This is a genomic window from Rothia sp. HMSC066G02 (assembly GCF_001813145.1).
GTDB lineage: Bacteria > Actinomycetota > Actinomycetes > Actinomycetales > Micrococcaceae > Rothia.
Window position 1 is genome coordinate 1 of sequence record NZ_KV811584.1, and the last position, 57,671, is coordinate 57,671.

45 protein-coding genes, 1 tRNA gene and 1 riboswitch are annotated in these 57,671 nt (G+C 60.7%); of the genes, 13 read left to right on the forward strand and 33 right to left on the reverse strand.

From position 1 onward, the window contains the following. Nucleotides 1-172 precede the first annotated feature (172 nt). The 10 genes from HMPREF2894_RS02340 to clpB all read right to left on the reverse strand — a co-directional run bounded on the left by HMPREF2894_RS02340 (nt 173) and on the right by clpB (nt 14,011). Complete coding sequence (locus tag HMPREF2894_RS02340; RefSeq protein WP_070677647.1) at nt 173-1,366, reverse strand: bifunctional glycosyltransferase family 2/GtrA family protein; 1,194 nt, start codon at nt 1,364-1,366, stop codon at nt 173-175. Next, nucleotides 1,363-2,433 carry a phosphodiester glycosidase family protein gene (locus tag HMPREF2894_RS02345; RefSeq protein WP_070677649.1) on the reverse strand — a complete coding sequence of 357 codons (1,071 nt, stop codon included), beginning with the start codon at nt 2,431-2,433 and terminating at the stop codon, nt 1,363-1,365. The genes HMPREF2894_RS02340 and HMPREF2894_RS02345 overlap by 4 nt, the downstream gene beginning before the upstream one ends. Nucleotides 2,434-2,767: 334 nt before the next feature. Then, complete coding sequence (locus HMPREF2894_RS02350; RefSeq protein WP_005504588.1) at nt 2,768-2,977, reverse strand: DUF3073 domain-containing protein; 210 nt, start codon at nt 2,975-2,977, stop codon at nt 2,768-2,770. Nucleotides 2,978-3,344: 367 nt separating this feature from the next. Next, a complete protein-coding gene (locus tag HMPREF2894_RS02355) occupies nt 3,345-5,018 on the reverse strand; it encodes a carbohydrate-binding domain-containing protein (protein ID WP_070677651.1) in 1,674 nt (557 codons plus the stop codon). Nucleotides 5,019-5,256: 238 nt separating this feature from the next. Continuing rightward, the gene (locus HMPREF2894_RS02360) at nt 5,257-6,177 is read right to left on the reverse strand and encodes a polyphosphate polymerase domain-containing protein (protein ID WP_070677653.1); all 921 of its coding nucleotides are present in this window, start codon (nt 6,175-6,177) and stop codon (nt 5,257-5,259) included. 112 nt (nt 6,178-6,289) lie between these two features. Continuing rightward, a complete protein-coding gene (locus tag HMPREF2894_RS02365; protein ID WP_070542930.1) occupies nt 6,290-7,006 on the reverse strand; it encodes a DUF4956 domain-containing protein in 717 nt (238 codons plus the stop codon). A gap of 316 nt (nt 7,007-7,322) precedes the next feature. After that, a complete protein-coding gene (locus tag HMPREF2894_RS02370) occupies nt 7,323-8,549 on the reverse strand; it encodes an excalibur calcium-binding domain-containing protein (RefSeq protein ID WP_070677655.1) in 1,227 nt (408 codons plus the stop codon). Nucleotides 8,550-8,867: 318 nt separating this feature from the next. Continuing rightward, nucleotides 8,868-10,073: an excalibur calcium-binding domain-containing protein gene (locus HMPREF2894_RS02375; protein WP_070677657.1), complete on the reverse strand. Its 1,206-nt coding sequence runs from the start codon at nt 10,071-10,073 to the stop codon at nt 8,868-8,870. Nucleotides 10,074-10,274: 201 nt separating this feature from the next. Further along, a complete protein-coding gene (locus HMPREF2894_RS02380; protein WP_070677659.1) occupies nt 10,275-11,243 on the reverse strand; it encodes a Sir2 family NAD-dependent protein deacetylase in 969 nt (322 codons plus the stop codon). A 158-nt stretch (nt 11,244-11,401) separates the two neighbouring features. Continuing rightward, nucleotides 11,402-14,011: an ATP-dependent chaperone ClpB gene (gene clpB, locus HMPREF2894_RS02385; RefSeq protein WP_070677662.1), complete on the reverse strand. Its 2,610-nt coding sequence runs from the start codon at nt 14,009-14,011 to the stop codon at nt 11,402-11,404. Nucleotides 14,012-14,276: 265 nt separating this feature from the next. On the opposite strand from clpB, the gene HMPREF2894_RS02390 reads away from it, so the two are divergent. The 4 genes from HMPREF2894_RS02390 (at nt 14,277) to HMPREF2894_RS02405 (ending at nt 18,099) form a co-directional block, all read left to right on the forward strand. Beyond that, nucleotides 14,277-14,960 carry an NAD(P)-dependent oxidoreductase gene (locus HMPREF2894_RS02390; RefSeq protein ID WP_049353235.1) on the forward strand — a complete coding sequence of 228 codons (684 nt, stop codon included), beginning with the start codon at nt 14,277-14,279 and terminating at the stop codon, nt 14,958-14,960. An 18-nt stretch (nt 14,961-14,978) separates the two neighbouring features. Next, nucleotides 14,979-15,635, forward strand: coding sequence for an HAD family hydrolase (locus HMPREF2894_RS02395; RefSeq protein ID WP_049340938.1), 657 nt, complete (start codon nt 14,979-14,981; stop codon nt 15,633-15,635). Nucleotides 15,636-16,012: 377 nt separating this feature from the next. After that, on the forward strand, nt 16,013-16,510 hold the full coding sequence (dps, locus tag HMPREF2894_RS02400) for a DNA starvation/stationary phase protection protein Dps (RefSeq protein WP_049353234.1): 498 nt from the start codon (nt 16,013-16,015) through the stop codon (nt 16,508-16,510). Between the two features lie 374 nt (nt 16,511-16,884). Continuing rightward, a complete protein-coding gene (locus HMPREF2894_RS02405; RefSeq protein ID WP_049353233.1) occupies nt 16,885-18,099 on the forward strand; it encodes a VIT1/CCC1 transporter family protein in 1,215 nt (404 codons plus the stop codon). Nucleotides 18,100-18,262: 163 nt separating this feature from the next. Here HMPREF2894_RS02405 and HMPREF2894_RS02410 read toward each other — a convergent pair whose 3' ends face one another. The 5 genes from HMPREF2894_RS02410 to HMPREF2894_RS02430 all read right to left on the reverse strand — a co-directional run bounded on the left by HMPREF2894_RS02410 (nt 18,263) and on the right by HMPREF2894_RS02430 (nt 25,355). Next, nucleotides 18,263-19,189, reverse strand: coding sequence for a hypothetical protein (locus HMPREF2894_RS02410; protein WP_049340935.1), 927 nt, complete (start codon nt 19,187-19,189; stop codon nt 18,263-18,265). 368 nt (nt 19,190-19,557) lie between these two features. Then, the gene (gene sucD, locus HMPREF2894_RS02415; protein WP_049340934.1) at nt 19,558-20,475 is read right to left on the reverse strand and encodes a succinate--CoA ligase subunit alpha; all 918 of its coding nucleotides are present in this window, start codon (nt 20,473-20,475) and stop codon (nt 19,558-19,560) included. A 29-nt stretch (nt 20,476-20,504) separates the two neighbouring features. Further along, nucleotides 20,505-21,671 (reverse strand): ADP-forming succinate--CoA ligase subunit beta, encoded by a 1,167-nt coding sequence (gene sucC, locus HMPREF2894_RS02420; RefSeq protein ID WP_005504561.1) that lies wholly within the window; start codon nt 21,669-21,671, stop codon nt 20,505-20,507. 459 nt (nt 21,672-22,130) lie between these two features. Next, nucleotides 22,131-25,103, reverse strand: coding sequence for a UvrD-helicase domain-containing protein (locus HMPREF2894_RS02425; protein WP_070677664.1), 2,973 nt, complete (start codon nt 25,101-25,103; stop codon nt 22,131-22,133). 179 nt (nt 25,104-25,282) lie between these two features. Beyond that, nucleotides 25,283-25,355, reverse strand: a tRNA-Arg gene (locus tag HMPREF2894_RS02430). A 119-nt stretch (nt 25,356-25,474) separates the two neighbouring features. On the opposite strand from HMPREF2894_RS02430, the gene HMPREF2894_RS02435 reads away from it, so the two are divergent. Next, on the forward strand, nt 25,475-26,470 hold the full coding sequence (locus HMPREF2894_RS02435; protein WP_070677665.1) for a DUF4031 domain-containing protein: 996 nt from the start codon (nt 25,475-25,477) through the stop codon (nt 26,468-26,470). A 167-nt stretch (nt 26,471-26,637) separates the two neighbouring features. Here the strand turns inward: HMPREF2894_RS02435 and HMPREF2894_RS02440 are convergent, their stop codons facing one another. The 3 genes from HMPREF2894_RS02440 to HMPREF2894_RS02450 all read right to left on the reverse strand — a co-directional run bounded on the left by HMPREF2894_RS02440 (nt 26,638) and on the right by HMPREF2894_RS02450 (nt 29,759). Continuing rightward, nucleotides 26,638-27,327: a C40 family peptidase gene (locus HMPREF2894_RS02440; RefSeq protein ID WP_070677667.1), complete on the reverse strand. Its 690-nt coding sequence runs from the start codon at nt 27,325-27,327 to the stop codon at nt 26,638-26,640. Then, nucleotides 27,328-27,487: riboswitch (cyclic di-AMP (ydaO/yuaA leader) on the reverse strand. 608 nt (nt 27,488-28,095) lie between these two features. Continuing rightward, nucleotides 28,096-28,800, reverse strand: a complete 705-nt coding sequence (locus HMPREF2894_RS02445) for an iron-dependent transcriptional repressor DtxR (protein WP_044142303.1) — start codon at nt 28,798-28,800, stop codon at nt 28,096-28,098. Nucleotides 28,801-29,009: 209 nt separating this feature from the next. Then, on the reverse strand, nt 29,010-29,759 hold the full coding sequence (locus HMPREF2894_RS02450; RefSeq protein WP_070677669.1) for a DUF3027 domain-containing protein: 750 nt from the start codon (nt 29,757-29,759) through the stop codon (nt 29,010-29,012). Between the two features lie 141 nt (nt 29,760-29,900). Between HMPREF2894_RS02450 and HMPREF2894_RS02455 the strand changes: the two genes are divergently transcribed. The 4 genes from HMPREF2894_RS02455 to HMPREF2894_RS02470 all read left to right on the forward strand — a co-directional run bounded on the left by HMPREF2894_RS02455 (nt 29,901) and on the right by HMPREF2894_RS02470 (nt 33,162). Continuing rightward, complete coding sequence (locus HMPREF2894_RS02455; RefSeq protein WP_070677671.1) at nt 29,901-30,173, forward strand: hypothetical protein; 273 nt, start codon at nt 29,901-29,903, stop codon at nt 30,171-30,173. A 75-nt stretch (nt 30,174-30,248) separates the two neighbouring features. After that, a complete protein-coding gene (locus tag HMPREF2894_RS02460) occupies nt 30,249-30,953 on the forward strand; it encodes a response regulator transcription factor (protein ID WP_070674610.1) in 705 nt (234 codons plus the stop codon). Between the two features lies 1 nt (nt 30,954). Then, the gene (locus tag HMPREF2894_RS02465; RefSeq protein ID WP_070677673.1) at nt 30,955-32,454 is read left to right on the forward strand and encodes a sensor histidine kinase; all 1,500 of its coding nucleotides are present in this window, start codon (nt 30,955-30,957) and stop codon (nt 32,452-32,454) included. 417 nt (nt 32,455-32,871) lie between these two features. Further along, entirely contained in the window at nt 32,872-33,162 is a 291-nt protein-coding gene (locus HMPREF2894_RS02470) for a WXG100 family type VII secretion target (protein ID WP_005504526.1), read from the forward strand. Between the two features lie 232 nt (nt 33,163-33,394). Here HMPREF2894_RS02470 and HMPREF2894_RS09325 read toward each other — a convergent pair whose 3' ends face one another. Beyond that, nucleotides 33,395-34,816, reverse strand: coding sequence for an RNase H family protein (locus HMPREF2894_RS09325; protein ID WP_005504525.1), 1,422 nt, complete (start codon nt 34,814-34,816; stop codon nt 33,395-33,397). Between the two features lie 170 nt (nt 34,817-34,986). Here HMPREF2894_RS09325 and HMPREF2894_RS02480 point away from each other — a divergent pair, with 170 nt between their 5' ends. Continuing rightward, entirely contained in the window at nt 34,987-35,976 is a 990-nt protein-coding gene (locus HMPREF2894_RS02480) for a 4'-phosphopantetheinyl transferase family protein (protein WP_083309901.1), read from the forward strand. A 112-nt stretch (nt 35,977-36,088) separates the two neighbouring features. On the opposite strand, the gene HMPREF2894_RS02485 is transcribed toward HMPREF2894_RS02480, so the two are convergent. The 4 genes from HMPREF2894_RS02485 to HMPREF2894_RS02500 form a co-directional block, all read right to left on the reverse strand. Further along, entirely contained in the window at nt 36,089-37,192 is a 1,104-nt protein-coding gene (locus tag HMPREF2894_RS02485; RefSeq protein WP_049348945.1) for an isochorismate synthase, read from the reverse strand. A 63-nt stretch (nt 37,193-37,255) separates the two neighbouring features. Beyond that, complete coding sequence (locus HMPREF2894_RS02490; protein ID WP_070593148.1) at nt 37,256-38,023, reverse strand: SDR family oxidoreductase; 768 nt, start codon at nt 38,021-38,023, stop codon at nt 37,256-37,258. After that, nucleotides 38,020-38,730, reverse strand: coding sequence for an isochorismatase family protein (locus HMPREF2894_RS02495; protein WP_070593149.1), 711 nt, complete (start codon nt 38,728-38,730; stop codon nt 38,020-38,022). The genes HMPREF2894_RS02490 and HMPREF2894_RS02495 overlap by 4 nt, the downstream gene beginning before the upstream one ends. A gap of 306 nt (nt 38,731-39,036) precedes the next feature. Continuing rightward, on the reverse strand, nt 39,037-40,446 hold the full coding sequence (locus HMPREF2894_RS02500; RefSeq protein WP_070593150.1) for an FAD-dependent oxidoreductase: 1,410 nt from the start codon (nt 40,444-40,446) through the stop codon (nt 39,037-39,039). A 195-nt stretch (nt 40,447-40,641) separates the two neighbouring features. Here HMPREF2894_RS02500 and HMPREF2894_RS02505 point away from each other — a divergent pair, with 195 nt between their 5' ends. Together HMPREF2894_RS02505 and HMPREF2894_RS02510 are read left to right on the forward strand one after the other, a co-directional pair. Beyond that, complete coding sequence (locus tag HMPREF2894_RS02505; protein ID WP_070665863.1) at nt 40,642-41,169, forward strand: mycothiol transferase; 528 nt, start codon at nt 40,642-40,644, stop codon at nt 41,167-41,169. A 212-nt stretch (nt 41,170-41,381) separates the two neighbouring features. Beyond that, a complete protein-coding gene (locus HMPREF2894_RS02510) occupies nt 41,382-42,743 on the forward strand; it encodes an MFS transporter (protein ID WP_246824527.1) in 1,362 nt (453 codons plus the stop codon). A 204-nt stretch (nt 42,744-42,947) separates the two neighbouring features. Here the strand turns inward: HMPREF2894_RS02510 and rlmC are convergent, their stop codons facing one another. The 4 genes from rlmC to HMPREF2894_RS02530 form a co-directional block, all read right to left on the reverse strand. Further along, nucleotides 42,948-44,081: a 23S rRNA (uracil(747)-C(5))-methyltransferase RlmC gene (rlmC, locus tag HMPREF2894_RS02515; RefSeq protein ID WP_049346116.1), complete on the reverse strand. Its 1,134-nt coding sequence runs from the start codon at nt 44,079-44,081 to the stop codon at nt 42,948-42,950. 245 nt (nt 44,082-44,326) lie between these two features. Next, on the reverse strand, nt 44,327-45,949 hold the full coding sequence (groL, locus tag HMPREF2894_RS02520) for a chaperonin GroEL (protein ID WP_005504512.1): 1,623 nt from the start codon (nt 45,947-45,949) through the stop codon (nt 44,327-44,329). 397 nt (nt 45,950-46,346) lie between these two features. Further along, a complete protein-coding gene (locus tag HMPREF2894_RS02525) occupies nt 46,347-46,937 on the reverse strand; it encodes a LytR C-terminal domain-containing protein (RefSeq protein ID WP_049340902.1) in 591 nt (196 codons plus the stop codon). 261 nt (nt 46,938-47,198) lie between these two features. Next, nucleotides 47,199-47,522 carry a DUF3263 domain-containing protein gene (locus HMPREF2894_RS02530; RefSeq protein WP_070677675.1) on the reverse strand — a complete coding sequence of 108 codons (324 nt, stop codon included), beginning with the start codon at nt 47,520-47,522 and terminating at the stop codon, nt 47,199-47,201. Between the two features lie 211 nt (nt 47,523-47,733). On the opposite strand from HMPREF2894_RS02530, the gene HMPREF2894_RS02535 reads away from it, so the two are divergent. Beyond that, nucleotides 47,734-48,405 carry a uracil-DNA glycosylase gene (locus HMPREF2894_RS02535; protein WP_070507220.1) on the forward strand — a complete coding sequence of 224 codons (672 nt, stop codon included), beginning with the start codon at nt 47,734-47,736 and terminating at the stop codon, nt 48,403-48,405. A gap of 139 nt (nt 48,406-48,544) precedes the next feature. Here HMPREF2894_RS02535 and HMPREF2894_RS02540 read toward each other — a convergent pair whose 3' ends face one another. From HMPREF2894_RS02540 to HMPREF2894_RS02565, 6 genes are all read right to left on the reverse strand, one after another. Continuing rightward, nucleotides 48,545-50,683: a threonine/serine exporter family protein gene (locus HMPREF2894_RS02540; protein WP_070634943.1), complete on the reverse strand. Its 2,139-nt coding sequence runs from the start codon at nt 50,681-50,683 to the stop codon at nt 48,545-48,547. A 416-nt stretch (nt 50,684-51,099) separates the two neighbouring features. Continuing rightward, the gene (locus tag HMPREF2894_RS02545) at nt 51,100-51,378 is read right to left on the reverse strand and encodes an HPr family phosphocarrier protein (protein WP_005504506.1); all 279 of its coding nucleotides are present in this window, start codon (nt 51,376-51,378) and stop codon (nt 51,100-51,102) included. A 234-nt stretch (nt 51,379-51,612) separates the two neighbouring features. After that, nucleotides 51,613-53,307: a phosphoenolpyruvate--protein phosphotransferase gene (ptsP, locus tag HMPREF2894_RS02550; RefSeq protein WP_070677698.1), complete on the reverse strand. Its 1,695-nt coding sequence runs from the start codon at nt 53,305-53,307 to the stop codon at nt 51,613-51,615. A 100-nt stretch (nt 53,308-53,407) separates the two neighbouring features. After that, the gene (locus HMPREF2894_RS02555) at nt 53,408-55,414 is read right to left on the reverse strand and encodes a PTS fructose transporter subunit IIABC (protein ID WP_070677677.1); all 2,007 of its coding nucleotides are present in this window, start codon (nt 55,412-55,414) and stop codon (nt 53,408-53,410) included. 182 nt (nt 55,415-55,596) lie between these two features. Then, nucleotides 55,597-56,547 carry a 1-phosphofructokinase family hexose kinase gene (locus HMPREF2894_RS02560; RefSeq protein ID WP_049327005.1) on the reverse strand — a complete coding sequence of 317 codons (951 nt, stop codon included), beginning with the start codon at nt 56,545-56,547 and terminating at the stop codon, nt 55,597-55,599. Next, entirely contained in the window at nt 56,547-57,338 is a 792-nt protein-coding gene (locus tag HMPREF2894_RS02565; RefSeq protein WP_005504500.1) for a DeoR/GlpR family DNA-binding transcription regulator, read from the reverse strand. Before HMPREF2894_RS02565 ends, HMPREF2894_RS02560 begins: the two co-directional genes overlap by 1 nt. Between the last annotated feature and the right edge of the window lie 333 nt (nt 57,339-57,671).

Below are 57,671 nucleotides of genomic sequence, written 5' to 3' on the forward strand. Positions count from 1 at the left end.
TTGTTGTCCAAGAAACGGGAGGCAGTTCATTTTTTCTCAGCGGGGGCTTTTTGTGAACAGAACGCTGCGGCTTTTGGTGCTGCAGCATGCTTCTCCCACCCACCCTCACGACTGACAGGTGGGAGAAATCTTGGGGTACGCCCCTAGCGAGCTGGACGCTAGGGTAGACGAGCTAGGGGCGTACCTGGGAGGCGCGCACACCGGTACGGATACCGGCAGCCTCCATGCGAGTGGACTCGTAGCTCACCGCGCGCAAGCCGGAAGAGGCGGCGATTGCCTGAGTCTTTTCTCGCGTATTTTCCTGACGCTGGGTGGGTAGAAAAACCCAGCGGCGCTGGACCGCGAAGCTGATCGGGATCAGAATCAGTTCGGTCAGGATCTTGGCGACCAGCAGGGACGCGCCCAGGCCGGTCAAAGCTTCCATCAGAGCCGCGTTGGCTGCGAGGATGCCCACCGCCAGCACGGTGTACCGTACCAGCGAGGAGGATACCGAGGGGCGTGCGCCTCCGTCGTGCATGAGCATTCGGTTGACGGTGAAGTTCGTCAGCGCCGAGATGATGCGGGCACCGACCACGGCTGCCAGTAGCGGAGCACCCATGCCCACCAGGACGAAGAGGGCGATAGCATCCACGAGGAAGCCGGTCAGGAAAGACGATGCCAGGAAGGCAAGCAACGGTGCGTAAATGAGCGCCGAATCCTGCAGAGGCCTAAAGTGGCTGGTCGGGTTGCCGGGCTCGTAGACCTTCACGATGGGCACCTGCACCAGTTCCACGTCTGCGCGGGTTGCGCGTAGCAGCATGGAGAACTCGTACTCGTACTTATCGCCGGGAATCTGCAGCAGCCAGTCCAGAATCTGCGGGGTGAAGCCGCGCAGACCGGTCTGGGTGTCTGCCACGCGAGCACCGGTCGCCAGGGCGAAGAAGCCTACGGTTGCGCTGTTGCCAATTTTGGAGCGCAGCGGCACCTTCGTGCCTTCTTCACCGGCGTTCGGGTCGGGCTTGGTACGCACGCCGAGGATGATGCTCCTCTGCCCTGCCGCCGCGGCGGTTTCGGTGCGCACACCCACGCGGAAGATGTCCTGGGGTAGGTGCTGGCCGTCCGCGTCGGCGGTGACGATGACCTCGCCGGGGCGGTTTGCTTTCGCCCAGGCGATGCCGGTGCGCAGTGCCGCACCCTTGCCCCTGTTGGCGGGGTGGGTCTGCACGGTCACGCCGTCGATGCGCAGTTCGGTAAAGATGGGTGCGTAGGCGCTGCCGGATCCGTCGTCAATCACGAGGATTTCGACGGCAGGGTCCTGTGCGCGCAGGGCCCGGGCAAGGCGGACCAGTGATTGGTCCGGCTTATAGGCGGGTATCAGGATAATCACGATGCGCTCCCTGCAATGTAGAGGATGTCGCTGGTGCCGCGTTCCTTGGTGCCACCCTGCGGGCGGTTGACCAGCTTGTTGTTGAAGACCATGGCGGAGGAGCCACCACCGTCCAGGTTGTAGGCGCTCACGCAGCCGAGGTCCTTGAACATTTGGGAGAACTCGGGCATGGTCACGCCACGCGAGTAGTTGGTGGAGCGGCCATCGACCACGATGAAGACCAGGTGGTTGGTGCCGAGCACGCCCACACCGGTTCGCGGCTGGTTGCCCTGGATGGAGTGGTTACCGAAGTTGGTGTCCACTTCGACGCTGTCGATGCCGTCGACGATTGCGGAGTCCTTGACCAGTGCGGGGCCGAAGGAGAGGGTGTTCCACACACCCTCGTTGACGAGGGTTTGGGCGTTGGTTGCGGTTTCGTCGTAGAGCTTGACGGAGCCGTCGCGGTAGAAGGCGAGGCCTTCACGTGCACCGGAGTCACGGTAGACAACACCGTTTCGGATCACGATGCCGGTGGTACGGAAGCCGTAGTAGTCGCCGTTGATCGCCCAGATGCCGTTGTGTTCGGACGCCATGTTCGAGGGGGTGTCGATGATGTTCTGGCCGAACTTGTTGTTGGCGAAGGCGCTTCGCAGCAGGGTTGCGTTGTCGAGCTTGATGTCTGCTACGAAGGAGACGACCGCGTCCGAGCCGCTGCCGGTGGTGGTGGAGGTGATGGTAATCGAGCCTTCGTTAGCGGTGAGGCTCTGGCCGTTGACCTTCACGCCGGTCAGTTCGGTGGGGTCTGCAGTGGCGGAGCCGGAGGCGCTTGCGTTTGCCTGGGCTGCTGCCGCTTCGTAGGCGGTGGTGTCTTCGATTTCGGTGTGCTCTGCCAGGTAGCGGTTGTACGCCCAGCCTGCACCGCCGCCGACTACTGCGAGTGCGCCGAGGCCGCCGCCGATGAAAATTCGACGGGTGAGCTTCTTCTTGGCTAGCTTCTGCTCTGCAACGGTTTGCGCTGCGCTAGCTTGTTCAGCCGCGGTCTGGGTGGTCTGGTCAATGTTCTGAGTCATGTTCTGTTCGTTGTTCATGTCTCTAGAATGCCGGGCTATTCTCTGTGCCAGGCATGACTAAGCTGTGCAGAAGCTATGTATACTTATTCATTTCAAACTTTTTTATTACTGCCTATGCTTTATTACCAGATGGCGCTATGCATATCTATGTATAAACATGTGTATTGGCTTTGTGTTCCGCATAGTCAAGAACCCCCGCGGGCAACCTGTCCTCGCGCACACGCCTGAGAGTGCATCCTCAAAAACTGCGGGCACGAAAAAACCGGCTGAGCACCCCGTGCGGGGCCTCAAGCCGGTTCATCATCTATGAAATACGCTCGGTCGATATACACCGAATCATTCCGCGTATTCTTTATGCCTCATCCTCGTAGGACGCGTACTTTTCTGCGTATGCCGAGTAGTCGTCCTCGTCGTCATAGCGACGGCGGGACGAATCGGAGGACTTCGTTTTCTTCGCGCTGCTGAGCTCGCGCTCGAGTGCGCTGTAGTCGGTCTCGGGGCTGAAGTACTTCATCTCCCGAGCCTGCCTAGTTGCTTTAGCCTTCTGACGGCCGCGCCCCATGGCGTGACCCCCTCTTTCATCCTGTCCGAGGCGAACAGCGCGCGCGGCGCATCGCTCTCGGATCGTTCAACAGTCTTTACTACACTATAGAGTACCCTGTTTCAGCCCTGAATGTCTCGCTCAACGGCACCTATTTTGCGTATCATGACACTTCTTCGCACCGGAACAACCGTTTTATTTTGCACCCGCGGCTTTTTACCCCAGACGCCACACACCCTATATAACACGTAGCCCCGCATCGGATATATCACTACATCCGATGCGGGGCGGGTGTCTCTGCCTCCGGCTCACTCACAAGACCGGGTTCGGAGAGGGTACCGTGCCGGTCATGACATCCAGCACGGAGCTTGAGGGGCACTCCTGCCGCTTAGCTTGCAGTGAAGGAGCCCAGCGAGGTGGCGTTAGAAGCCAGGGTGGTGCTGGAGGCATCCACGCTATCGGTGGTGGTGTACACGGTGTAGCTCTCGCCCTTGGTGATCTTGGAGCTGGAGACCAGGATCAGTGTGGTGCTGGAGTTAGCCACCTTGTAGTTCGCCACCACGTTACCGGAGGAGTCGGTCACCTGTACGGTGGTGCCGGCACTCAGGTTCGATACGTTGCTGATCTTCACGTAGCCGCTGGTGGAGTTGGTCGAGGGCGCCTCGAACATGTCACCGGAGTTAGCCGCGGTCACGGTCGCGCCGTTGAGCAGCAGGTCGCCATTGGTATCCAGGGAGGTGTTACCACCAGTGAAGGGGCCGTTGACAATCACGGTGCCACCGGAGAGGGTTGCCGTACCGTTGGAGTCGATGCCATCGCCGTTCGCGTTCACGGTGACCGTACCGCCGGAGATGTTGATGGTTGCGTCGACGACCTCGAAGGTGCCGCCGCCACCGCCCATACCGCCACCTGCGCCACCGCCAGCCGGGGGCTGACCCATAGTGCCCGAGGGAGCCTGACCGCCTGCCGGAGCCTGACCAGCCTGACCGCCCTGTGCGGTCTGGGTAGTCTGCGTGGTAGAGGTCGAAGCCGACTCAGTACCGGTCGAGCTAGTGCTGGTGGTGCTGTACGAGGCGTTGATACCGTCATCGGAGCTGGTCACGTTCACGGTGCCGTCCAGGATGTTGATGTACTGCGCCTCGATACCCTCGTTCGCCTGGGTAATGTTCAGGGTACCGCCCGAAATCTCCAGCACGCGCTCGGCCTTGAAGCCGTCATCACCTGCAGAGATGTTCACGGTACCGCCGCTCAGGCGTACCCAGCCGCGGTTGCCGTCGGTGTCATTGGTTGCCTTGATGCCGTCCTTGGTGGCGGTCACGGTGATGGTGCCGTCCAAGATATCGACGTAGTCCTTACCCTTGATGCCGGTGTTTGCCGCGGTCACCTCCAGGGTGCCGGAGGCAATGACCAGGCCGTCAGTGGTGTGGATGCCCTCTTCGTACTTGCCCTCAACCTTCAGGGTGCCTTCACCGGCAAGGGTCAGGTCGCTCTTGGAGTAGATGGCGGCGTCGGGGCTGCCGCTGGCGGTATCCGAGTAGGAGGAGCCGTCAGAGACGGTGTTGGTGGTGCCCGAGGCGGTGTAGATGACGACCTCATCCGCCTCAACCACGTTGATTGCCGCGCCGGTGGAGTTGGTGATGGTCGCGTTATCCAGAATCAGGCGGACCATATCGCTGTCGGCTGCCTCAACCTTGATCTGGCCCTCGTAGGTGCCACTCAGGCGGTAGTTACCCGCCTTGGTAATGGTGATGACGCCGTCGCTGACGGTCACGCCGTCGGTCGCGGTCGGGTTAGAAAGATCGATAGTAACTTCGCTGGAGGAATCCCAGGTCAGATCCTTCGCGGAGTAGTGGGTGTCCTCGGCGAGCTTCGCGCCGCTCTTCACGTCGGTGGAGAAGGAGTCCGCCACCTTCGACGTGGTGTCCGAGGTGCTCGACGCGGAGGTGCTGGTTGCGCTCGAAGCGCTGGTATTCGAGGTCGAGGTTGCCGAGCAGCCGGTCAACGCCAGGGCTGCCAGGAGGGTAATGGAGGTTGCGCTCTTAATCATATTGCTCTTTTTCACGGGTTTTCCTTTGTGATTGGGTGACTACTCGCGGAGAGCTAGCGCCACAGGTTTGGGGAGTACAGGTTGTATGTGAAATGTGAATATGTGTGAGAGCGGTTATTGCCTGTGTGGGGCGAATAAAGCCAGTGTTGTGTTTGGTTCGGGGGGGGTATAGGTTAGGGGGCTGGGGGTGCGGGTAAGGTAGGTGCACTACCCTACCCGCGCATCCCAGGTTGCCGTTTAGGCGGGTTGCCGTTTAGGCGGCTGCGAAACGCTCAGTCAGCAGCTTCTGGTAGTCCTCTTCGGTCATCTCATCCACGTTCAGGCGGGTGCCCTCAACCGGTTCCAGGTGCATCCAGTTCTTCAGGGTTTCTGCCCACTTGTTGCTTGCCAGCTGCGGGTTCAGCGCCGCCATACCGGTTGCAAACTTGGAAATCTTCGCGGGGGTGATGCCCGCATCCCAGAGGTGCTGGTCTGCCACGGAGGGCTCCACGCCGGACTTGGTTTCGATGATGACCGCGTTCGGCAGGCCGTAGGTAGTGCCAACCAGGTTGCCGTGGAAGTTGCGGTAGTTCACGCCCGCCATGAGGATGTTCTCGGAGAGAGGGGTCCAGGTCAGGTTGGTGTCTACCGTCATGCGGGAGGCGACCGGGTTCTTCTCGCTCTGCGGCAGGAAGACCGTGGTACGGCGGTAGCCGGTGGTCAGGACCGCCTCCAGCTTGTGCACGGGGCCAGCGAGGATATCGCCGAGTGCTGCGGTGATGTACTCGTGACCTTCCGCGGTGAGCTGATCGCGGTTCTCGAAGGTGTACGGGATACGCTTCTTGACGGTCATATCCTGCTCACCGTCGGTCTTGACCTCCAGGAAGGTCAGCTTCGAGTCCAGGTAGCTACGGGTACGGATCTTGAAGGTGTCGTCGCGGCTGTAGGCTGCCGAGTGGTAGCTCTGCATCTGCGGGGTGTCGAAGTAGACCGAGTCGTAGGCGAAGTCGCGCTGGCCCTTGATGTCCATGACGGATGCGTCTGCATCGAGCGTGGAGAGTACCTTGGCGGCGGTTTCTGCGTCGACAATGTACTTGCGGTCCACACGGGTCTGCATGGCTGCCTTTTCGTTCATGGCTTCGAGGCTGATGCTCTTCCACTCTGCGGGGATGATGTTTGCGGCTGCGTTAGTCATGGGTCTTCGTCCTTCTGGGGTGCCGTCCCTGCGTGCTGGGGGGCGGCGTGTCGTGGGTATCGGAGATGTTTGTGCAGTTGGAGTGAATCGGAGGCTTTTATGCCGACTGGTCTTACTTGCCCACCAGGGTGCGCTGGAGCGGAACCATCCGGGTGTCCAGGGTGGTGTGCGCCTCGGCGGTAGGTGCTACCGGCTGGCGGGTTGCGGTCATCTGCGGTGCTACCGCCTGAGCGGCTACAGGCTGTGCCGCCTCCACTGCCGCGGGGGTGCCGCCCTCGGTGGGTTCCTTGGGCTGGTAGGTGACGGTGGCGCGGGTCAGGTTGTTCACCATGTCCAGCTCGGTGATCTTCGCCGAGGTGACGGTGTAACCCAGGCGAGCGCTCAGGTATACCTTGAGCTCTTCCTCATCGCTGATCGCACGATCGGCGGTGACGGTCTGAGTCTGATCGGTAGAGACCGGGGTGCTGCGCGAGTCGAGAATCGCGATGAGGCCGACCAGGGTAGCCATGAGGCCGAAGGCGATGTACGCCGGGCTAATGTTCACACCTGCGATCATGCCGACCGAGAGAGCTACGAAGTAGTAACCCACCTCGCGCTGGCTCAGGGCGGTGGATCGCAATCGGATAATCGACAGGACACCGAAGAGGCCCATACCCATAGCGGATGCGTTCGATCCGGCGGATACCAGCGCCACCGAGACGGTGAAGATGCCGGCGTTGATGACCGCGTAGGAAATCATCAGTTCGCGGTTGCGGTGCCGCACCATGTAGAGGGTGCAGAGAGCTGCGATGGCTATGGCATCGGCAATCGCCATGGTCAGAATAGTCATTGGGTGCTCCAGATATCGTGTCGTGATGTTCGCGGTGCTCTTTGCTGTCTGTTCATCAGCTTCGGGCTGTGCGTTCTTTGTAGTATCTAGATTCCCGTGCAAGCCTGTGTTTACCCTGTGTTGCCCTTAACTTAGAGATAAGTGTTATATGTCTCTAATAAATACCCTTATCGTGGCGCTATTCAATCGTAATTTTTCTCTTTTCTCGCGTCCTTGACGGAGCATCCCCCACAGCCTCAAAAGGCACAAAAAATGGGCCCCCTCCGATATGGAGGGAGCCCATAAAAGTAGCTAAAAGCTTAGCGACTAGGCGTTATTATGCCTTCTTGCGCATGCGGGTTGCCACGATGGTCGCGCCACCAGCACCCAGAGCAATCAGACCCAGACCAGCAGCGGTCATCGCACCGGATGCACCGGTCTTAGCCAGGGAAGAAGAGCTCTTGGAGGATGCGTTCGAGGAACCGGAGTCCAGGTTGTCACCGGAGCCGGAGCTCAGCGAAACGCTGTCGGAGTTCTGGTAGTCGGGACGCAACTCGCAACCAATACCGTCACCGTCGGCGTCGAACTTCTCCAGGAAGTCGGGATCACCCTTGTAGATGGGGCCGCCACGGTCTGCCCACACATCAGCGCAGTTCGGGTAACGAGACTTTCCAGATCCGTTAGAAGAGCCCTTAGAGTCAGCCTTATTCTCATAGTTGGGGTCCTCGTCACAGCCCTTATTGTCACCGTCAGCGTCGAACTTCTCACGGAATTCGGGATCACCCTTGTAAATGGGGCCGCCACGGTCTGCCCACACGTCAGCACAGTTCTGGTACTTGTAGGTCTTCTCATCCTTTGCGGAGGAGTCGGAGCCCTGCTCAGACTTCTGCTCATCAGACTTCTGCTCTTCGGCAGGCTTCTGATCCTCAGCGGGCTTGGTTTCCTTAGCCTCCTCAACGGCGGGTGCGGAGGTCTCTTCAGCAGGCTTGGGAGCCTCGGTGGTCGGAGCCGGGGTCGAGTCCTCGGAGGGAGCGGGGGTCGGATCCTCGGAGGGAGCCGGAGTCGGGTCCTGAGAAGGAACGGGGGTCGGGTCCTCCGAAGGAGCCGGTGCGGGCTGCTCTGCAACCTTAATGGTCACGGTAGCTGCCTTACCGCCGCGGGGAACGTCGCCGTCCTTCAGGGAGCCGGACAGCAGGTAAATGTCGACAGAAACGCTGCCGTGCAGCTCTGCCTGCCAGGGGATAGTAACGGAGAAGTTGCCAGCCGCGTCAGCATGGATTTCCAGGTAATCCTGGCCGTCAATCTTAACGGCACCCTTGTTCAGCTTCAGTGCCAGAACGGAACCGGAGGTGCCGTCAGCGGTCTTGAAGCCTTCGCCGCCAATGTTCAGGCCCTGACCCTCAACCCATACGTCGGGGGCGAAGAACTGTGCAGAGTCTGCGTAGGTGTAGACAACCTGAGGTGCGCCTTCAACAGCGAAGGTTGCGGGGACGGAAGTAGCAACGAGGCCACAGCCGATGAGTGCGGTGGCGCCGATGCGTGCAATATTGTTTCGAATGTTCATGCCCCCCATTCTAACGAGCGAAGCTTAGGATACCGGCACCCAAGACGTCAATTTATTATGACCTAACTCACAAAACATATTTTTCTTGAAGGTTTCTTGAAGGCATGGTTGAACTATATAAGCCTTTTACACCGCTGTGCACACCCAAACTCTCAACCTGGCATTGAAGAAACTAACAAGTACATACCCCACCCCATCAGCACAACCCAACAGTAAAAACCACCCTGTTAAACGCGAAAATCCCCTCCGCCCGAACGTTCAAAAGCGTTCAGGGAAAGGGACCTTCATACACACCGCACCGGGCGGCGGCAACAGTTCTTAGGAGTTCTTGCGCTTACGCACAGCAGACACGCCAGCAACACCCAGACCCAGAGCTACCAGACCCATACCAGCAATGGTGAAGGCGTTAGAAGCACCGGTGTTAGCCAGGGAAGAGCGCTGAGCACGGCTCGAAGTGTAGCTGCTCGAAGAGGAAGAGCCGCCGCCCAGGTTATCCAGACCACCAGAGTTACGGGACGAAGAACCCGAGGAGCTGTTGGAGGAGGAACCGTCGGTCACCTCGCTGTTAATGACCTCGCAACCCAGGCCGTTACCGTCGTTATCAAACTTCTTGCGGAAGTCCGGGTGGCTCTTATGCATGGGCGCCAGGCCAGCGGCCGCAACCTCTGCACAGTTCGCGAAGCGAGTGCTCTCAGCCGAAGCGGTCACCTGCTCGGTAGCAGAGGCAGAATCACCCAGCTGATCCTTCGCCTCGTTCGCAACGGATGCACTCTGATTAGCAGAAGCCGACTCGGTAGCAGATGCCGAAGCGGAGGGGGTAGCCACCACAGAAGCAGAAGCCGATGCGGTAGCCGAGGGGCTCACCGAAGCGGTAGCGGAAGCCTTCTCCTCGGCGCGGTCCTTAATCTTTGCATCCACGGAGGCAACAACCTCATCAGCGGCGGTAGCCGAAGCCGAAGGAGTCGCAGATGCGGAGGGCGCAACAGAAGCGGAGGGGGTAGCCACCACGGAAGCCGAAGCAGAAGCGGTTGCCGAAGGGCTCACCGAAGCGGTAGCGGAGGGGGTTGCTTCCTGAACGGAACGAGCCTCAATCTTCACGGTCGCAGCCTTGCCGCCGCGAGCGGTGTCGTTGTCCTTCAGGGAGCCGGAGAGCAGGTAGACGTCCACGGAGATACGCTCATCCAGGTCGTTCTGCCAGGGAATGGAAACGGAGAAGTTGCCCTTCTCATCAGCCTGAACTTCCAGGTAGTCCTTGCCGTCAATCTTGACGGAGCCCTTGTTCAGCTTGATAGCGATGACGGAGCCGGAGGTGCCGTCCTGAGTCAGGAAGCCTTCGCCGGTAATCTTCAGGGTTTCGCCCTTGTACCAGACCTCAGAGATGTGGGAAGTCGCCTTGTCGGAGTAGACGTGGGTGACGGACTCTTCACCGTTCTGAGCGAACGTTGCGGGGATTGCGGTGACCGCCAGACCGCAACCGATCAGGGCGGTGGCACCGAAGCGAGTGATAGTGTGTCGAATGTCCATCCCATCATTTTATCCCCGCACGGTGGGCATATCCGCCTGTCCAGGGGCTATTTGCAATGACTTGCAACACAAAATAGCACTTTCGTGCACTTAATGATGGGTCAGTGCACGCACGGCAAAATTCGCCAGAGAAACAGCATTCATTGGGGAAACAGCGCCGCCTAGACCCCTGCAGCGACCCCGGCAACACCCCCTGCAACCTTAAACGTCAACGGCGTCGAGCATGAGTTCCAGCGCCTCACCCACGCCGCTGCGCCACAGGTAGGTTGCTTTCGCATCCGCACGACCCGGACCGCCGTTAATCACAGCGACCGGCTTGCCGGCACGCAGAGCCTCCAGCACAATCTTGTAGCTGCTCATAACCGCCACCGAGGAGCCCACCACCAGCAGCGCCGAACATTCAGCGAGCATGGCGTCCTTGAGTGCCTTACGTTCGGCGGGCACGGACTCGCCAAAGTACACCACATCCGGCTTGAGGCGGGTCGAACCGCAGGCGATGCAGGGCACCATCTGAAAATCGCGAATATAGCGCTCGTCCAGCTCCACGTCACCGTCAGGGTTCACGCGCAGCTCTTCGTCTTCAAGGCGCGCCAGGTAGCCGGGGTTCGCCGCGTCCAGGCGTGCATCCAGGCTTTCGCGGCTCTCGTCCTGCCCGCAGTCCAGGCACACAATACGGGAGAGGTCACCGTGCAGTGCCAGCAGGCGGCAGCTTCCAGCGCGGGCGTGCAGCCCATCCACGTTCTGCGTAATCACGCCGCTCACGGCACCCAGCTGCTCCAGCTCGGCGAGCGCATAGTGGGCGCGGTTCGGTTCGGCTCGGCGCATGCGGCGCCAACCCACGTAGGAGCGCGCCCAGTAGCGTTGGCGGGCGGCGTCATCGTAGCGGAATTCCTGGTAGGTCATGGGGCGGTGGTCGTGCAGGGAACCGCCGGGTCCGCGGTAGTCGGGGATGCCGGATTCGGTGCTTACTCCCGCGCCGGTGAGCACGAGAACCTTACCCGCCTTGAGTAGCTCGGCAATACCCGCGGAGGCGTATTCTTCGTCGTGCGGGGTGGCGTTCTCAGAGACAACGCGCTGAATCGAGCGGATTGCGGCACGGTGCACGGAGGCGATTTCTTCGCGCTGCTCACCGGCGGCGGCGAAGTTCTGGTGGTCAGTCCAGCGGTCCATTCTTCTCCTCAATGCTCTGTGTACTAGTGCGGTTCAGCGCGGTTCTAACGCGTTAAACGGCTGTGGGGCACCCCCTTTCGAGGGTACCCCACAGCCTATTTCGTATGGTTTCGAATGTGCAAACTCAGCCACGGGCTAAGTCCGCCCAGCAGACCGGTTTAGTTCTCAGCCTTCTGCTCACGCTCGGAGGTCACCGACAGACCGTCGCTGGCAACGTCCGGGTTCACATCCACGGTCACGGTGTCGCCGTCGTGGATTGCACCGGAGAGGATGCCTCGAGCCAGGCGGTCGCCAATCTCGCGCTGTACCAGGCGGCGCAGCGGGCGGGCACCGAATGCCGGGTCGTAGCCGGTCTTACCCAGCCACTCCAGGGCGGCGGGGGTGACGTTCAGGGTGAGGCGGCGGTCCTCCAGACGCTTAGCAATGCTCTTGATCTGCAGGCCCACAATCTGGCCCAGGTTCTCAGCCGACAGGGGCTGGAACATGATGATGTCGTCCAGTCGGTTGAGGAACTCGGGGCGGAATGCCTGGTGGACAACCTCCAGCGCCTTCTCGGAGCGCTCCTCGAAGGGCAGGTCCTGGTTGACCAGGTACTGCGAACCGAGGTTCGAGGTCAGAATCAGGATGACGTTGCGGAAGTCCACGGTGCGGCCCTGACCGTCGGTCAGGCGGCCGTCATCGAGTACCTGCAGCAGGATGTCGAAGACCTCGGGGTGTGCCTTCTCAACCTCGTCGAGCAGGACCACCGAGTAGGGGCGACGGCGTACAGCCTCGGTCAGCTGACCGCCCTCTTCGTGGCCGACGTATCCGGGAGGGGCACCGACCAGGCGAGAAACGGTGTGCTTCTCGGAGTACTCGCTCATGTCGATACGTACCAGGGCACGCTCGTCATCGAACTGGAACTCAGCCAGTGCCTTAGCCAGCTCGGTCTTACCGACACCGGTCGGGCCCAGGAACAGGAAGGAACCAATCGGGCGGTCCGGGTCGGAGATACCGGCGCGGGCGCGGCGCACAGCGTCAGAGACAGCGACCACTGCGGCTTCCTGACCAATCAGGCGGGCACCGATGCGCTTCTCCATTTCGAGCAGCTTCTCAGACTCACCCTGCATCATGCGACCTGCGGGAATGCCGGTCCAGGAGGAAATCACCTCGGCGATATCGTCTGCGGTGACCTCTTCGGAGACCATAGATTCGTTCTTGGCGTTGTCCTCGGCGCGCTGTGCTTCTTCCAGCTCAGCCTGCTTTGCGGGAATCTCACCGTACAGCAGGCGGGATGCCTCGGCGAGGTTGCCTTCACGCTGTGCTACCTCGGCGCGGGAACGCAGCTCGTCAATCTCAGTCTTGAGGTCACCCACACGGTTCAGGCTAGCCTTCTCGGCCTCCCAACGGGCGTTGAGGGCGTCGAGCTCTTCCTTCTTGTCCGCCATATCCTTGCGCAGGGCCTCCAGGCGCTCAACCGATGCGGGATCGGTCTCGTCAGCAAGAGCCAGCTCCTCCATGGTGAGACGGTCCACGGCGCGGCGCAGCTGGTCAATTTCCTCCGGTGCGGAGTCAATTTCCATGCGCAGGCGGGATGCTGCCTCGTCAATCAGGTCAATTGCCTTGTCCGGCAGCTGACGGGAAGGAATGTAACGATTAGACAGGGTTGCTGCGGCAACCAGCGCGGAGTCAGCAATCTGCACCTTGTGGTGTGCCTCGTAGCGTTCCTTCAGGCCACGCAGAATACCGATGGTGTCCTCGACGCTGGGCTCGCCCACGTACACCTGCTGGAAGCGGCGCTCCAGGGCGGGGTCCTTCTCGATGTTCTCGCGGTACTCGTCCAGGGTGGTGGCACCAATCAGGCGCAGTTCGCCTCGAGCAAGCATGGGCTTGAGCATGTTGCCTGCGTCCATGGAGCCTTCGGATGCGCCAGCACCGACAACGGTGTGAATCTCGTCGATGAAGGTCACAATCTGGCCCTCGGACTTCTTGATTTCTTCGAGGACTGCCTTCAGGCGCTCCTCGAATTCACCGCGGTACTTTGCGCCTGCAACCATGGAGCCCAGGTCCAGGCTGATGAGGGTCTTACCGCGCAGGGATTCGGGCACGTCGCCGGAAACCATGCGCTGTGCCAGGCCTTCCACGACGGCGGTCTTACCGACGCCGGGCTCACCAATCAGAACGGGGTTGTTCTTGGTTCGGCGGGAGAGCACCTGCACGACGCGGCGAATCTCAGAGTCGCGGCCGATGACCGGGTCGAGCTTGCCTGCGCGGGCAATGGCGGTCAGGTCGGTGCCGTACTTTTCGAGAGCCTGGAAGGTGCCCTCGGGGTCGGGGGTGTCCACGGTGCGGTCTCCTCGGACGTTGGGGATGGTCTGTGCGATGAGCTCTGCGGTAGCGCCGAGCTTGTGCATTGCTTCAGCGGTGCTATCGGTTCCGCTGGCAATGCCCAGCAGAATCATTTCGGTAGAAACGTAGGTATCTCCGAAGCCCTGGGCGCGGGTCTGTGCCGCCTGCAGAGCGGAAAGCGCGGCACGGCTGAGGGAGGCATTCTGCACGGAGGCACCGGATGCCTTGGGCAGCTTCTTGATTTCGGCGGATGCCGCCTCGGAGATAGCGTCCACATCCAGGCCAGCAGCCTTGAGGACTGCTACGGCGACGCCTTCGCGCTGGTCCATGAGGGCCTTGAGGATGTGCGCGGTTTCAATAGTGGGGTTACCGGCGGTTTGAGCATTAGTATTTGCCGCCGAGATGACTTCTTGACTCTTGGTGGTGAACTTGTTGTCCATGATGTTCCTTTCGCATTTCGAGGGGCTTATCCTATGCGCCCCTGCATTACATAACTTGAGTCTACTCCACTCAATTATGTTTCGCAAGCCTCCTGCAAAAAAATTTTCATATTTTTCACCCCACCTCACACCCCTGACCCCCAAACAAAAGCCCCAGACAAAAGCCCCAGTCAAAACCGCATTGTTATACTGACCGGACTGGGTACTTGCGAGGCTGGGCGCTTGCGGGCTCCCGCAACAATCACAGTCACGAATGGGGACCCACATGAAAATACTGGTTCTAGGTGCAACCGGCCGCACCGGTTACCTCTTCACCCGCAAAGCCCTAGAGGAGGGGCACACCGTCACCGCCTACGTGCGCAACCCCGACAAGGCGCTAACACTTTTGGGGGCGCACCAAAATCTCACTATCGTTCCGGGAGCCCTGAACGATGCCGAGCAGCTCGCCGCAGCATCCTCCGGGCAGGACGTCATGGTGAGCGTCCTGGGGCAGAAAGCCACGGTGCGAGAGTTTCTCTCCTCCACGTTCATGCAGGAGCGTCTGCCCCTCATCATGGAGGCGGTCACGGGCGCAGGCGTAAAGCATTGCGTTCTGATGAGCGCCTACGGTGTGGGCGATACGGTACGGACCGCGTCCCTGCCCATGCGCCTGGTATGCAAGGTCATCATGCGCAGCATTTTTACCGACAAGGTTAAGGCGGACGCCCTGGTTGCCGAATATCAGCCGTATATTTCGCATGCACATCCGGGCAGGCTGACCGACAAGCCAGGTAAGGGCGGGGTGAAGGTGTTTGATATGGCGAGCGTCGAGCGAACTCCGGGCATTCCGACGATTGCCCGTGAAGACGTCGCCGATGCGCTGCTCACTATCGCCAAGAACCCCCAGAACGCGGGCACAGATTTTTTGGTGACGATTGGGGACGTTGCCCTACGCTCGCGCCAGAAATAAACCGGTAGGCTTAATGACATGACGACTACGAACACCTTCCCCGCCGCCATTCTCTTCGACCACGACGGAACCCTCGTCGATACCGAACCCGTATGGGCTGCCGCAAAGGTTGCTCTCACCGCAGAATTTGGCGGCACCTGGACCGAGCAGGACACCCTCGACTGCCTGGGCCTATCCATGCAGTTCACCCTGGATCGCCTGCGCGAGCGCGGCGTGAACCTGCCGGACGAGGAGATTAACGATCGACTGGTGGCGAAGGTGCGCGAGGCCCTGGCGCAGCAGCCGGTCGAGTTCCTTCCTGGCATTGAGCGTTTCCTCTCGGAGGTTCACGATGCACAGATTCCGGCCGCCATCGTCACAAACGCAACCACCTCCGTGGCTCGCCGCACCGCAAACGCGGCACCCGAGGGCACGTTCTCGGTGGTTATTGGCAACGATGAGACCACCAACCCCAAGCCGGACCCGCAGCCCTATCTTTTGGCGGCGGAGCGTCTTGGTGTTGATCCGACTCAGTGCGTGGCTCTTGAGGACTCCCCGTCGGGCGTGCGCAGTGCGACCGCGGCGGGTATGCGTGTCATTGTTGTGCCGGGCGAGCTGGAGGTTCCGGCGGAGCTGGGCACCGCGCGCCTCAAGCATGAGGAGCTGACTCTGGAGGCGGTTCGCGCGCTGGCGTAGCCGCCCGATTCGCGCGCGGAAAGCTCTGCAGAAAGGCTAGAGGCCCTGTAGAAAACTGAATACACTTCACCATAAAGGGTGGGATGCACGATATGAGATACCGCGCGTCCCACCCTTTGTGCGTGCTTGGGCGGTGAGCCACGCGGGCATTTGGGGCTGGCACGTTTGGGCAGGAGCTTTTGAATAGCGCCTTTTGAGCAGGGACTTTTGGGCAGGAGCTTTTAAGTGCGGCGCGACACATAGATGACAATTTATTACGAATTACTCAAAATAACCTTGACAATGGTTCCTTAAAATGGTTTACTCATAATAACGGTTCGGCGGGGCGACAAATCCCACCGGACCACAAGCATCACAGCATCATGAAGGAGACCATCATGGCATTCGCAAACTACACCGCACCCGGCCTGACCATCGAAGAAGGCAAGGGCATTTCCGAGGTTCTCCAGGCACGTCTGCACGACCTGAACGACCTGCACCTGCTGCTGAAGCACGCTCACTGGAACGTGACCGGCCCCGGCTTCATCGCCGTTCACGAAATGATTGACCCCCAGGTCGACACCGTCCGCGAGTTCGTCGACGCCATCGCAGAGCGCATGGCAACCCTGGGCGCAACCCCCAACGGCCTGGCTGGCGCACTGGTCGCACAGCGCACCGTCGAGGACTACCCCGTCGGCCGCGCACGCGTTGCTGACCACCTGCACGCCCTGAACGACGTGTACACCCGTGTGATCAAGGATCACCGCAAGGCAATTGCTTTTGCCGGTGAGTCCGACCCCGTCACCGAGGACCTGCTGATCGGTCAGACCGCCGAGCTGGAGAAGTTCCAGTGGTTCATCCGTGCGTTCCTGGAGAACGGCGAAGGCAACATCTAAGCCGCAACCATCTAAGTTGTAGCCTCTAAACTGCAGCCTACCTATGGCGGCAAGTTATATAGGCGTTAGCTTTTAGAGTCACAAGCCGGGCGGGTGCGCTCTCCTTATGGAGGGTGCACCCGCCCGGCTTTTTATGCTCGAAGCTACCCCGCTTACTCCCAACCACTTTTACCTTTCCCGGCACTTGAGTCCTCGTCCGTGCGGTATCACAAAGTACGTTGAGGCGAACATTAACACCGGGTTAGGCCGTCCTAGATTTTCTGTTCGAAGTGCTCTACAGTGGTTCACTGATCAACTCAGAACACACAGATCGAACGCATGATTGCGCGCCCGGGAGATACCCGGCGCGACCCGCATCCGGCGGAAAGAGAGATATGAGCACGCACGCCCCGAACGAGCACGGCGAAGACACGTACGGCGAGCAGACCGAGAAGCTTCAAGCTGACGCGGCCGAGGCCGAAAGGACCGCAGCTGAGGCAACCGAGCACAAGCCGACCCGCCACAGTGCGGTTACTTCCCCCTCCCCCGCGCAGATTAAGCGTTGGCGCCGCTACCTGGCTGATGAAGAGTCGGAGGCGCGCATCTACCGCTACCTGGCTCGCCGTGCCGAGGGCACCGACCGCGAAATCCTTCTGCAGGTTGCTGAGGCGGAGAAGCGTCACCAGCAGCATTGGCGTGACATGCTCGGTGAGCACGCGAATGTGCACGTGCGCCCGTCCATGCAATCTCTGGTGTTGCAGTTCTTGGCGAAGAACTTCGGTTCGGTGTTTATTCTGGCGATGGCTCAGCGCGCCGAGTCCCGCTCCCCCTACGCTGAGGATCCAGACGCTACCGAGGAAATGGCGGCTGACGAGGCAATTCACGAGGAAATTATTCGCGCCCTGGCGACTAATGGTCGCGAGAAGCTTTCGGGTAATTTCCGTGCGGCGGTCTTTGGCGCTAATGACGGTTTGGTCTCGAATCTGGCGCTGATTATGGGTATTACCGCATCGGGCGCGTCCAGCTCGATGGTTCTGCTCTCGGGTATTGCGGGCCTGCTGGCTGGTGCGCTGTCGATGGCGGCGGGTGAGTTCGTGTCGGTGCGTTCTCAGCGTGAGCTGCTGGATGCATCCCAGCCGACCCGGGTGACCCTGCGTGTGGCGGGTGATTTGGATCTGGACGCTAACGAGCTGGAGCTCATTTACCGTGCCCGCGGTATGGAGCCGGAGGCGGCGCATCACCGTGCGATGGAGCGTTTCGGCTACATGGATTGTGACTGTGATCCGTCGCTGTCTCACCGCGAGGATGAGGATCGTGAGGAGAATGTGGCTTTGGGTACCGATATTGGTGCCGCCGCTGCTTCGTTTGCGTTCTTCGCTTCGGGTGCGCTGGTTCCGATTCTGCCCTATATCTTTGGCTTGTCGGGTGTGTTCGCGATGGTGCTGTCTCTGCTGTTTGTGGGTGCGGCGCTGGGCTTCACCGGCGGCGTGGTGGGCCTGCTTTCGGGTGCTTCCCCGCTCAAGCGCGGTGTTCGTCAGATTCTAATTGGCTTTGGCGCTGCGTTCGTGACCTACCTGCTGGGTCTGGCGTTCGGCACGACGGTCGGCTAGTTACAACACCCCCAATAAGCTCTCGACAAGTGTATATAGCCGCTCTGGAATTTGTTTTCAAGCGTTTGAGAACTATTCGGATGCAGAAATCCCCGGTGGATACATTCAGTGTATCCGCCGGGGGTTTTCTATATGTTCTTACCCTGCATGAGGGGTTGATCTATTACGGGTGAATCTCCGCGGTGGTGGCCTGACCGGAAACGCTCTCCGAACCGCTCGCGCCGTTGCCGGAGTAGGTCAGGTTTGCGACCTGCACGCTGGAGGTCTGCTTGTACGAAACCCAGCCGTCGTTTGCCGGGAAGCGCAGCTGCGCCGGCATGAAGTTGGTCTGGCTGTAGTACTTGGTGCCGGACTGCTTCATGGTGTACGCCTTGCTGGTGGTGTAGACGATACGACCCTTGAAGGTGTAGGTGCCGTCAGAGTTTTTGGTGACGGTCGGTACTTCTGCGGTCCAGGTGCCGGCGGTCTGCGCGACGGACAGGTACTTTGCCTGGCCTGCGGAGGCTACCAGTTCGGTGGTCTTACCGGTCAGCTTGCGACCGGAGGGGGCCCATGCCTGACCGTTGATCTTACCGAGCTTAAGGAGCGACTGTGCGCTGGCGGCGACGGTGTACTCAACCTCGGTTACGAAGGTTGCGCCAGCTGCGAGGGTGACGCTGCTGCCGGGGATGTAGCCGGTGCCGGTTGCGGTGTCCTTGGTCGGTACGGACCACCAGAAGCCGCTGGAGGACATGTATGCGCCGTTTGCGCCGGTCTGGGAGTTGGTGACGGGGGTGAACTTACCTTCGCCGTTGACGTAGGTTGCGCTCTTGGGCTTGGAGGTTGCGTCGTCCCAGTTGATGTCGGAGTCGGGGGTGCCGGAGGCAGTGAAGTGTGCCTCGGGGCTTGCCGGGTTGATGGTGCCGGTGTTGTTGGAGGATGCGTAGCCGACGTAGCCGCCGTTGTTCTGCACGCTGACGTACACGCCGTACTGCACGCCGGGGGTTTCCTTGGATGCGGCGTAGGCAGGTACTGCTGCGGAGGCTGCGACGACGGGTGCGGACCAGACGCCTGCCTTTGCGATGGTGCGGCGAGAGATGGGCTGAGTCATGAGTGTAGTGATCTCCTGTGAGTGTTTGGTGTTTCTTAGAGCCGCTCAGAATGGTTCTGACTAGGCTCAATGCACTCCAGTATACAAAGGTTGAGGTTATATCTGCACCTTAATTAGGGCGGATGTGCACAATCTTACTTTCTGTCGCAAGTTCTACCGCTATGGTTCAAACACCTCAAAAGCACCCTCAAATCCCAGCACTGCTCGACAGCTGGAGCGGCTCAACCTTCCTCTTTTTTTCCCCCCCCCCCGGCGCATCCCCAGCGCCTCCAGTATTTTCCAACGCGCTGTCTCTGTTGAGTTCCCGGTTAAAGCACAGATGCCGGTAGCCTCATGGACTACCGGCATCTGCCGCAATACTATGCTGTTTACTTCGCTGCGAAGATTTCGCGCATCAGGTTTGCAGCCTCGGAGGGGGTCTTACCGACCTTCACGCCTGCTGCTTCCAGAGCTTCCTTCTTCGCCTGAGCGGTACCGGAGGAACCGGAGACGATAGCGCCTGCGTGGCCCATGGTCTTACCCTCGGGAGCGGTGAAGCCCGCAATGTAACCAACGACGGGCTTGGTCACGTTTGCCTTGATGTACTCTGCAGCACGCTCCTCAGCGTCACCACCGATCTCACCAATCATGACGATTGCTTCGGTCTCGGGGTCAGCTTCGAAAGCTTCCAGAGCGTCGATGTGGGTGGTGCCGATGATGGGGTCGCCACCAATACCGATAGCGGTGGTGAAACCAATGTCGGACAGTTCGTACATCAGCTGGTAGGTCAGGGTACCGGACTTGGAAACCAGACCAATCTTGCCCTTGCCGGTGATGTTCGCCGGGATAATACCAACCAGGCACTCCTCGGGGGAGATGATGCCGGGGCAGTTGGGGCCAATGATACGGGTGATCTGCTTGCCGTTCTCGTCCACGGATGCCTTAGCAGCTGCCCAGAACTCTGCGGAGTCCTGAACCGGAACGCCCTCGGTGATGACGACGACGAGGCCGATCTTAGCCTCGATAGCCTCGAGAACTGCTGCCTTGGTGAAGGCCGGGGGAACGAAGACGATGGAGACGTTCGCGCCGGTCTTCTCCATAGCCTCAGCTACGGAACCGAAGACGTCCAGCTCGATGTCGGAGCCGTCCTTCGCCTTGTGGGTGACGGTGGTACCAGCCTTGCGAGCGTTCACGCCGCCCACAATGTTGGTGCCTGCTGCGAGCATGCGTGCGGTGTGCTTGGTACCCTCGCCACCGGTGATGCCCTGAACGATGACCTTGGAGTCCTTGTTCACAAAGATAGACATATTACTTCCTTGAAATCCTTTGCTGGCGATTACGCCTTGTGAGCGAGCTCTGCTGCCTTGTCGGCGCCGGAGTCCATGGTCTCAGCCAGAACAACCAGCGGGTGGTTCGCCTCGGAGAGGATGCGGCGACCCTCAGCAACGTTGTTGCCGTCCAGGCGCACAACCAGGGGCTTGGTTGCTGCGTCGCCCAGAATCTCCAGAGCCTTCACAATGCCGTCTGCCACTGCGTCACATGCGGTGATGCCGCCGAAGACGTTCACGAAAACGCTCTTGACCTGCTCGTCGCCCAGAATGATTTCCAGACCAGCAGCCATAACCTCAGCGGACGCGCCGCCACCAATATCAAGGAAGTTTGCGGGCTTGACGTTGCCGTGGTTCTCACCAGCGTATGCAACGACGTCCAGGGTGGACATAACCAGACCTGCACCGTTACCAACGATGCCGACCTCGCCGTCCAGCTTCACGTAGTTCAGGTCGAACTGCTTTGCCTTAGCTTCCAGCGGGTTCTCAGCGGACTTGTCCACGAGAGCCTCGTGCTCGGGCTGGCGGAATTCTGCGTTGTCGTCCAGGGAGACCTTGCCGTCCAGGGCGAGGATGGTGCCCTCGGGGGTCAGAACGAGGGGGTTAACCTCAACCAGGGTTGCGTCTTCCTTGGTGTAGACTTCGCCCAGCTTAACGAGAACGGGAACAACCTTCTCCTGCAGTTCTGCGGAGAAACCTGCTGCCTTAGCAATTTCCTCAGCCTTAGCCTGGTCCAGGCCAACCAGCGGGTCAACCTCGATCTTTGCCAGTGCCTCGGGGCGCTCAGCAGCGAGCTGCTCAATTTCCATACCGCCTTCTACCGAGCACATTGCCAGGTAGGAGCGGTTTGCACGGTCCAGCAGGAGGGAGAAGTAGTATTCTTCGGCGATGTCTGCGCCGTCAGCGACCAGCACGCGGTGAACGGTGTGGCCCTTGATGTCCATGCCGAGAATTGCCTTAGCGTGCTCGTAAGCTTCTTCGGGGGACTTTGCGAGCTTAACGCCGCCAGCCTTACCGCGGCCGCCGGTCTTAACCTGAGCCTTAATGACGGTCAGGCCGCCAATTTCCTCAGCTGCTGCCTTTGCTTCTTCAGGGGTGGTCGCAACAATGCCCTTGAGCACGGGTACACCGTGCTTTGCGAAGAGCTCGCGCGCCTGGTATTCGAAAAGGTCCACAGGTGTCCTTCTTCTTCGAAGTGGTGCCGAGTACTGGTGCACTCGGCCTGGTCATTAGAGGAGGTTCCCCCGTGTGGTCAGTACGGTGCGATAGGGGTCTCTCGCACCCGGCGCACACGCATCATTGACGCGGGGAATTTCTCTCGTCTCTACTCTATCGGATTCGGCGTGAGCTCGCACTCACAGAGCCCCAAATCTGAGATTTTAGCGACTCAGCTCACAAATATTTTGGGTATGTTCTACCCAAAGGGTGTGTACCGGGCAACTAACCCGAACTCGCACTCCCCCATCCGCCGCGAAATACCGGCGAACATGCGGCGTTTACCGCCGTGCTCTGCAAAGCCCCGGCCACCTTCTCAGCAGGCGGACAACACGCCCGGTACAGCGCACAAAAGAGAGGCGGGCACCCTCAGGTACCCGCCCTTCCATCGGCTTTATCAGGTTCTCGCTCCCGGCGCGCTAGCTCACTTTCTCCAGCGGCGCGTAACGCAACAGCAGACGCTTCTCTTCCGAACCGAAGCGGACCTTCGCCACGGTCTTATCGCCGCTACCCTCAACGGCGAGCACGCGGCCCTCACCGAACCTGGTGTGACGCACGGTATCGCCAACCGCCAGGGTCGGGATTTCCTTGCTCTGGTGCACGCGGGAACGGTTCGTCACCTTCGAGGTGGCCGCCGCCAGCCCGTAGCTTGCCGAGCCGTTAATATCCGCGGTGGACGGCTCAGAGCGGCGTGCGGGGCGAGACTCGTAGGGGTCGTAAGAGCCGCGCGAGCTACCGACGCTGTAACCACCCGAGCCATAGCCGCCCGAATAGCCACCGTAGCCGGAACGGGAACCACCCGAATAGCCGCCACCGTACGAGTTGCCGTAGGAGCTGCCGCCATAGGAACCGCCGCCGCGAGCGCCGTACGCACCCATACCGGAGGCACCAAAGCCCGAAAAACCGGCGGTACGCTTCCAGTCAATCAGCTCCTCCGGGATTTCCTCCAGGAAGGGCGAGGGCGGGTTGAACTGGCTCTTACCCCACATGGTGCGGGTTTCCGAGCGGGTCAGGTACAGGCGCTCCATGGCGCGGGTCAGACCCACGTACGCCAGGCGGCGTTCCTCGCTCATTTCCTTCTCATCGGTCAGGGCACGCTGATGCGGGAACAGGCCGTGCTCCATGCCGGTCAGGAACACCACGGGGAACTCCAGGCCCTTGGCGGTGTGCAGGGTCATGAGGGTGACCATGCCCTGCGCCTTCGCCTCAGCGGCTTCGGCCGCAATCTGTGCGGCAGAGGCGTTCTCACCCTCCGCGCTGGCGGGGCGGTTCGGGATTGAGTCGGCGTCGGCGACCAGAGCCACGTGTTCGAGGAACTGCTCCAGGTCGGCGCCGGGGTTCTCGGTCTCGAACTCGACCATGGCGTCAAGTAGCTCGGAGAGGTTCTCCACGCGCGATTCGTCCTGAATGTCCTTAGAGGCGCGCAGAGCCGCCAGGTACCCGGTCTGCTCCAGGACCGCTTCCAGGCAGGTTGCGGCGGGTTCGGTGCGGGCAATCTGCGCCAGGTCGTCCATGAGGCGAACGAACTCGGCGTACTTCTTCACCGCGGCGGCACCCAGGCCGGGAATATCGGCTGCCTGGCGTGCGGCGGCGTAGAAGGAGATGCGGTTCGCACTCGCGTACTCCGCCACCACGGACTCAGACTTGGCACCGATACCGCGCTTGGGCTCATTCAGGATGCGGCGCACGTTCACGTCGTCATCGGGGTTGCTCAGGGCGCGCAGGTAGGCGAGCGCGTCCTTGATTTCCTTACGCTCGTAGAAGCGGGTACCGCCGACCACGCGGTAGGGCAGGCCGGCACGCATGAGCATGTCCTCGAGGGTTCGGGACTGCGCGTTGGTGCGGTAGAAGATTGCGACGTCACCGGGCTGCACGCCGTGCTCATCGGCAAGGCGGTCAATTTCACGGGTGATGAAGCGTGCCTCGGCGTGCTCGGATTCGGCGACGTAACCGATAATCTTCGCACCCGCGCCGGAGGCGGTCCACAGCTTCTTGGGGCGGCGGTCGGGATTGCGTTCAATGACCGCGTTCGCCGCCGAGAGGATGTTCTGCGTGGAGCGGTAGTTCTGCTCGAGCAGAATGGTGTGGGCGTTCGGGTAGTCCTTCTCGAAGTCCGTAATATTGCGGATATCCGCACCGCGGAAGGCGTAAATGGACTGGTCGGAGTCACCCACCACGGTCAGCTCGGCAGGGGGCACCGCATCCGGGTAGGGGCCGCGGTCAGCAGGCGCCTTCGTGTGGGCGCCGACCAGTTCACGCACCAGCTGGTACTGGGCGTGGTTGGTGTCCTGGTACTCGTCCACGAGGATGTGGCGGAACTTGCGGCGGTAGTAGTTCGCGATTTCGGGGAACTTCTTCAGAAGGAAGACGGTGCGGCCGATCAGGTCGTCAAAGTCGAGGGAGTTGGCGGCGCGCAGACGCTGCGTGTAGACGGTGTAAATCTGCGAGACGGTCTTCTCGTACGGGTTATCGCTTGCCACGCGGGATGCATAAGCTTCGGCACTGACCAGCTCGTTCTTCAGCGCGGAGATGCGGTTGCCCACTGCCTTGGCGGTGAACTTCTTGGTGTCCAGGTTGAGCTCTTTGATGATGAGGCTCAGCAGGCGCTGCGAGTCGGTCGAATCGTAGATGGTGAAGGTGGACTTCAGACCCAGCGCGGCGGCCTCACGGCGCAGCACGCGCACGCAGAAGCTGTGGAAGGTCGAAATCCACATGTGCTTGGCGCGCGGGCCGACCAGCGCCTCGATACGTTCACGCATTTCGGCGGCAGCCTTGTTGGTGAAGGTGATGGCGAGAATCTGGCCGGGGGTCGCGCGGTGGGTTGCGAGCAGGTAGGCGATGCGGTGGGTCAGCACGCGGGTCTTGCCGGAGCCCGCACCCGCGACGATGAGCAGGGGCGAGCCGGAGTGCAGCACGGCCTCTTCCTGGCGTTCATTGAGCCCGGCGGTGAGGGAGGCGGGGTCCACGGCGTTGAGGCTGTGGGTGCGTTCGCCGTAGGGGTCAGCGGGGTCGAAGTCCTCACCGTAGCCGCCGACGCGGTAGGCGGGTGGCATGAAGTCGCCGAGCGGGTCTGCGGCGGTGAAGGCTGCGGGTGCGCCGGGTACAGGAACGGGCACACTATTAGCAGGGGCACCGTAGGCGGGCATGCCGGCAGGCAGGGCGGCGGGTACGTCCTGTGCGGGCGCCTCCATCACCGGAGCATCCATCACTGCGGCGTCCGTGGGAGGGGCGTAGTAGTCGTCCTCGGCAGGGGGTACGTCGTAGTAGGGGTCGAAGGGCGGCTCGTCCACTGGTGCAGGGTCTACCGGTGCTGCGGGGGTGACGAGTTCGGCGGCGAACAGGCCGTCCTGTTCGGTGAAGGGCTGCTTCTGCTGTTCGGGCTTGTCGCTCATCGTCTACCTCGCTGCCTAGAATACACGTTCGATATTCCATGCTACCGCATTTGCTCCGCAGCTCCCACCCTTTCGGTCATCCGCCGCCCTCTCATTCGAGCAAAGATAAGAAAACCGCCCGCGCCTGCTAATGCAAGCGACGGGCGGTTTCTTGTACCGGGGTGAATGCCGGTTCTGTGTGCCCCCGAGACGATTCGAACGTCCGACACCTTCTTTAGGAGAGAAGTGCTCTATCCCCTGAGCTACGAGGGCGTACCTATCCAGTATAAAGCACCCCGCACCAAGGGTCCGCACAGCCCGTGTTCACCGCCCTGTGTTCACCGCTTGAGGACACCCGCACCCGGCGGCAGAACCGCTCCTACAATGTACGAATGAGCATCTACATTGACCCGCCCACCTGGCCCGCGCACGGCACCGTCTTCTCGCACCTCATCTCCGATGCATCCCTGGCGGAACTGCACGAGTTCGCCGCAGCAGCGGGCATCAGTGAACGCGCCTTCGACCGCGACCACTACGACGTTCCGGCGCACCTCTACGAGGATCTAGTACGGGCGGGCGCGAAGGAGCTCAGCGGCGCGCAGCTGACTCGCACGCTCATTGCCAGCGGTCTGCGGATTCCCCTAAAGGAACGCCCCGAGAAGATTCGCCCGCGCCTGCTTCGCGCCTGGGAGGCGGCGTTTGCACCCCGCCTCGAGAAGGCTCCCGCTACATTCCAGCAACAGGTCGCGGAGCTGGGTGAGAGCCTGTTGCAGGCGTGGGAGCAGCCGCACCGCGCCTACCACCACAGCGGGCACCTTTCGCAGATGCTCACTGATCTGGACCGCCTCTACGCATACCGCACGCAGGGTTCTACTCCCCTGGCGTTGGTTCTGGCGGCGTGGTTCCACGACGCGGTGTACGAGGGCGCGCCGGGTGAGGATGAGCGCCGTAGCGAGCAGCTGGCGAACATCTCCCTGGAGCCGCTGGTTACCGCGGGCCTGCTCAGTGGTGACGAGCTGCAGATGGTGAGCCTTCTGGTGCGTGCCACGGCAACCCACAAGCTGCCCGAGTCTGCCGATCTACCGGCGGGCTATGAGCCAGCGGATATTCAGTTTTTCCTCGATGCCGATATGGCTATCCTGGCGGCTGATTCGGCACGCTACCGCCGCTACCTGCGCGGGGTGCGTAGCGAGTACTCCCATTTTGACGATGAGGCATTCCGTGCCGGTCGCATGACCTTCCTGCGTTTGATCCTGGGGCGTAAGCGCATCTTCCTCTCCGAGGAGGGTCTGCAGCTCTGGGAGGAGCCCGCGCGGGCTAATCTGCAGGCAGAGCTCAGCGAGTGGGCTCAGGACCCGCAGGGGCTTCTGCAGGCTCTCGCATCCTAGCCGTATACACCTAAAACACATACCGCCGAGAATGCGCCCATACTAAGGTGCGTTCTCGGCGGTATTTTCGTGGAATCTCTCGGGTACGCAAAAGGCGCCCACCCCGTGCGGGGTAGGCGCCTTTTGAGAAGTATGTTGGACTAGACCCAGCTCTTATGCGCTAAGGCTTAGAGAGCGGTGTAGTAGCCGTCAACGGACATCCAGGAGGTGGGGTGCACCAGGGTACCGTTGGTGGGGTTCAGAGCGGAGATCATCTTGCCGTCGCCCAGGTAGATACCAACGTGGCTGTAGCCGTTCTGGAAGACGATGTCGCCGGGCTGGGGGTTAGCGGTCGGGCGCAGCTCGTTCTTCATTGCGTAGGTGAAAGCGGTCAGCTTGATGCCGTGCTGAGCGAAAACCCAAGAGGTGAAGCCGGAGCAGTCCCATGCACCGAAGGTCTTGCCGCCCCAAACGTATGCGCCGCCCAGGCCGCTCATTGCGGTTGCAACGATTGCGTCGCGGGATGCGTTACCGGTGGAAGCGGAGGAAGCTGCGGGTGCCGGAGCTGCAACGGGTGCAACGTAAGCCTGCTGTGCCTCAGCCTGGGGTGCTACGTAGGAGGTCTCAACTGCGGGTGCAGCGGGTGCCTCTGCTGCTGCGGGAGCAACGTAGGTCTGCTGTGCCTGAGCCTGGGGTGCAACGTAGGTGGTTGCAGGGGTGTTGTAGCTGGTGTAGTCGAACTCGTAGTTGGTGTAGTCGTAGGACAGATCAGCCGCAGCGGGGATCTGTGCGAATGCGTTCGCGGGAACGGTCGAGCCGAGCAGGATTGCGCCTGCTGCGAGGGTTGCACCTGCGGTACGTACGATCTTCTTAGCCATTGGTAATTCCTCCATTGCCTGACGAGGTGAGCTGTCGGGCTCGAGCATGGATTCGCTCGGCCACCGAAGTGACTTAGCCCCGAGGCTTCTCGATTGAGATGCCGTATCCCAGCTTGGGGATTGGGTCCCCCGCTTCTGCCATATTGGGTAGACGTACATCGAAGCGTTGGCAGAACTCAGCGGAACCGCTTCGACGGTGCCCTCTTACGATGAGGATTTGGGCACAGAAACGAGAATACACAGAAAACTCCCAGTTGTCACTTCATTCGGGCTTAAATTTTGGACTTTCACCCTGAGGGGAAAACTTGGCACTCCAGGCATTTGACCCCCTCTCAATGGAACCAATAGCTACCGCTTAAGGCTCTTGACTAGGTGTTTCACAAGGATGCACATTCGCTTTTAATGCGCCATCACCCCTTAAGGACAGGGTTCAAAACTCTTAAAAATGACCCTTATCTCTTAAGTGTCCACTCCCAGAGATTGCTCAAACATCGGCGTTTCCCTCAGTTTCAACCTTAGATTTAAGCGAAAAATCCGAAAAATGCACTCAAGCGCAGTTGCTAAAACCCTGAGAGAGGAGTATATGCGCCCGCGCACATGACCAAACTCTGAAATACCCCACCCACCAGGCACCTCAGCTCCCCAAAACCTCCCCGCAAGACCGAGTAGCCCTAACACGCGCACAAAAACGGCGGCACCGCCTCCACTAAGGAAGGCGATACCACCGTTTAGCGTGAACTGGGTTAGCGGATTCTCAGAATTTAGAGCTTAGAGGTTGCCGCCGCGCTTGACCACGATTGCGTTTGCCACGTCCATATCCAGGGAGAGGGTGTCCTCTTCACCGTCAGCGTGAACAATCACGTCATCGTCCTGGCCAGCAACCACGGACACCGAAGCGCCGTAGACAATACCTGCGTCAGCCAGCAGCTTCAGCAACTCAATGTCAGTCTGAATGGACTCAGGGAAGCGAGAGATAGTGAAACGGTCCTCGGGACCAGAGTCGCGTGCCGCCAGGGACATGGGCACGGTACGCTCGTCGTTCTTCTCGCTAGTGTGACCCAGATCCTCCAGGCCGGGGATAGCGTTACCGTACGGGGAGAACTTGGGGTCCTTAAGCATCTCCAGGATGCGCTTCTCCACCTTGTCACTCATGACGTGCTCCCAGCGGCATGCCTCTTCATGCACGTACTCAAGTTCCAGACCAATAATGTCGGAGAGCAGGCGCTCAGCCAGGCGGTGCTTACGCATCACCTCGACCGCCTTGTGGCGGCCTTCCTCGGTCAGTTCGAGGTGGCGGTCCGGCTCAACGGTGAGCAGGCCGTGCTTCTCCATGCGTGCCACAGTCTGGGAAACGGTCGGGCCGGAGTGCTCGAGTCGTTCAGCGATGCGCGCACGCATGGGGACGATGCCCTCTTCCTCCAGTTCGAGGATGGTGCGCAAATACATCTCTGTGGTATCGATGAGGTCTGTCATATATCTCTCCCAGCTATCACCGCAACAGTACTTAGATAGCACTGCCTAAGTCGTTACTTAATTCAATAATCTATTATGTACTTTTTCAGCGGCTTTTGCCACGGCTTAAGTCATTGAGTCGTCCAATGAAAACTCATTGGACGACTCAAGACACCTTATATATACGCTTTTGCTAACCCACCCCTTATTAAGAGGAGTAGACGGTAGGCTTACTCTGCGGACTCAGCCTCAGCGGTTTCTTCCACGGCAGATTCGTTCTCTTCCGCTTTGTTCTCTGCAAGCTCAGCAGACTCCTCTGCCTCAGCGGTTTCAGCAGACTCTGCGTTCTCCTGCGCGGCGTTCTCCTCCAGGTCTTCCGGGCGAACGCGGTCAGCCCACGGCACCCAATCCGGCGCAATCAGTGCGTCGTCGCCGGGCAGCAGGCCCACCTCGCAGATCGTTGCCACGCGGGAGCGAGGCGCACGTGAGAGGGTCGCGAACCAGAACCAGCCGCGGTAACCGGGCAGGGTGCACTCGAAAAGGTGAGTGCTTAGACGCTCTTCCTCGGCGCGCACGTGATGCACCAGGCCGATAGCGTGTGCCGGGGCGATTTCCTGAACGCCCTGCAACGCCACATCCTTGGCGGCGGCAAGAATCTCATCCACCTTGGAGGTGCGGCGCAGCTTGTGCGGAACGCCCAGGGAGGGGGCGCCCACCTCTTCATCCAGCGGGGTGAAGGGGTCGGGGGTGGAGTCTTCGTTCTGTGCGGTTTCTTCGGCAGCAGATTCCTCGGAGGCAGACTCCTCAGCGGGCGTATCAGCCGCCTCAGTCTCCTCAGCGTTCACGGAGGGCTGAGTCTCAGCAGGTACAGCGCTACCCTCATCGGTGCTCTCAGGCGCGGCAGAAGGCGCAACGGACTCTGCGGGCGCGTCAGTAGCGGGCGTAGTTTCGGGGAGCAGTTCAATAACCTGTTCAGACATACCCCTATTAAAGCATCTCGCGTGCGCAAACAGTGTGGCGCCCACCCCAAGCTTCACATACGCTGTGAATTTGGGTCTCAAACCGCTAAATCTGGGGCTTCGCCCACGAACAGCTGTGTGTGAGCTGATACCGTTAAATCCATGAGTAATGAACCCGTACAGGACACGCGCAGTACCGCAGACCAGGCGCCCGCGTCCCTTCCCTACGCCGGAGCTATCCGTTGGCTCGGCGCGGCAGGTGCGCTTCTCGCCCTGATTTGCCTGCTCACCGGAGTCGCCATGCTCGTGATGAAGTGGGTTGGGGCAGCGCCGCCCGCCCTCATGAGCCAGATTCCGCTGGTCCTCCTCCCCGTCGCCTTTATCGCCCTCATGGCCGCACTCATCCTGTCGGTCATGCGCCGCAACAAGGCATAAAGATTTTGAGCCGCAAGCTCACACACATCATTCACTTATCAAGTACAGCCTGCCATTCAGAGAGAAAGATAGAGTATGTCTACTGAAGCAAAACTCCTAGTCGTCGATGACGAGTTCAACATTCTTGAACTGCTCGCCACCTCCCTGCGTTTCGCCGGTTTTGAAGTAGTGACCGCCGGCAACGGCCGCGAAGCCCTCGAAAAGGCGCACGCCGAAAACCCCGACCTCATTGTCCTGGACGTCATGATGCCCGGCATGGACGGATTCGAGGTGACCCGCCGCCTGCGCGAAAACGGCACCACCACCCCCGTGCTCTTCCTGACCGCAAAGGACGCCACCGAGGACAAGGTGACCGGTCTGGGTGCCGGTGGTGACGACTACGTTACCAAGCCCTTCTCCCTCGACGAGGTGATCGCCCGCATCCGCGCGATTCTGCGCCGTAGCCGCAGCGTCCAGGAAGAGGACGACGCCGTACTGCGCGTTGACGCCCTCACCCTGAACGTGGACACCCACGAAGTGTTCCTCGGTGACGAAGAGATTGACCTCTCCCCCACCGAGTTCAACCTGCTGCACTACCTGATGCTCAACGCCAACCGCGTACTGTCCAAGGCGCAGATTCTCGACCACGTGTGGGAGTACGATTTCAACGGCGACTCCTCCATCGTTGAGTCCTATATTTCGTACCTGCGCCGCAAGATTGACAACAACCGTGAAAACCACGAGCCGCTCATCCACACCAAGCGCGGTGTGGGCTACATGATTCGCGGTTCTCGAGGCTAACGTGGCGCTCAAACCCCTCGACCGGATTCCCCAGTCTCTTTCCCTTCGCACCCAGCTGGTGCTCATCACCTCCATGCTCATCGCCCTCTCCATTGCGGTGACGAGCCTGGTGGCGATTTCCGCTCTGCGCGCCCAGATGGTGCACCAGCTGGATGAAGAGATGAAAAGCAACGCCTCCTCACTCGTGCAGTTGGCGACCGTGCGCCCCTCCGGCAATCAGGAACGATCCCTGAGCACCTACCGCCTGTACCTGCTCGATAAGGACGGCAACGTACTGTACTCGCTCAAGTCCGAGGACAGCGAGCAGTTCAGCGAGCCGGCGTTGCAGGGCTGGACCGAAGAGAAGGTTCGCAAGCAAAATGAGGAGGCGGTCACCGTCAACTCGGTGGGCAGCTCCTCCGATTGGCGTGTGCTCGCCGTGCCCATTGAAACCAACGACACGTCAGGTTTGCCGGAGGCGGCCTCCCTCATCATTGCCATGCCGCTGAAGCAAACAAACCAGGTGGTCGCCCTCGTGGGTGTGCTGACCTTCGCGTTTGGTTTGGCGACTCTTGCCTCCGCGATTGCGATGACCTGGGTGATTGTGACCCGCACCTTCGAGCCGCTGGCCCGCGTGGAGCAGACCGCCGCCAAGATTGCTGCCGGTGACCTCTCTCAGCGTATTGAGGACTACAACCCGAGCAATGAGATTGGTAACCTCGCGGTTTCGCTGAACACGATGCTCACCCAGATTGAAATGCTCTTCAAAGCCCGCGAGAAGAGCGAGGCGAAAATGCGCCGATTCGTGGGTGACGCTTCACATGAGCTACGCACCCCGCTGGTCAGTATTCGAGGCTACTCGGAGCTGTACCGTCAGGGCGCGCTACCAACCGATGAGGCTGTCGCTACCGCGATGAGCCGTATCGAATCGGAGTCCAAGCGTATGGGTCAGCTCGTGGAAGACCTGCTGACCCTGGCGCGTATTGATGAGCGCCGCGAATCCAAGCTGGCACCCTTCGACCTGTTCAACCTGGCGGTGGACGCTAGTAACGACGCCTACGCTACGGCACCCGATCGTGCGGTGTCCCTGGTGGGCCTGAACGAAGAGGTGGCACCGACCTCCGCAACCGTGCTCGGCGACGAATCGCGTCTGCGTCAGGTCGTGGCAAACCTGCTGACCAACGCCATGCGCTACACCCCCGACGGCTCTCCCCTGGAGATTGCGGTGGGCGTGCGCGAAGAGGTTCCCGGCTTCCCGCTGTCCGTGCTGGAGGTGCGCGACCACGGCCCCGGTATTCACGGCGAAGACCGCGAGCGCGTCTTCGAGCGTTTCTACCGCACCGACACCTCGCGTTCGCGTGAGACCGGCGGTACGGGTCTGGGTCTGTCCATTGTGGCTGCGATTATTGAGCAGCACGAGGGCAGGATTCATATTGACGAGACCGATGGTGGCGGTGCTACCTTCGTGATTTCTTTGCCGTTCTATCCGCCGCCTGTCTCGGACGATCAGCTGATGAAGTAACACTGACGCATAAACCCCCGGATTGTAGAACTTGAGTGTTCTACGGTTCGGGGGTTTTGCTGTGCCCTGGAGGCGGGACTATATCGCGGCGGGGCGATAACTCGCGGCGGTGCGAGTGAGGAGAGCGCGAGTGAGGAGAAGCTGGGCGGCTCAAGAACAGCGGGGGCAATCTAGCGTGCGTCATGGCGGCGTCATTTTCGGGAGGGCTTTCGATTTTTTCGAGATGCTGGAGCGAATCTGGCGGGTTTATCCACAGATTTACCAAATAATCATTTTTTAGCTCATTTGATGCATTTTGAAATATATAGTGATAACAAGCTTCCGGTCAGGAACTCAACCCTTCCAGAGATCCAAACCCCAAGCACCACCACGGGGCAACCGCCCCACCCATCTCACATATCTCAAAGGAGAAAAACCATGGCACAGTTCAATGTCGATTCCGAAGTCATCGCAGCCAAGAGCGCACAGGCACGATCCTACGTCGCATCCATCACCGCAGACGTCAACGGTATGACCGCATCCCTGCACGATCTGCAGAGCTCCTGGACCGGCTCCGCATCCGCCAACTTCCAGGGCGTACTGGACCAGTGGCACGCAACCCAGCGCCAGGTCGAAGCATCCATCACCCAGATCAACGAGGCACTCACCCGCGCAGGCGTGAACTACGCAGACACCGAGCAGGCTAACGCCTCCATGTTCGTCGGCTAAGGGGTCAGGGCGGCAAGCCCAAAACCCCACCCGCAGCCAGGCAGCAGGCCGGGTGGTTTAAAGGTCCCGGACGCACGGCACACCGCCCGCCAGATTTGCCAGAAGGCGGCGAACATCTATTGAGAAAACCCCGCCGCATCCTCGAGAATGAGGATGCGGCGGGGTTTTATTGCACGGAAATCTTTGCGCCCAAGAGCCCATTCCTTAGGAGCTGAGCTTTAGGAGCTGAGCTTTAGGAAGCAGGGGTCTCCTGGCGGAAACGCAGACGCCACAGGCCGCGCTCAGCATCGTAATGCCAAATGCTCGAACGGCTCACGCGACCACGCGCGGTCGCAACCGCCGCCATAACCAGCACGCTGGAAGAATCCAGCACCTGCATACCCTGCTTGAGTGGGGCACCCTGCTGGGTGAAGGCGCGTTCGCGGTACTGCAGCACCGAGGAGCGGGACACCGACTTACCGGTGGCGGTCACCCACACCAGACGCTCGTGCAGCATGGACTCCAGCTGCGGTGCCTCCATGACGGAGCCGCGGCTTTCGAGTAGCTGTTCTGCGGCGGCGGCTTCCTCGGGGTTCAGAGCGGGTGCCGCGGGTGCCGCAGGGGCAGAAGCGGGTGCGTCCTTCACGGGTGCCTCAACCTGAGCGGGCTCTACGGTCTGTGCGGGCGCCGCGGCGGGCTCTACCGCCTGCTCTTCTGCGTGCGCTTCCGTCTCGCCCAGCAGTTCCGCCGGGTCAACATCGTTCGGGTCCAGACCTGCGAACTCTTCCAGACCGGTCAGGTCATCCTCTTCTTCCGCCTGCGCGGCACTCGATGCCTGCTGAGCGGTCTCCTCCTGCTGGCGTGCCAGTGCCTTTGCGTCACGCTCAGCGGCACGCTCTGCCGCGAGCGCCAGCTGTTCCTTGCGGGTGCGGACCGCCTCCGGGTCGGGGGCGTTCACCGCGGAGGCGGGGCGCAACAGACCGGACAGGCGCAGGCTCTCCACGCCGCGCTGGGCGTTCTCGATCTCGGCTGCGGTGAATTCCTGCATGGGCAGGTGGGCGTCCGCGGAAGACTCGGAGGGCGCCGAATCAGAGAGCGCAACGTCAGAGAGGGCAGGTTCTGCAACCGGAGCGTTCACAATCGGCACTTCAACAGCCGGAGCCTCCACAGGCTCAGCCGCAGTAGTGGGTTCAGCAGCCGCACCGAAGCCGGGGCCGTGCGCGGGTTCACGGCCCTCCTGGTAGGCGCGCGCAGCACCGTTCGCCAGGGAATCCGCCTTCTCATTGAGCGCGTGACCCGCGTGGCCCTTCACCCAAATAAACTCGTAGTCGCGGCCGGTCAGCGCCTGATCCAGCGCCTCCAGAAGGTCGCGGTTGAGCACGGGCTTGCCGTCGGATTTCTTCCAGCCCTTCTTCTTCCAGCCGGGCATCCACTTGGTCAGCGAGTTAATGACGTACTGGCTATCGCAGTACACGCGCAGCTTCGCCTCCGGGCGGGATGCGGTCGCCTCGAACAGATCCAGGACAGCCTTGAGCTCACCCATGTTGTTAGTGCCGTGCGCCCAGCCCCCGCTCGCCCAGTGGTCGTCGTCGATATACCATGCCCAGCCCGCCGGTCCGGGGTTGCCCAGCGCCGAGCCGTCTGCGGCGGCAATAATCTCTTGCGTGCTGTTCACGGTACCTTCTTTCTGCGCCGCCCCTCTAGCGGGCGGCAGTCCGTAATGATGTCTGTGATGACTTTACCGCACCGGCGGCGAGGGTGCGTAGCGGGCAGTCACGCCTGTGGACAACCTCAAGTAGCCTCGTAGCGCCAATTGCCCTAATGCGGGGCAGGTACACTAAACCTATGAGCTATTCTGCCCCCGAAACACCCAGCGCACAGCGCCCGGAGCACCCTACCGCCCGCCCGAGCGAGCGCGTGCAGATTTTCGCTCTTCCCACCCGCACCATGTACGGTTCCCTGCGTTTTAGCTGGTTGAGCTACCTGGGGCTTGCTGAGCAGCAGCATGCGGCGCAGTTGCCGACCTCCACGGCGGCGGTCAGCTACCTGAGCACTCAGGCGCTCATGCGTGCCATGGCGGCGGCTCGTTTAGATGTGCCTTCCAGTGCCGCTTCTGAGATTGAGGTAGATCGCTCCTGCACCCTGTGCACCAGCGGCAAGAAGCACGGTAAGCCGCGTATTGCGGGCGTGAATTTCAATATGTCGCAGGTGAATCCGCTGGTGGTGGGGGCTTTTAGCCGCAACCCTTCGGCGGTGCTCGGGGTGGATGTTGAGACCCTGGATGCGCGCCTGTTCTCCGGTTTTGCGCGTCTGGCGCTCTCCAATGAAGAACGTGCATTCTATGAGCGGGTGGCGCAGGAACGCCCCGCACCCGTACTGCACCTGCTCTCGGTGGCGCTATGGACCGCTAAGGAGGCGGTGCTTAAGGCGACCGGTCACGGTCTGAGCGTGGTGCCGTCCCTGGTTCGGGTGCAGCTCACAGATGAGCTGCTGGATGCGCTCGAACTTGCCATGAACGAGGAGGTCCCGGGGGACCTTCTGGGCAGCAACGTTCCCGAGCCGACCGCCCTGCGCGTACTGACTCAGGACAGCTTGACCGCGCGTGCTACCTTTAGCGCACCCACACCTCAGGGCGGCGGCGAGGCTATCGAGCGGAGCTTTAGCCTGCAGTGGGTACCCGTGGCGCTGCCCGATGCGGAGAACCCCGAGCACGCGCAGAAGATGCTCATCGCCCTGGCTGTGGAGAACCCTGCCGAGGGTGAGCCCGTGCAGCTTGAGGCTCAGCTTCTGCCGGTTGCCACTCCCCTGGAGCTCAAGCGTCTGCTCACCGACTAGCCACGCTCCCCCATAACAACAACGACTGAACGCGCCCGCCATAACAGCGAGCGCGTTCAGTCGTTTTATTCTGCCGGGTCAAGGCAGTCACGAAAGGCGTTCGTGGCAGAACCTAAGGGGTATCTTCGCCCAGGGTATCCACGCCCAGGGCGCGACCAAAGCTACCGAGCTTCGTGCCGGTCTCCGTGTGCTCCAGCTCCGGGTCGGACTCAGCCACAATACCCGCACCCGCGTACAGCACCGCCTCATCCGGGCTGACCTGGGCGCAGCGCAGCACCAACGCCCACTCGCCGTTACCCTCGGCGTCCATGTAGCCGACCAGACCGCCAAAGTAGCGGCGCTCGAAAGACTCCAGCTGGCGAATCAGCTCCAGCGCCTTCTCAGTGGGGGCACCGCAAATCGCGGGAGTCGGGTGGATCGCGCGGGCACCGTCCAGGCAAGTCAGCCCCTCCTTCAACACGCCGTCGATGGGGGTCGCCAGGTGCCACAGCTGCGGGGTCTGCAGCAGCGAGGGCACCTGCGGCACGTTCAGCTCCTCGGCGATGGGTGCCAGGCGCTCGGCAATATCGTTGATGACGTAGGCGTGCTCGTGGCGGTCCTTCGGCGAGGCGAACAGACGGTCACGAATCGCTTCGTCCTCGGCGCTACCGGGCTCGGCAATGCGCGGGGCGCTACCGGCAAGCGGGTGGGTCTTGAAGGCGCGGCCCTCGGTGCGGAACACCAGCTCCGGGGAGGCACCCATCAGGTAGCTTCCGCTCATGCCGCGCTCGCCCTCGGGCAGGCGCACCGCAAAGTTGAATGCGGAACGCTGCTGGGCGCGCAGGTTGTTGTACAGCGCTTCCAGGTTGAGAGCGCCGGGTGCGTAGCGGGCGGTGAGCACACGCGAAAGCACGATTTTGCTCAGCTCACCCGCCTTCATGCGCTCCACGGCGGTCGCCACGGCGGCACGGAACCGGTCGTTCTGGCGGCCGGTGACCGATACCGGTTCGGCAAGCGCCACGGTCTGCTCGGGGACCGGCACCTGCTGCTCCTCCATGCGTTCAGGCACGAAGAGGTAGGCGGGCATGTCCGGGTCAAAAGGAATCAGACCCACGACGGCGCTACCGGCACGTTTCGCCTCGTCCAGGGCATTATCGAAGGTGACAGGGGTCATCGCACCGGATGCGCGCAGAACGCGGGTGCCGGTGGAAAAGATAAAGTCGGGAAGGTTCGTCATCGTATTTCTATCAGTGGTGTGTGGGTTCGCGCCGGGCATCTAAACGCCGGACGCGGGGTGCCGTTAGAGGGTCGCACCGCCGTCGGCGACAATCTCCTGCATGGTGATGTGGCGGGCCGCCTCCGAGATGAGGAAGGCGTTGACCGCCGCAATATCCGCCGGGTCGGCAATACGGCGCAGCGGAATGCCCAGACGGAACGTTTCCGGGTTACCGGCAACCGGCAGGGCGGAGCGGTCCTCGCCCTCCCAGGCGTCAGTCACCATAGGGGTTCGGGTGGTGCCGGGGCAGACCGAGTTCACGCGAATACCGTGCGCGGCAAGCTGCAGACCGAAGCTGGAACTCACGCGCGCCGCCGATGCCTTCGATGCACCGTAGGCACCAAACTCCGCGCGGGGCACACGGGCCGCGTTGGAGGCGACCGTCACCAGGGAGCGGCTGTTAGTCGGGTCGGTTTCCTGCTGGTCAATCATGATGCGCGCGAATTCGCGCAGGCACAGGAACACGCCGTCGGAGTTGACCGCGTGCAGGCGCTTCCAGGTGGCGAAGCTGGTTTCCAGTAGCGGCTGGCTGTGGGCGATGCCCGCGGCGAGTACCGCACCGGTGATGGGTTCGTCGAGTGCCGCTACAGCGTTGGCGAGGGCGGTGACGGACTCTTCGTTCGTAACGTCTACGGCGCGGTAGCGGAAGATCGCGTCCCCGTAGGTACCGAAGGAGGCAATGGGCTGCTCCACGAGGTCAGCCGCAAACACCGAATAACCGTTCTTAATGAGCTGGTGGACGGTTGCCTCACCAATACCGCCGTTCGCGCCGGTCACAATGACCCAGCTCATGCGCGCGCCTCCTCAGCAGACTCAGCAGACTCAGCCTTCTCAGCACCTTCTGCAGCATGCAGGTCGGCAAGTACATCGGCGGTGTTCAGCACGCGGGCGCAACGACCCGAAGCGTACTCGCACGCCGTGCGGTGCTCCTCCTCCGAGAAGTCGGCGAGCGCATCCGCAACCATAAACGGCTGAATGTCACGCATGAACGCCTCCAGGGCGGTGGTCAGGCAGCCAATGTGCGCGTACACGCCGCCGATAATGAGCTGGTCGCGACCGGACTCCTTGAGCAGGTCCTCGAAGGGGCTGCGCACGAACGCGGAGTAGCGCCACTTGGTCAGCACGGTGTCGCGGTCGGTGGGTGCCAGTTCGTCAAGCACGCGGGCGGATTCGTCGTTCTGCAGGCCGTCGCCCCAGAAGTCGATGAGCAGGCGGCGATCTTCGGGGTTCTGGCGCGGCGGCTGTGCGGTGTAGTAGACCGGGATTCCTGCGGCGTGGGCGGCGTCAATAAGGCGACGCAGGTTCCGAATAGCGACGTTAATCTGGGCGTCCGGGTTGGCGTTACCCTCCCCCAGGTCAGCCCCTTCAAAAGCCTGCACGAAGTGTACCTGCATGTCGTGTACGAGCAGTACAGCGCGGGAGGGGTCCACGGGCCAGCTCACGCGGTTGCTGTGTTCACGGTCGACGTAGGTGTAGGGCTTGATTTTGGGCAGTGCCATGATTCTCCCGGTTCGTGCCTTTGGTTTTCGGTTGTATGCGCGGCGCAGGCGGTGCGCTGTGGTGGGTGTAGCAGCGAGTGGGTGTCTCCTCCGAGCCCCTTCACACTGACCACCCAATCGGTGAGCTTGCGCTTATCTCATAACCATCTTAGGGCATGCTTAGCTACTAGGTATATATGAGCCTTAACAAAAATGCTTCCCCACCCACACCCCCGTTGACAGCACAACGGGCGGAACGGGCAGGGAAGCACTCGGACAAGCAGAAACGCTATACGAACCGCGAATTCAGCCGCGATTCTAGTTCAACTAGTTCACAGGCGCCGCGACGGCAAGAACCTCATTCAGACCCTCAGTGATCGAGGGGTGAGTGTAAATCTCATCGCGCAGCTGCGAAGCAGTAATGCCGTGGCGCATCGCCAGAGCCACCAGGTTAATAACCTCCATGGACTCGATTACCAGCAGCTGGGCACCCAGAATCTGGTCGCTCTGCGCGTCAATCACGAACTTCATGATGCCGCGCGGGTTCTCCTGGGTCTTCGCGCGCGGCATCGCGGCAACCGCGGCAACCGGCTTCGAAGCGACCTTCACCTTGTGGCCAGCCTCGATTGCCTCACGCTCCGTCAGGCCCACGGAAGACAGCGGCGGGTTCATGTAAATGGTCGAAGCCACTGCCTTACGATCCTTAGTGGAGCGGGAACCGTCACCGACCAGCTGGGAGAGCACCACGCGGTAGTCATCCATGGAGATGTAGGTGAACTGCGGGCCGCCGTTCACGTCACCGAGCGCGAAAATGTTCGGCACGGTGCTGCGCAGGTGCTCATCCACGACAATTGCGCCGCGGTCATTGGTTTCGATGTTGGTGTTCTCCAGGCCCAGACCCTCGGTGGCGGGCTTGCGGCCGGTCGCAACCATCACATAGTCCACCTCCAGCTGCTGGGTAGCGCCCTCGGAGTCGAGGTAGGTCACGGTCACCGAGTCAGCGCCGTCATTGAAGGACTGCACGCGCACGCCGGTATGAGCGGCAATGTCCTGGTCTGCGATAATCTCGCGGGCAACCTGGGCAACGTCCTCGTCGTAGCGGCCGAAGAGGGCGGGTGCGCCGTCCAGAATGGTCACCTCGGTACCGTAGGAGGAGAAAATACCGGCGAACTCAACACCGATGGGGCCGCCACCGATAATGCCCAGACGCTTGGGGCGCGGGGTGAGCTTCTGCAGCTCGGTGGAGGTGAGCACACGCTCAGATTCGCGGATACCCTCAATCGGCGGGATAACCGACACGGCACCGGTGTTGACGATGAAGTAGTCGGCGGTAACGCGCAGGGTGTCCTCACCCGCGGTGACCTCCACCTCGGTGTCGGAAATGAAACGTGCGTGACCGTCAATGAGCTTAGCGGTCTCGTTGGACAGCAGGATCTCGCGGTTCTTGGCGCGCATCATGCCGGTCAGCTTGTCACGGAAAACCACGGCGGATTCGTATGCGGCGTTTGCTTCTTCAAGGCTGCGCTCGCCGCTGGCGCGGAACTCGTCGGCACGGTGCACGAGCGCCTTGGTGGGTACGCAACCGATGTTGATGCAGGTGCCGCCGTACATGCCGGTGGACTGTTCAATGAGGGCAACGTTCTTACCGGTCTTGGCGTATGCGCCAGCGAGGGTCTTGCCGCCCTTGCCGAAGCCGATGACGACCATGTCAAAGTGCAACTGAGCGGGGGTGGTCATAATATTCTCCTGTGAAATTTAGATGATGATGTCTTCACAGAGTTCAACGGAAAGAAATAAGTATTATTCCCGAGCGTCACATTTTTTCTTCCAAACCGACTCTTTCAAGGCGACTCTTTCAAGGCAGCGAACACGCGGGCGTAGACTGAAACTACCCGGCTCCCTGCGAGGAGCCAGCATCTTCAGGAGGATTCCATGAAAACCCACGACATTCTGCGTGACGCCGCCAGCCGCCCCGGCATCGAAGCCGCCGTAGCCGTCAAGGGGCTATCAGCTGAGGCGCTCAACGCCCACCCGGGCGGGCACCCGAACTCTATTGCGTGGCTACTCTGGCACGCCGGACGGCAGATGGACATGCAGCTTTCCGCCCTGAACGGTCAGCCGCAGGTCTGGGAGACTCAGGGCTTCAGGGAGCGTTTCAACCTGGGCGAGCTCGGCGACACCATGGGCTACGGCCACACCGCCGAGCAGGCACGCTCCATTGTGGTTGAAGATTCTGCCCTGCTGGTGGAATACCTTGTGGCGACCGACGAGGCGCTTGCCGACTACGCGCAGACACTGAGCGAGGCTGATTTGAGCGAGATTATTGACCGTTCGTGGACTCCGCCGGTAACTCGCGGTATGCGCCTGGTCAGCCTGATTGACGACGCAACCCAGCACGTGGGTCAGGCGGCGTACGCGGCGGGTATTCTCGCGGCACAGGATTTCGCGGCGCAGGGATAGAATTTCACGCCCGCTAGAGGGGAACGAAAAAGCGGTGGCGCCTCGGACACAACCAGCCCGAGACGCCACCGCCCGGTTGCGGGCAACCCCGATAACACCGCGAGCAGATAATATTTCGGCGAGAAGATAACGGACTGTTATCTGCTCGCGCATCTTGTGTCTTGTTTCGCCTCGGTTACAGCGTTCTTACCCGTGATAGAATCCACAGTATTATGAGACGCACCACAGACCCTTCGCCTGAGCACCCTGAATCACCTGCGTCGCGCATTCCAACAAACACACCAGACGCGACCGCAAAACCCACATCAGCAACGCCGCTGAACGCACGCGGGCAGCTCACGCTCCTGACCGCGCAGGTTTCTGATGCTCTTGCGTCCAGTATCCAAGCTATCGCCATGCCCCTGCTGACCTACGGCGCCACCGGCGACCTCGCCCACTCCGCTATCGTCATGGTCGTCGAGGCAGTCCCCGTCATCCTCTTCGCACCATTCGCAGGCGCTATCGCCGACAAATTCAACCGCAAAACCCTCACCGTCAGCTTCAGGCTCGCCAGCGCCGCCCTACTCATCGCATCCCCAGCCCTCTACGCCGCCGCAGGACTACCCGCCTTCCTCACCATCGCATTCCTCGTCTCAACCTTCGGCACCTTCTCATCCCCCGCAGCCTCCGCCGCCATGCCCTCCCTGCTCGGCGACGACTACCAAAAATACATGGCACGCCGCGGCAGCCTCATCTTCCTCGCCCAAACCCTCGGCCCCACCATCGCAGCCGCCGTCGCATCCTTCACCACCCCAGCCCTCGCCGTCGGATTCGCAGGCACCCTCAACCTGCTCGCTGCCCTCACCGTCGCCACCATACGCAACTACGACCTCACCCACGCCGAACGCACCGCCACCGTGCAGGAACACCACACCGGCAGACTCCTGCGCGAAGGCGCCGCCTACACCGCACACAACCCCATCGTGCGCGGTATGCTCACCTTCTGGTTCCTCTCCATCGCCGCCGTACCCATCACCACCCTGCCCATGCTCGAATACCTCACCCGCGGCCTCGGGCACGACTACACCGCCTTCGGAATCGCAACTTCCGTCTACGCCGCCGGATGCGTGATCAGCTCCTGGCTTTCAGCCAAACTCGGCGTCGGTACAGGCGCCGGGCGGGTGCGTATGACCAAACGCGGGTGGATGTGCATCTCCGGACTCGGCTACGGCGCCGTTTGTCTGAGTATGGGACTACACCCGGCGCTGTGGGCGGTACTCGTGCTCTGGTTCATCTGGGGCATGTTCTACGGACCCGAAGAAGTGCTCGGGCAAGTCCTCTTCGCAGACGCTATCGACGAACACATGCGCGGGCGCGTCTACAGCTTCATGGGTGTGGTTTTCTCCCTAGCGGGTATGGTCGGGTACCTCATCACCGGATGGGCGGTACCAGCGTTCGGCGCGATCAACACCATTGTTACCGGAGGGGCACTCTTCATCATCGCCACCGTATTCACGTTCATTCTCGGCCCGACTGCGCGAGCGATACGGGCGCAGGAATCGCGGAATGAGGCAAAGAGCCGTGCGGGTGCATGACTGTGCTCTGTATATCGCCTCGGGGCATCATCGCCTCACCTCCGCCACGTTGCGGGCAACCCTGATAACACCGCGAGCAGGTGATTTTTGGCCGAGCATGCAGGAAAAATACTACCTGCTCGGCCAAAAATCACCTGCTCGCGCCCTAGTGTTATGTATCTGCTCGCGGACTTGGGATAGGAATGAGCGCTTGACCCGAGAAACCTACCCGCGCTTCAGCAACGTCATAACCTCATAGTGGTCCGTATGCGGGAACATGTCCAGCACACGGCCCTGCACCGGCGCATACGAGGGCATACGCTCCAGATCCTTCGCCAAAGTCACCGCGTTACAGCTCGAATACACCACACGGTCAATACCCGAACCCTCAATCCACGCACACAAGCTCTCACCAATACCGCGGCGCGGCGGATTCACCACCAGCATCTGCGGCACCGCGCCCGAAGACACCGCGAACTCCGGCGCATCCTGAGCCGAAAAGTCCACGCCCTCCAGACCGTACTCAGCGACCGTGCGCTGTGCCGAAGCAACCGCCTCCGCACTAATCTCAATGCCCGTCACCGAGCCGCCATCCATCACCGAAGCGGCATGCAGGGCAAAACCGCCCACACCGCAGTACAGATCCCACAGCGAGCGCGGAGCCACCTCACGCACCCACTCACGGCCCTGCGCGTACATCGCCTCAGCGACCTTCGTGTTCGTCTGGAAGAAGCTCTGCGGACGCAAATGCAGGGTCAGGTCATTCACCTGCATCGGCAGGGTCTGACGCTCCGAGAGAATAATCTCCTCATCACCCTCAACGCGCGCCACCGGCTCACGCAGCAGGTTCACCGACAGCACTGCCAGGTTCGGCAGCCGCTCCTGTAGCCAGCCCATCTGGCGGCGAATCGGCACCAGAAGCTTCTTCGAACGCAGCACGAAACGCACCATCAGCTCACCCGCCGCCGAAGCAGTCACCAGAATATTCTTCAGCTCACCGCGACGGTTCGGAATGTCATAAGGGGTCAGGTCTGCACGCTGAATCAGCTCACGCAGCACCGGAATAGCCGCCTGAATCGGCTCCATATAGAGCGGGCATTCGCCAAGATCGGTGGAGGCACCCGTGCGGTAATCCACGATGCCGAGGGTCGGGTTCTTCGCCGAACCGCCCACCACGAGCTTCGCCTTGTTGCGGAAGCCCGCCTCCGCACTGGTCACCGGGTCCAGCCACTGCAGCTGCGGGTAGTTAGCGAGCAGGGCGCGGGCGTGCTCCTGCTTCGCCTGCACCTGCGCGGTGTAGGCGGTCTCAATGCTGGGGCAGGAGGAGCAGAGGTCATCACGAAAATAGGCGCATTCCATAAGGAGCCATTCTACCGCCTCCACGAGCCGGCACGCCGCCGGCCCGTCAAAGACGCAGGATGCGCGGGCGCCAAGAAACAGGCACACAAAAGCGGGGGCGGCCACCCTTCATGGGTAGCCGCCCCCGCCTCATACGGATGCGGTGTGATTATGCCGGGTTAGTTTCCAGCGGCATCTCACCACCGAAGGTCACTTCGTGCCCTTCGGATTCCATAACTTTTTGCCCCATCAGGGACAAAAAGTTATTACATCATGCCTGCCATGCCGTCCGCACCGGGAGCAGCCGCACCAGCGGGCTCCGGCTTGTTGGCAACAACAGCCTCAGTGGTCAGGAACAGACCAGCAATAGACGCAGCGTTCTGCAGAGCCGAACGGGTCACCTTCACCGGGTCAGCAATACCAGCAGCCATCAGGTCCTCGTACTCGCCGGTCGCAGCGTTCAGGCCGGTACCAGCAGGCAGGGAACGAACGCGGTCAACCACAACGCCCGGCTCCAGGCCAGCGTTAGCAGCGATCTGCTTCAGCGGTGCGTCAATAGCCACGCGCACAATGTTCGCGCCGGTCGCCTCGTCGCCGGTCAGCTCCAGCTTGTCGAAGACCTTCACGCCAGCCTGAATCAGAGCAACGCCACCACCGGGGACGATACCCTCCTCAACAGCAGCCTTAGCGTTACGCACAGCATCCTCAATGCGGTGCTTACGTTCCTTCAGCTCAACCTCAGTTGCGGCACCAGCCTTCAGCACAGCAACGCCACCGGCGAGCTTAGCCAGGCGCTCCTGCAGCTTCTCACGGTCGTAGTCAGAGTCGGAGTTAGCGATCTCTGCGCGAATCTGAGCAACGCGACCCTCGATAGCCGCTGCGTCGCCTGCACCCTCAATGATGGTGGTCTCGTCCTTGGTCACAACGACCTTGCGAGCGGAACCGAGCATATCCAGGGTTGCTGCGTCCAGGGACAGGCCAACCTCTTCGGTAATGACCTGGCCACCGGTCAAGATAGCGATATCAGCCATCTGAGCCTTACGGCGGTCACCGAAGCCCGGAGCCTTCACAGCAACAGACTTGATGGAGCCGCGCATCTTGTTCAGCACCAGCAGAGCCAGAGCCTCACCCTCAACGTCCTCAGCAACAATCAGCAGCGGCTTGCCGGACTGCATGACCTTCTCCAGGACGGGAACGAGGTCCTTAACGTTCGAAATCTTCTGGTTCACAACCAGGATGTAGGGGTCCTCCAGGACTGCTTCCTGACGCTCCGGGTCGGTCACAAAGTAACCGGACAGGAAGCCCTTGTCGAAGCGCATACCCTCAGTCAGTTCGAGGTGCAGACCGAAAGTGTTGGAGTCCTCAACGGTGATGACGCCTTCCTTGCCGACCTTCTCCATTGCCTCAGCAATGAGCTTGCCGATCTCAGCGTCGCCAGCGGAAATAGACGCGGTTGCAGCAATCTCTTCCTCAGTCTCAACTTCCTTCGCGGAGGAGAGCAGAGCCTCGGTCACAGCCTCAACAGCCTTCTCAATGCCGCGCTTGAGGCTCAGCGGGTCAGCGCCAGCAGCCACGTTGCGCAGGCCCTCGCGGACCAGTGCCTGAGCCAGAACGGTAGCGGTGGTGGTACCGTCACCTGCGATGTCGTCAGTCTTCTTAGCAACTTCCTTGACGAGCTCCGCACCAATCTTCTCGTACGGATCCTCCAGCTCGATTTCCTTCGCGATCGAGACACCGTCGTTGGTGATGGTGGGGGCGCCCCACGCCTTCTCCAGCACAACGTTGCGGCCGCGGGGGCCGAGGGTCACCTTCACTGCATCGGCGAGGGTGTTCAAACCGCGCTCAAGGCCGCGGCGTGCCTCTTCGTCAAAAGCAATGAGCTTTGCCATAAGTGTCCTCCTGGACGATCGGATTTTTTCCTTCACCCTTGCGGGTGCGGTACATCTAAAATCGGGTGGCTGCCCCTCCACAACACCCCCGTTACGGAGGCGCGGGCAGAGCAGGGCATAAAGTACCCGAACGCTACATCAATTGTGGCACCCGCACCGGCATGGAGCAAACGTTTAAGCCCAAGGTTGAAGGGTTAATCGCCCAGTGCTTAATCTGCGCTCATCAACCCCGTCAAAAGGGGCGTTACCGGTGTGCCCGCCGGGAGTGCGGGAGGGGTGTTAAAAGCATCAACCCCGCCCTGTGCATCGGTGGGATCGCACGGGTGGGGTTGAGCAGAAGTCGTTATGGATGAAACAGCTGGCACGGGCTTAGAATCACCCGAGCAACCGCCTAAACCTATTCCGCGGCAGTAGCGGAGGCGGTGTAATCCGACGACAGAATCACGATGACCTCGTGGTTGCCCATCTCAACGTTGGCGGTCGCCTGGCGCACCTGAGTAATGCCCAGCTTCGAGGCGATGCTCTGCGCCTGCGACTGGTAGCCCTCAGCGTAGTAGACCACGCTGGTTGCAGGAGCCACACCGGTGTAATTCGCGGTCTCGTTAATGGTGTAGCCGGTCAGCAGAGCCGCCGCGCTGGAGGCGCTACCCGCCGGAGCCGCCGCATTGTAGACCGCCACAGAGATGGACTCAGCCAGACCGGTCTTCGTGGCGCTTGCCGACGCAGAAGCCTTAGCCGGCGCAGAGGACGCCGACGCACTTGCGGGGGCGGAGCTGCTCTTCGCGGTGGACGCCGAGTACTGCGGGGAGGCGGTGCGCGGCGCGTACACGTACATTGCGCCGCCGATGAGCAGACCAACTACGCCTGCAGCTACCAGGGGGATAGCGCCCTTGGGGCTCTTTGCCGGGTCAGCATTGACCGCGCGGTAGGTTCCGCGGCGGGCGGTATTTTCGTCTACCTCATCAAATTCGTCGCGGGGGTAGCTCATTTATCCTCATTTCACGGGTCTCTGTTTACCGGCTGGTACCGTGCCTCCCTGCCTGGCACGCGGGCGCGGCTGCAGAAGGTGCGGTCTTGGTGTTCTAGTACCTAGAGTACCGGCTCAATTAGCGAGAACCAATGTGAACGCCCCGCAACCGGCTGTGAAAGAGACGGACACCGCACAGTGTTCAATCTCTGGTTGAACCTAAGGTGTGCGGGGTTGGATGCAGGAGTTGGAAGGCTCGCACGGCTCCCGCAATTCGAGCCCCTAGTCAGCGTCTCGGCGGGCGCGCAGAACGTCGATCATCTGCGGCGCTGCGGCGCGTACCCGCTCATCATCGAGCATCACATTCAGGCGCTGATAGTAGGCAATCGGGGTGAAACCGGCGGCGATAATCGCCTTCTCCTTGGAACCCTGGTGCTTGAAGCGGCGGCGCTCCACCTCAAGGATGCGGCGCTCCACCGGGGTCAGCCCGCCGGGTTGGCTCTGGGCTTCCGGCTGGTTTTCTATTTCCGCCTGGCTCTGCGCTTCTAATTGGCTCTGTGCTTCTGGCTGGCTCTGTGAGGTTTCAGCGCGTTCCTGTTCTGACACGTTCCCTCCTGTCTGTAGCTCGCCCGCTGCGGCTGGCGTCTCCTAGCGTGTGTATTCGTCATCCCCTAGTCTAGAAGAGAAACCCAGCCTAGAAGAGAACCCTAGCCTAGAGGAGAGCCTCAGTCTAGAAGAGAACCTCAGTCTAGAGGAGAAGTATTCATCCCGCACCCGGCCCCGTCACCGTCCGGGTCGCATCAGCCCCAGGAGATTCATGAACCAGCCCCTCAGCAACATTATGAGCGAGGATTGGGCGGCAGCACTCGCCCCGGTCGAAGAGCAGATTCACGCCATGGGCGCTTTCCTGCGTGAGGAGCACGCGGCGGGGTATCGTACTTTCCCGCCTGCCGCTGATATTTTCAATGCGTTCCGCCGCCCGATGAGCCAGGTGAAGGTCCTCATTATTGGCCAGGACCCCTACCCTACTCCGGGCAATGCGATGGGTTTGTCGTTCTCGGTGCACCGCGGTATGCCGTTGCCTCGTTCGCTGAACAATATTTACAAGGAACTTGAGGACGACCTGGGTATTGCCCCGGCTGATCACGGCGACCTGTCCTGTTGGGCTGATGAGGGTGTCATGCTGCTCAACAGGGTTTTGACGGTGCGTGAGTCTGATGCGGGTTCGCACCGCGGCAAGGGTTGGGAGGAGATTACCGAGTGTGCTATTCGCGCTCTAGTGGCGCGTAACCAGCCGCTGGTGGGTCTGCTGTGGGGTGCGGATGCGCGCAAGTGCGCACCCATGCTGCAGCCGTACCCGAGTGTGGAGTCGGCGCATCCTTCGCCGCTGTCTGCTCGTCGTGGTTTCTTTGGTTCGCGCCCGTTTTCGACCGTGAATTCTTTGCTGGTGCAGCAGGGTGCGGAGCCGGTGGATTGGACGGTCCGCTAGGCGCAGCGTAAGAACCGGTGTAAAAGCTGGCGCAATGGGTGTAGCGAAGGGGCGGTAGCTTGTGAGTTGAACTCGCAAGCTGCCGCCCCTTCCCGCATCCAATATATGCAATATTGGCTATATACCCTTGAAAATAGGGTTAGGAATCTGCCGGTTCCACATTCCGCGGAGTCGTAAAATGCTGTAGCGCGTACTGCATCGTGTAATTACCCAACGCAACACCCGAAGCCATCGCCACCACAATCGAAACCGCCGTAATCATATTCTGCATACCCAGAATCACATCCGTCTCAACCGTCAACAAATACATGCCGCGGAAGAACGACAGACCCGGCAGCAAGAACGTAATCGCAGGAATTGAGAAAATCGCCTGAGGCACATGCAGACGGTACGCAAAATACGTGCTCAACGCACCAATCACAACCGCCGCACACGCCGTCGGACCGCGACCAGTACTTGGGCCAGCCAGTAGCTCATAACTGTAATACGCCGCCAGACCGCAGCCCGTAATGACCATCAGCCACCCGACCTTCACCAGCTTCGTCTGCAAGGTAATCGCAAAGGTCGCAATCGCCACCAGGAAGAAGAACGACGCCACCAGCGGGGTCGTCGGCTCAAAACGCAACTGCTCAATATCCAGGGTCGGGCCGTTGAAAATATTGATCGCACTCACCGCGGTCGCAATGCCAACCACCAGGCCCAAGAAGCTCATGCCCGTAGACACGAAACGACCAGCAGCCGTCACAGGGAAGCCGTTAATAGCATCCTGCACGGCACCCACCAGGCGCGGAGTCGGCAAGAACATAATCATACCCGCAGCAACCACCAGAGGCGCCGAAATCGCCTCTCCTTGACGCTGAAGCACCGAAAGAATGGACCCTTCACCGCCCAGCCAAATCGCCAAGAAGGTCATCAGACCGGCACTAGCAGCCATACGGAAGAACGCCGGAATACCAATCGAACTCAACCACTGAATCAGCAGGTACACGGGAATAAAGATAATCGCCGCGCTCAACGCCGTCGCAAAACTCGCCCCCAGCGCCGCTGTCAGGGTTCCAGCGCACGCCAGATTCGCCAGCCACACCACCAGAGGCGGGAACGGCTTGGGTCGGTGCGTAATCTGGTTCAGCTTCAAATCAGCCATTTCCAGGGTCATACCGCCGCGAGTGATCTTGTAGATCAGGCCGTACACCTCGGAGAGTGCCTCGTAGTTCTCAGTGGAGGAACGCACCACACGCACCAGGGTGTGGGTGAAGCGCTCCTCAGCGTTCGCATTGCGCTTGGCGATGCGGGACTCCATGTAAATATCGGGGTCCGACGTGTAGTTGATGGTCACCGACTGGTTCGTAATGTCGACTTCCACCGAGTCCAGCCCGTACGCCGAAGACACCGCAATAATCGCAGAGTCCACGTCCATGGCGTCCGCGCCGTAGTGGAACATCGCCTCAGCCAGACGCAGGGTGAAGTTCAGGGTATCGCGGGCGTATTCCTTCTCACGGCGGAACGCCTCACGGCGCTCATGCTCCTCAGAGCGAATCGTCGGCACGAACTGGCGCTGCGCGATGCGCTGGGCACCGCGCGGGGCAGCGGGTGCGGCCTCCTCAGTGCGCACGAAGGAGCGGAAGCGACGCGAACCCCAGCGACCACCGCTACCGCGCCCAAACAGGCCGCGAGAGCCGCCCTCAACCAGCGGTACGGAGGTGGTGGGCATCGAGACAGGCCCGGTCTTCGGCATTGCGGTAGGATCCGCGCCGAAGCGGCGGGCTGCGTGAGAGTTGGGCACCTGCGGAATCATGCCGGTCATGGGCACCGGCTGGGAGGGGCGGGTCAGCGCCTCCTCGGTTACCAAGTTGCTGGAGGTGACGGGGTTCGGGTCCTCACGGTACGCGTCCAGCTCATGATCAGGCACGAGGGAGGGGTCAATGACGGTACGCGCGCCGTGGCCGTTAGGGGTCAGTTCGGGGTCGCATGTGGGCTCAACCGGCTCCTGCGCGGTGATGCCCATATCCGCTGCGGCCTCCTGCAGTACATCGCTGACAGCTTCTGCAGCGACGGTGCTCTCCTGGCTTGTCGCGGAGGTAGCATGCTGAGCCAGCACGCGGCGCAATTTCTCGTCGGTGACCTGGTCTAGTGAAACCAGGGGAAAACCGCGTTTACCGGCGATGTAGCCCGCGGTGGTGTTCTGCTCGCTTCCTTCCATTGCGGCAGTGTTCGCTTCGTCTGCATGCGAAGCTTCCCGCGATGTGGGGGTCGCGGGGGTGTTCCTCGATTCTGCCAATGTCCCTCCCAGATAGACAGTGCCTTTTTAGTCTAACAAGGGCACGATTCTGCGGTAGCACTGAAGAGCAGAAATATCACTTTTCTGCCCGGTGATTTTGTGAGCAAAAAGCGCTCTGCGGCACTTACGGCAGAAGGCTTCATTGATATGAAGAGAAATCCAGGTCATTACTGCACAGAAGATATTTTGGGAGATATTTCTAGAGCTATTTTCGAGGAAAAATAAAGGTTATATATACATTAAGATTTGCAGAGAAATATCCCCTATCTCCCCCCACTCACGCCTCAATAAAAAATGAATTATTCATAACAAAAAATATCCCGCCACCGAAGTGACGGGATATTCACGCTTTAAGGCTGTAGCCTTCACAGCATCCGAAGCGCACCGCTCAGGGTCACTTCAGAGGCGAAAGTCAATTACTCAGCGTCGTGGTCGGTCTCGAGGATCTTAACCAGCGAGTCAAGAGCCTCTTCAGCACCTTCGCCCTCAGCGCGCAGGACAACAACGTCGCCGTGCTTTGCACCCAGGGACATCAGGGACAGAATCGATGCAGCGTCCATAGCCTCATCTGCGGGCTCACCCTTAGCAGCGATGGTCACCTCAACGGGGAGGTCGCCAGCTGCCTCAGCGAAGATAGCTGCCGGACGTGCGTGCAGGCCAACACGGCTTGCAATAGTGGCTTCGCGCTCTGCCATTATGTTTCTCCTTTGATCAAGGAACCAAAAATATATCAGTCCCTATTCTAAATGAACGGGGCGCTTCAGGACCCGCCCTTACTCTATAAATTGTACCGTTCAGCCGTACGCTAACAAGTACAAAAATGCCGGATGCAGAAATAAAACTCCGCACCCGGCATTTTTATGGACCCGGGCACCGCCTAACACACCCCACCAAGGGGCGGCAGGCAGAACCCGGAATCGTTTTAAGGCTTAGAGGCCCAGCTCATCCAGAATCGGCAGAGCCTTGCGTGCGCTCTCCTTCGCCTCAGCAGAAGAAATCTGCTGCAGAGCGATAGCCGCAATCTGCTGTGCCTTCTCCTTGGTCACAGACTTCAGAACCGCAGCCACAGCGGGGATAGCGCCAGCGTTCATGGACAGGGTGTCAACACCCAGACCAATCAGAACAACAGCCAGAGCCGGGTCAGCCGCAGCCTCACCACAGACGCTCACGTACTTCTTCTTACCCGCGGTGACCGATGCACGCTGAGCACCCTCAACAGTCATCTTGATCATCTTCAGCACTGCAGGCTGCCAGGGGTTGTTCAGGTGCGCCAGGTCACCCAGCAGACGGTCAGCTGCCATGGTGTACTGGGTCAGGTCGTTGGTGCCGATGGACACGAAGTCGACCTCGCCCAGGATAGCCTCAGCGTTCATCACAGCTGCGGGGGTTTCAACCATCACACCGTGAACGGGCAGGCCGATCTCCTTGAGCATGTTCGCGAAGTTGCGTGCCTCGGAGGTGGTCGAAATCATCGGAGCCATAACCCAGATGTCCGCGTCGGAGTTCTCCGAAGCAGCCTTAATAGCCTCCAGCTGGCGGGTCAGAACGCCCGGAACGGTCCAGTCAGTACGGAAACCGCGAACACCCAGTGCGGGGTTCTCCTCGGGGTTCACGTTCAGGAACGGCAGGGGCTTGTCAGCACCAGCGTCCAGAGTACGAACCACAATGTGCTTGCCGGGGAATGCGTCAAACACGGACTTGTAGGTCTTAGCCTGAGTCTCGATAGAAGGCTCAGAGTCGTGGCCCAGGAAGCCGAACTCGGTGCGGAGCAGGCCAACACCCTCAGCCTTCAGGCTTGCAGCCTTCTCAGCGGACTTGCCGTCACCAACGTTTGCGTACAGCTCAACGCGGGTGCCGTCAGCCAGCACGCCCTGACCGTCGAAGTCAGCGACGGGCTTGCGGTTTGCGTACTTGATTGCTGCTTCGCGGTCAGCGTCGGTGGGCTCGGTGTCAACGATGCCTTCGTTGGAGTCCACGTAGACGATGGTGCCGTCAGCAATGTCGGTCACGCCCTTAGCCGCCACAATAGCGGGCAGGCCCAGGCCGCGAGCCAGAATAGCGGTGTGTGCCTGGGGGCCACCGTCAGAGGTGATCAGGGCGATAACCTTCTCGGGGTCCAGGGTCGCGGTATCAGCCGGTGCCAGGTCAATAGCAGCCAGGATGAACGGCTCATCAGAAACGGGGATGCCGGGAGCCTGCTGGCCGGTCAGCTCAGCGACGATACGGGCCCGCACGTCGTGGATGTCGGTGACGCGCTCAGCCATGTAGCCACCCAGGGCAGCCATCTGGTCAGCGAAGGAGGTTGCAGCCTCCCAAATTGCGCGCTCGGGAGCCATCTCCTGGCTCTCAACCAGCTTGATAGCACTCTTGATGAGTGCACGGTCGGTAGCCATCTGAGAGGTGGACTTCAGAACAGCCTTACCGTCGCGGCTTGCGTTCTCTGCGCGAGCCAGCAGGTCTTCCTTGACGCGGACCGATGCGTCCTTAATGCGCTGCGCTGCAGCCTCGGCGGTCTCGCCGCTCAGACGCAGACCATCCTTGGGTTCTTCGATGGGCTTAGGCATCTGAAGAACGGGGCCAATAACGCGGCCGGCGTATACGCCGACGCCCTTGTAGGTAGTCATAGAGTTCATGTCCTATCTGTGGTTTGTCTACAGTGTAACGTGTTTTTTCACGCTTACGCCTGCAAACAGACGATCAAATGAAGGTGAGGTTATACGGCCTTTATGCGGATGCCTTAGAGCGGGCACCCAGGGACTTCAGCACCACGTACAGCAGCGCCGAAACGACGGTACCGGCAACAACAGCCGCCAGGAACATCAGCGGGTTCTGCGCCAGACCAATAATCCAAATACCACCGTGCGGAGCCGGGGAAGCCACGTGCGCACCCATGGAGATTGCACCGGCAATAGCGCCACCAACAATGGTCGAAGGAATCACGCGAGCCGGGTCAGCCGAAGCGAAGGGAATAGCACCCTCAGAGATGAAGGAAGCACCCAGCAGCCACGCAGCCTTACCGTTCTCACGCTCGTTCTCGTTGAACAGCTTGGGACGCAGGGTGGTTGCCAGAGCCATAGCCAGCGGCGGAACCATACCGGAAATAATGACGGCAGCCATGATTTCCTGGTTCACGGTCGCACCCGAGGACAGGCCAGCAGTTGCAAAGAGGTAAGCAGCCTTGTTGATGGGGCCACCCAGGTCAGAAGCCATCATGGCACCCAGGATCAGGCCCAGCAGCAGAGCGGAGCCACCAGACATGGAGGTCAGCCAATCCTGCAGGGTGGTCATAACCCACGCCAGGGGCGCACCGAGCAGCAGGTACATTGCCAGGCCGGCAACCAGAGAAGTCACCAGCGGGGTGATGACCACGGGCATCATCGAGCCGAGCCAGCGGGGCAGCTTCAGGGTGCCCAGAGCGTACGCAATCAGACCGGCGAGAATACCGCCAACAATACCGCCAAGGAAGCCCGCGTTCACCGCGAGAGCCACCGAACCGGCGATGAAGCCCGGAGCAATACCGGGACGCTGAGCCAAACCGTACGCAATGTACGCGGCAAGAGCCGGAACCATCAGGCTCAGGCCGAAACCACCGATGGTCTGCAGAACAGCACCCAGGTACAGGGTCCAGTGCACGTCACCGAGGTTGAACAGGGTTGCTGAACCCAAGATAGCCTTGGTATCCACATCACCGAGGTTCGGCATGGTGATTGCCTCGAAAACGAAGCCGAGGGCGACCAGAATACCGCCGGCGGCAACGAACGGAATCATGTAAGAGATACCGGTCATCACGGCCTTGTAGATGCGCGAGCCCCAAGCGCCTTCGGTAGCGCCTGCGCTGTCCTCACCGCTGGATGCGGCAGCGGCAACACGTGCACCGTTGGGGTTCTCAGCCTCAGCCAGAGCCTCCGCAATCATTTCCTTAGGCTCGTCAATACCGCGCTTGACGGGAGACTCAACGAAGGGCTTACCTGCGAAGCGGTTACGCTCACGCACGTTCACGGACACCGCAAAAATCACGGCGTCTGCGGCGTCAATATCAGCCTGCGTCAGCTTCTCATTACCTGAGGAGCCCTGAGTCTCAACCTTCAGGTCGTAGCCGAGCTCTTCAGCAGCGTACTTGAGGGCGTCCGCAGCCATGTAGGTGTGAGCGATACCGGTGGGGCATGCGGTCACAGCAACAATCTTCTTCACCGGAGCCGAAGCAGCGGGGGTGTCCTGATCGGAGGCGGCAGGTGCGGCGGGCGCAGCCTCGGCGGGCTTGGCCTCTGCCTTCTTCTCGCCCACGCCGAGCGCACCGTTGACCAGCTCAACGATCTCTTCAGCCGAGGAGGCTTCGCGCAGGGACGCGGTGAAGCTCTTCTTCATCAGGGAGCGTGCCAGGGTGGAGAGCAGCTTCAGGTGAGCCTGGTCAGCGCCATCGGGTGCAGCGATGAAGAAAATCAGGTCGGCGGGGCCGTCCTTTGCACCGAAGGAAACTGCAGGGTTGGGGCGTGCCATTGCCAGGGTCGGCTCGGTGACGGCGGCACTGCGGCAGTGCGGAATCGCAATACCGCCGGGGATACCGGTGTCGGTCTTGGATTCGCGTGCCTCGGCAGCCGCGTAGAGCTGCTCGAAGTCGGTAGCGCGTCCGGCATTTACGACTGCCTGGGCGAGCTTGGCAATTACGTCGAATCGGGTCTCGCCGAGGTTCTCGTCCAGCAGGACGAGATCTGCGGTGATCAGATCAGACATATTCCCTCCTCGGGTATGTGTTGGGGCGGGGATTCGCTTAGCGGTGCCGGGCTTCTCCCCTATATGGGTTCAAAGTGTGTGCAGTGTGTGTTGTGTTCGTATGTACGTGTGGCTGTTTGGCTAGCACCCCAGCTTATATTCCCTTCTGAGAATAAAAGCTGGAGGTGCGAAAACAGACCGAATTAGAGCTGCAGCTGACGAACAGTGACCTTCTCAGGAGTGGTCTGCTCCAGCGAAGGCATACGGGTACCGGGCAGAGCAGCAGCAGCCGAACCGTGAGCTACCGCCTGAACCAGGCAACCGGGGGCATCCTCACCACGAGTGTGAGCAATCAAGAAACCGGACAGCGACGAGTCACCGGCACCCACAGTGCTACGAACCTGAATCGGCTCGTGCACAGCGTGCCAGATACCCTGCTCAGTGACCAGCACTGCACCGCCGCCGCCGAGGGTGGCAAGCACGTACTCGATGCCGTCGCCGAGCAGCTTCTGGGCGGTGCGAGCGGTCAGCTCGGGGCTAGCCTCCAGCTCCTCCCAGTTATCGCTACCGGTCAGCTGAGCCAGCTCCTCCGAGTTGGGCTTAATCAGGGTGGGCTTGTGCTCACCGGCAACGGTCGCAATCAGCGGCGCCTCAGAGGTATCAATAGCAATCTTGCCCTCGTAGCCGGAGGCGCGCAGTGCCGCCACCAGCTCGGAGTAGTAGGTCGGTTCCAGACCCAGAGGCAGCGAACCAGCCAGAACCACCCAGTCGGCACCCTTGGAACGCTCAACCACCAGTTCGTCCAGCTTCTGACGCAGTTCAGCATCAAAAACGGTGCCGGGGGCGTTCAGCTTGGTGGTGGTGCCGTCCGGGTCAACCACGGTGATATTCGAGCGAATCGGCTCACCGGTGGGCAGGTTAGCGAACTCAACGTCCACAGCCTGCAGTGCGGTCAGCACCGGGTCGGTGGCTTCACCGGGCACAATGGCGAGGGTCGGCACGCCGGAAACCTGCAGGGCGCGGGAAATATTCACGCCCTTGCCACCGGGATCCTGTACGGCGCCTACAGCACGCTGCACGGCACCGTGAGCCAGGGGTGCACCGAGTTCAATGGTGCGGTCCAGGCTGGGGTTTGCGGTCAGAGTAATAATCATTAGGCAATCACAATCTCAACGTTTGCGGCCTCGAGTGCCTGACGGAGGGCACCTTCGGGCTCGCGATCGGTAATGAGGGTGTCAATATCCTCAAATCCGGCGAAGCGGACCAGGGATTCCTGACCGAACTTCGCGGAGTCACAGAGCAAGACCACGCGGCGGGCTGCCTTGCAAATTGCGGTCTTGACGATGGCTTCGTTCATGCCGGGGGTGGAGATGCCGAAGTGGGCTTCAATACCGTTGGCACCAATGAAAGCAATATCGGGGCGCATGGTGCCGAAGTGCTCTGCGGCGCGTGCACCAACAGCAGCCCAGGTCATCTTGCGCAGCTGGCCGCCAACCAGCTCAAGGGTGACGCCTTCGGCTTCGGCGAGCTTGACTGCAATGTGCAGTGCATGGGTGATGACGATGCGGTCATTGCCGGTCTTGAGGCTGAAGTTTTCGGCGCCGATGTGGTCGGCGAGAATTTCGATGGTGGAGCCTGCGTCCAGGACGATGGAGCCTGCCTCGGAGTCGCGAAGCATCTGGTATGCCTTGGTGGCAATGCGGCGCTTTTCGGGGGTGTTCATGCCCTGTCGGGAGGAGATGGAGGACTCCAGGGAGGTGGACTGCTCAATGGTGACAGCACCACCGTGGACACGGCGGAGCTTACCTGCTTCTTCCAGTGCGGCGAGGTCACGACGCACGGTCTCCATGGTCACATCGTAACGGCGCGCAAGGTCAGCGCCGTTGACACGACGTGCGGAGGCAACAAGCTTTGCAATTTCGGCACGGCGTTCTTCTGCGAACATAAATCTGGTGTTCCTTTGGGCTAGTGGGAGGAAATCTGTGCGTTCTTTTCTGCGTTCTGCTCGGCTTTCAGGACCGTGAGAGACATGGTTTCAGCGAACCGACAGAACGCTTTAGGGTAATACTTGATTTTATGTGGGTTTTTGTGGGCAAGTCAATATAAAACGCTGTATTTGCTGGAATATTACCCGATTGTTCCCTACCGAAACCACACCCATTTGCGAGCTGTTGCCTGTTTATGTCTGTTTGACCTAATGAACTGTTGGGTTTTCCCGCTCCCCCACCATCCGCACAGTATCCAACACCTACACGGCACCCTCACAGGGCAAAAAGTG

Excerpts from the sequence above, each read along its gene's own strand:
- HMPREF2894_RS02345 (WP_070677649.1), bottom strand. The coding sequence starts at position 2,433 with ATGAACAACGAACAGAACATGACTCAGAACATTGACCAGACCACCCAG.
- HMPREF2894_RS02350 (WP_005504588.1), bottom strand. The coding sequence starts at position 2,977 with ATGGGGCGCGGCCGTCAGAAGGCTAAAGCAACTAGGCAGGCTCGGGAG.
- HMPREF2894_RS02360 (WP_070677653.1), bottom strand. The coding sequence starts at position 6,177 with ATGACTAACGCAGCCGCAAACATCATCCCCGCAGAGTGGAAGAGCATC.
- HMPREF2894_RS02365 (WP_070542930.1), bottom strand. The coding sequence starts at position 7,006 with ATGACTATTCTGACCATGGCGATTGCCGATGCCATAGCCATCGCAGCT.
- HMPREF2894_RS02370 (WP_070677655.1), bottom strand. The coding sequence starts at position 8,549 with ATGAACATTCGAAACAATATTGCACGCATCGGCGCCACCGCACTCATC.
- HMPREF2894_RS02375 (WP_070677657.1), bottom strand. The coding sequence starts at position 10,073 with ATGGACATTCGACACACTATCACTCGCTTCGGTGCCACCGCCCTGATC.
- HMPREF2894_RS02380 (WP_070677659.1), bottom strand. The coding sequence starts at position 11,243 with ATGGACCGCTGGACTGACCACCAGAACTTCGCCGCCGCCGGTGAGCAG.
- clpB (WP_070677662.1), bottom strand. The coding sequence starts at position 14,011 with ATGGACAACAAGTTCACCACCAAGAGTCAAGAAGTCATCTCGGCGGCA.
- HMPREF2894_RS02390 (WP_049353235.1), top strand. The coding sequence starts at position 14,277 with ATGAAAATACTGGTTCTAGGTGCAACCGGCCGCACCGGTTACCTCTTC.
- HMPREF2894_RS02395 (WP_049340938.1), top strand. The coding sequence starts at position 14,979 with ATGACGACTACGAACACCTTCCCCGCCGCCATTCTCTTCGACCACGAC.
- dps (WP_049353234.1), top strand. The coding sequence starts at position 16,013 with ATGGCATTCGCAAACTACACCGCACCCGGCCTGACCATCGAAGAAGGC.
- HMPREF2894_RS02405 (WP_049353233.1), top strand. The coding sequence starts at position 16,885 with ATGAGCACGCACGCCCCGAACGAGCACGGCGAAGACACGTACGGCGAG.
- HMPREF2894_RS02410 (WP_049340935.1), bottom strand. The coding sequence starts at position 19,189 with ATGACTCAGCCCATCTCTCGCCGCACCATCGCAAAGGCAGGCGTCTGG.
- sucD (WP_049340934.1), bottom strand. The coding sequence starts at position 20,475 with ATGTCTATCTTTGTGAACAAGGACTCCAAGGTCATCGTTCAGGGCATC.
- HMPREF2894_RS02425 (WP_070677664.1), bottom strand. The coding sequence starts at position 25,103 with ATGAGCGACAAGCCCGAACAGCAGAAGCAGCCCTTCACCGAACAGGAC.
- HMPREF2894_RS02435 (WP_070677665.1), top strand. The coding sequence starts at position 25,475 with ATGAGCATCTACATTGACCCGCCCACCTGGCCCGCGCACGGCACCGTC.
- HMPREF2894_RS02440 (WP_070677667.1), bottom strand. The coding sequence starts at position 27,327 with ATGGCTAAGAAGATCGTACGTACCGCAGGTGCAACCCTCGCAGCAGGC.
- HMPREF2894_RS02445 (WP_044142303.1), bottom strand. The coding sequence starts at position 28,800 with ATGACAGACCTCATCGATACCACAGAGATGTATTTGCGCACCATCCTC.
- HMPREF2894_RS02450 (WP_070677669.1), bottom strand. The coding sequence starts at position 29,759 with ATGTCTGAACAGGTTATTGAACTGCTCCCCGAAACTACGCCCGCTACT.
- HMPREF2894_RS02455 (WP_070677671.1), top strand. The coding sequence starts at position 29,901 with ATGAGTAATGAACCCGTACAGGACACGCGCAGTACCGCAGACCAGGCG.
- HMPREF2894_RS02460 (WP_070674610.1), top strand. The coding sequence starts at position 30,249 with ATGTCTACTGAAGCAAAACTCCTAGTCGTCGATGACGAGTTCAACATT.
- HMPREF2894_RS02470 (WP_005504526.1), top strand. The coding sequence starts at position 32,872 with ATGGCACAGTTCAATGTCGATTCCGAAGTCATCGCAGCCAAGAGCGCA.
- HMPREF2894_RS02480 (WP_083309901.1), top strand. The coding sequence starts at position 34,987 with ATGAGCTATTCTGCCCCCGAAACACCCAGCGCACAGCGCCCGGAGCAC.
- HMPREF2894_RS02485 (WP_049348945.1), bottom strand. The coding sequence starts at position 37,192 with ATGACGAACCTTCCCGACTTTATCTTTTCCACCGGCACCCGCGTTCTG.
- HMPREF2894_RS02490 (WP_070593148.1), bottom strand. The coding sequence starts at position 38,023 with ATGAGCTGGGTCATTGTGACCGGCGCGAACGGCGGTATTGGTGAGGCA.
- HMPREF2894_RS02495 (WP_070593149.1), bottom strand. The coding sequence starts at position 38,730 with ATGGCACTGCCCAAAATCAAGCCCTACACCTACGTCGACCGTGAACAC.
- HMPREF2894_RS02500 (WP_070593150.1), bottom strand. The coding sequence starts at position 40,446 with ATGACCACCCCCGCTCAGTTGCACTTTGACATGGTCGTCATCGGCTTC.
- HMPREF2894_RS02505 (WP_070665863.1), top strand. The coding sequence starts at position 40,642 with ATGAAAACCCACGACATTCTGCGTGACGCCGCCAGCCGCCCCGGCATC.
- HMPREF2894_RS02510 (WP_246824527.1), top strand. The coding sequence starts at position 41,382 with ATGAGACGCACCACAGACCCTTCGCCTGAGCACCCTGAATCACCTGCG.
- rlmC (WP_049346116.1), bottom strand. The coding sequence starts at position 44,081 with ATGGAATGCGCCTATTTTCGTGATGACCTCTGCTCCTCCTGCCCCAGC.
- groL (WP_005504512.1), bottom strand. The coding sequence starts at position 45,949 with ATGGCAAAGCTCATTGCTTTTGACGAAGAGGCACGCCGCGGCCTTGAG.
- HMPREF2894_RS02525 (WP_049340902.1), bottom strand. The coding sequence starts at position 46,937 with ATGAGCTACCCCCGCGACGAATTTGATGAGGTAGACGAAAATACCGCC.
- HMPREF2894_RS02535 (WP_070507220.1), top strand. The coding sequence starts at position 47,734 with ATGAACCAGCCCCTCAGCAACATTATGAGCGAGGATTGGGCGGCAGCA.
- HMPREF2894_RS02545 (WP_005504506.1), bottom strand. The coding sequence starts at position 51,378 with ATGGCAGAGCGCGAAGCCACTATTGCAAGCCGTGTTGGCCTGCACGCA.
- ptsP (WP_070677698.1), bottom strand. The coding sequence starts at position 53,307 with ATGACTACCTACAAGGGCGTCGGCGTATACGCCGGCCGCGTTATTGGC.
- HMPREF2894_RS02555 (WP_070677677.1), bottom strand. The coding sequence starts at position 55,414 with ATGTCTGATCTGATCACCGCAGATCTCGTCCTGCTGGACGAGAACCTC.
- HMPREF2894_RS02560 (WP_049327005.1), bottom strand. The coding sequence starts at position 56,547 with ATGATTATTACTCTGACCGCAAACCCCAGCCTGGACCGCACCATTGAA.
- HMPREF2894_RS02565 (WP_005504500.1), bottom strand. The coding sequence starts at position 57,338 with ATGTTCGCAGAAGAACGCCGTGCCGAAATTGCAAAGCTTGTTGCCTCC.